59 protein-coding genes, 1 other RNA gene and 2 other annotated features (1 of these 62 cut by a window edge) are annotated in these 57671 nt (G+C 42.0%); of the genes, 11 read left to right on the forward strand and 49 right to left on the reverse strand.

Annotation, left to right across the window (positions count from 1 at the left end; genetic code table 11):
- Together mtnN and NST73_RS12480 are read right to left on the reverse strand one after the other, a co-directional pair.
- Positions 1 to 605 carry the 5' portion of a 5'-methylthioadenosine/S-adenosylhomocysteine nucleosidase gene (mtnN, locus tag NST73_RS12475; protein WP_144679901.1) on the reverse strand. 91 nt of this gene lie to the left of the window's left edge, so only the first 605 of its 696 coding nucleotides appear in the window; the start codon lies at positions 603 to 605; its stop codon lies beyond the left edge, outside the window.
- A gap of 15 nt (positions 606 to 620) precedes the next feature.
- Entirely contained in the window at positions 621 to 1262 is a 642-nt protein-coding gene (locus tag NST73_RS12480; RefSeq protein ID WP_017358093.1) for a class I SAM-dependent methyltransferase, read from the reverse strand.
- Between the two features lie 187 nt (positions 1263 to 1449).
- On the opposite strand from NST73_RS12480, the gene NST73_RS12485 reads away from it, so the two are divergent.
- Entirely contained in the window at positions 1450 to 1656 is a 207-nt protein-coding gene (locus NST73_RS12485; RefSeq protein ID WP_024718362.1) for a YrzA family protein, read from the forward strand.
- A gap of 136 nt (positions 1657 to 1792) precedes the next feature.
- Here NST73_RS12485 and NST73_RS12490 read toward each other — a convergent pair whose 3' ends face one another.
- The 16 genes from NST73_RS12490 to NST73_RS12565 all read right to left on the reverse strand — a co-directional run bounded on the left by NST73_RS12490 (position 1793) and on the right by NST73_RS12565 (position 18693).
- On the reverse strand, positions 1793 to 2458 hold the full coding sequence (locus NST73_RS12490) for a YrrS family protein (protein WP_017367687.1): 666 nt from the start codon (positions 2456 to 2458) through the stop codon (positions 1793 to 1795).
- Positions 2459 to 2525: 67 nt separating this feature from the next.
- On the reverse strand, positions 2526 to 4268 hold the full coding sequence (locus NST73_RS12495) for a penicillin-binding protein 2 (protein ID WP_041090892.1): 1743 nt from the start codon (positions 4266 to 4268) through the stop codon (positions 2526 to 2528).
- A gap of 50 nt (positions 4269 to 4318) precedes the next feature.
- A complete protein-coding gene (greA, locus tag NST73_RS12500; RefSeq protein WP_007501433.1) occupies positions 4319 to 4792 on the reverse strand; it encodes a transcription elongation factor GreA in 474 nt (157 codons plus the stop codon).
- A 648-nt stretch (positions 4793 to 5440) separates the two neighbouring features.
- Entirely contained in the window at positions 5441 to 6073 is a 633-nt protein-coding gene (gene udk / locus NST73_RS12505) for a uridine kinase (protein WP_277518813.1), read from the reverse strand.
- Positions 6074 to 6080: 7 nt separating this feature from the next.
- On the reverse strand, positions 6081 to 7349 hold the full coding sequence (locus tag NST73_RS12510) for a U32 family peptidase (protein ID WP_342473378.1): 1269 nt from the start codon (positions 7347 to 7349) through the stop codon (positions 6081 to 6083).
- Between the two features lie 20 nt (positions 7350 to 7369).
- Positions 7370 to 8299, reverse strand: coding sequence for a peptidase U32 family protein (locus NST73_RS12515; protein WP_008342670.1), 930 nt, complete (start codon positions 8297 to 8299; stop codon positions 7370 to 7372).
- Positions 8296 to 8961, reverse strand: a complete 666-nt coding sequence (locus NST73_RS12520; RefSeq protein WP_024718364.1) for an O-methyltransferase — start codon at positions 8959 to 8961, stop codon at positions 8296 to 8298. The genes NST73_RS12515 and NST73_RS12520 overlap by 4 nt, the downstream gene beginning before the upstream one ends.
- Before the next feature lie 212 nt (positions 8962 to 9173).
- Complete coding sequence (gene mltG / locus NST73_RS12525; protein WP_045034105.1) at positions 9174 to 10256, reverse strand: endolytic transglycosylase MltG; 1083 nt, start codon at positions 10254 to 10256, stop codon at positions 9174 to 9176.
- A gap of 73 nt (positions 10257 to 10329) precedes the next feature.
- Positions 10330 to 11418: an acetyl-CoA C-acyltransferase gene (locus NST73_RS12530; RefSeq protein WP_342499118.1), complete on the reverse strand. Its 1089-nt coding sequence runs from the start codon at positions 11416 to 11418 to the stop codon at positions 10330 to 10332.
- Positions 11406 to 12863: an acyl-CoA synthetase gene (locus NST73_RS12535; RefSeq protein ID WP_342499562.1), complete on the reverse strand. Its 1458-nt coding sequence runs from the start codon at positions 12861 to 12863 to the stop codon at positions 11406 to 11408. Before NST73_RS12535 ends, NST73_RS12530 begins: the two co-directional genes overlap by 13 nt.
- A complete protein-coding gene (locus tag NST73_RS12540) occupies positions 12863 to 13429 on the reverse strand; it encodes a biotin transporter BioY (protein ID WP_024718368.1) in 567 nt (188 codons plus the stop codon). The genes NST73_RS12535 and NST73_RS12540 overlap by 1 nt, the downstream gene beginning before the upstream one ends.
- Before the next feature lie 156 nt (positions 13430 to 13585).
- Positions 13586 to 13870 (reverse strand): DUF1292 domain-containing protein, encoded by a 285-nt coding sequence (locus NST73_RS12545; protein WP_017358102.1) that lies wholly within the window; start codon positions 13868 to 13870, stop codon positions 13586 to 13588.
- Between the two features lie 15 nt (positions 13871 to 13885).
- Entirely contained in the window at positions 13886 to 14302 is a 417-nt protein-coding gene (gene ruvX / locus NST73_RS12550) for a Holliday junction resolvase RuvX (RefSeq protein WP_003216519.1), read from the reverse strand.
- Positions 14303 to 14305: 3 nt separating this feature from the next.
- Positions 14306 to 14572: an IreB family regulatory phosphoprotein gene (locus NST73_RS12555; protein WP_024718370.1), complete on the reverse strand. Its 267-nt coding sequence runs from the start codon at positions 14570 to 14572 to the stop codon at positions 14306 to 14308.
- A gap of 89 nt (positions 14573 to 14661) precedes the next feature.
- Positions 14662 to 17298 (reverse strand): alanine--tRNA ligase, encoded by a 2637-nt coding sequence (alaS, locus tag NST73_RS12560; RefSeq protein WP_342473385.1) that lies wholly within the window; start codon positions 17296 to 17298, stop codon positions 14662 to 14664.
- Between the two features lie 79 nt (positions 17299 to 17377).
- Positions 17378 to 17585, reverse strand: a binding site (T-box leader).
- Positions 17586 to 17628: 43 nt separating this feature from the next.
- On the reverse strand, positions 17629 to 18693 hold the full coding sequence (locus NST73_RS12565) for an AI-2E family transporter (RefSeq protein WP_017358104.1): 1065 nt from the start codon (positions 18691 to 18693) through the stop codon (positions 17629 to 17631).
- Positions 18694 to 18917: 224 nt separating this feature from the next.
- On the opposite strand from NST73_RS12565, the gene NST73_RS12570 reads away from it, so the two are divergent.
- From NST73_RS12570 to NST73_RS12585, 4 genes are all read left to right on the forward strand, one after another.
- A complete protein-coding gene (locus NST73_RS12570; protein ID WP_007501456.1) occupies positions 18918 to 19646 on the forward strand; it encodes an amino acid ABC transporter ATP-binding protein in 729 nt (242 codons plus the stop codon).
- A gap of 14 nt (positions 19647 to 19660) precedes the next feature.
- Positions 19661 to 20470 carry a transporter substrate-binding domain-containing protein gene (locus tag NST73_RS12575; protein ID WP_342499119.1) on the forward strand — a complete coding sequence of 270 codons (810 nt, stop codon included), beginning with the start codon at positions 19661 to 19663 and terminating at the stop codon, positions 20468 to 20470.
- 80 nt (positions 20471 to 20550) lie between these two features.
- Positions 20551 to 21204 (forward strand): amino acid ABC transporter permease, encoded by a 654-nt coding sequence (locus NST73_RS12580; RefSeq protein ID WP_007501460.1) that lies wholly within the window; start codon positions 20551 to 20553, stop codon positions 21202 to 21204.
- A 15-nt stretch (positions 21205 to 21219) separates the two neighbouring features.
- A complete protein-coding gene (locus tag NST73_RS12585; RefSeq protein WP_008342693.1) occupies positions 21220 to 21870 on the forward strand; it encodes an amino acid ABC transporter permease in 651 nt (216 codons plus the stop codon).
- Between the two features lie 38 nt (positions 21871 to 21908).
- On the opposite strand, the gene NST73_RS12590 is transcribed toward NST73_RS12585, so the two are convergent.
- The 8 genes from NST73_RS12590 to NST73_RS12625 form a co-directional block, all read right to left on the reverse strand.
- Positions 21909 to 22040, reverse strand: coding sequence for a YrzQ family protein (locus tag NST73_RS12590; protein WP_008342695.1), 132 nt, complete (start codon positions 22038 to 22040; stop codon positions 21909 to 21911).
- A 20-nt stretch (positions 22041 to 22060) separates the two neighbouring features.
- Positions 22061 to 22252 carry a hypothetical protein gene (locus tag NST73_RS12595; RefSeq protein ID WP_003216308.1) on the reverse strand — a complete coding sequence of 64 codons (192 nt, stop codon included), beginning with the start codon at positions 22250 to 22252 and terminating at the stop codon, positions 22061 to 22063.
- Positions 22253 to 22265: 13 nt separating this feature from the next.
- Positions 22266 to 22724, reverse strand: a complete 459-nt coding sequence (locus NST73_RS12600; protein ID WP_342499120.1) for a PRC-barrel domain-containing protein — start codon at positions 22722 to 22724, stop codon at positions 22266 to 22268.
- 90 nt (positions 22725 to 22814) lie between these two features.
- Positions 22815 to 25199, reverse strand: a complete 2385-nt coding sequence (locus tag NST73_RS12605) for an ATP-dependent RecD-like DNA helicase (RefSeq protein WP_342467464.1) — start codon at positions 25197 to 25199, stop codon at positions 22815 to 22817.
- 19 nt (positions 25200 to 25218) lie between these two features.
- Positions 25219 to 25872, reverse strand: a complete 654-nt coding sequence (locus NST73_RS12610; RefSeq protein ID WP_008342707.1) for a tetratricopeptide repeat protein — start codon at positions 25870 to 25872, stop codon at positions 25219 to 25221.
- A 61-nt stretch (positions 25873 to 25933) separates the two neighbouring features.
- Positions 25934 to 27052 carry a tRNA 2-thiouridine(34) synthase MnmA gene (gene mnmA / locus NST73_RS12615; RefSeq protein ID WP_008342709.1) on the reverse strand — a complete coding sequence of 373 codons (1119 nt, stop codon included), beginning with the start codon at positions 27050 to 27052 and terminating at the stop codon, positions 25934 to 25936.
- Between the two features lie 96 nt (positions 27053 to 27148).
- Complete coding sequence (locus tag NST73_RS12620; protein ID WP_041506813.1) at positions 27149 to 28291, reverse strand: cysteine desulfurase family protein; 1143 nt, start codon at positions 28289 to 28291, stop codon at positions 27149 to 27151.
- 18 nt (positions 28292 to 28309) lie between these two features.
- A complete protein-coding gene (locus NST73_RS12625; RefSeq protein WP_008342713.1) occupies positions 28310 to 28729 on the reverse strand; it encodes an Rrf2 family transcriptional regulator in 420 nt (139 codons plus the stop codon).
- A gap of 207 nt (positions 28730 to 28936) precedes the next feature.
- Between NST73_RS12625 and NST73_RS12630 the strand changes: the two genes are divergently transcribed.
- Entirely contained in the window at positions 28937 to 30202 is a 1266-nt protein-coding gene (locus NST73_RS12630) for a replication-associated recombination protein A (protein WP_008342715.1), read from the forward strand.
- 32 nt (positions 30203 to 30234) lie between these two features.
- On the opposite strand, the gene NST73_RS12635 is transcribed toward NST73_RS12630, so the two are convergent.
- The 5 genes from NST73_RS12635 to NST73_RS12655 form a co-directional block, all read right to left on the reverse strand.
- Positions 30235 to 30999, reverse strand: coding sequence for a tRNA threonylcarbamoyladenosine dehydratase (locus NST73_RS12635; RefSeq protein ID WP_008342718.1), 765 nt, complete (start codon positions 30997 to 30999; stop codon positions 30235 to 30237).
- 92 nt (positions 31000 to 31091) lie between these two features.
- Positions 31092 to 31272, reverse strand: a non-coding RNA gene (gene ssrS / locus NST73_RS12640) — 6S RNA.
- A gap of 77 nt (positions 31273 to 31349) precedes the next feature.
- Positions 31350 to 33128 (reverse strand): aspartate--tRNA ligase, encoded by a 1779-nt coding sequence (aspS, locus tag NST73_RS12645; RefSeq protein ID WP_026050119.1) that lies wholly within the window; start codon positions 33126 to 33128, stop codon positions 31350 to 31352.
- 18 nt (positions 33129 to 33146) lie between these two features.
- A complete protein-coding gene (gene hisS / locus NST73_RS12650; protein ID WP_008342721.1) occupies positions 33147 to 34421 on the reverse strand; it encodes a histidine--tRNA ligase in 1275 nt (424 codons plus the stop codon).
- Positions 34422 to 34494: 73 nt separating this feature from the next.
- Positions 34495 to 34734: a binding site (T-box leader), on the reverse strand.
- 58 nt (positions 34735 to 34792) lie between these two features.
- Positions 34793 to 34963, reverse strand: a complete 171-nt coding sequence (locus tag NST73_RS12655; protein ID WP_003216250.1) for a YrzK family protein — start codon at positions 34961 to 34963, stop codon at positions 34793 to 34795.
- A 137-nt stretch (positions 34964 to 35100) separates the two neighbouring features.
- Here NST73_RS12655 and NST73_RS12660 point away from each other — a divergent pair, with 137 nt between their 5' ends.
- Complete coding sequence (locus NST73_RS12660) at positions 35101 to 36681, forward strand: SH3 domain-containing protein (protein ID WP_144679885.1); 1581 nt, start codon at positions 35101 to 35103, stop codon at positions 36679 to 36681.
- A gap of 97 nt (positions 36682 to 36778) precedes the next feature.
- Here the strand turns inward: NST73_RS12660 and dtd are convergent, their stop codons facing one another.
- From dtd to NST73_RS12700, 8 genes are all read right to left on the reverse strand, one after another.
- Entirely contained in the window at positions 36779 to 37222 is a 444-nt protein-coding gene (gene dtd, locus NST73_RS12665) for a D-aminoacyl-tRNA deacylase (RefSeq protein ID WP_008342725.1), read from the reverse strand.
- Positions 37223 to 37240: 18 nt separating this feature from the next.
- Positions 37241 to 39451 (reverse strand): bifunctional (p)ppGpp synthetase/guanosine-3',5'-bis(diphosphate) 3'-pyrophosphohydrolase, encoded by a 2211-nt coding sequence (locus NST73_RS12670; protein WP_008342726.1) that lies wholly within the window; start codon positions 39449 to 39451, stop codon positions 37241 to 37243.
- A 142-nt stretch (positions 39452 to 39593) separates the two neighbouring features.
- Positions 39594 to 40106, reverse strand: coding sequence for an adenine phosphoribosyltransferase (locus NST73_RS12675; RefSeq protein ID WP_008342729.1), 513 nt, complete (start codon positions 40104 to 40106; stop codon positions 39594 to 39596).
- A gap of 23 nt (positions 40107 to 40129) precedes the next feature.
- Positions 40130 to 42463 carry a single-stranded-DNA-specific exonuclease RecJ gene (recJ, locus tag NST73_RS12680; protein WP_342499121.1) on the reverse strand — a complete coding sequence of 778 codons (2334 nt, stop codon included), beginning with the start codon at positions 42461 to 42463 and terminating at the stop codon, positions 40130 to 40132.
- An 81-nt stretch (positions 42464 to 42544) separates the two neighbouring features.
- Positions 42545 to 42901: a lipopolysaccharide assembly protein LapA domain-containing protein gene (locus tag NST73_RS12685; RefSeq protein WP_025207709.1), complete on the reverse strand. Its 357-nt coding sequence runs from the start codon at positions 42899 to 42901 to the stop codon at positions 42545 to 42547.
- 99 nt (positions 42902 to 43000) lie between these two features.
- A complete protein-coding gene (locus tag NST73_RS12690) occupies positions 43001 to 43489 on the reverse strand; it encodes a cation:proton antiporter regulatory subunit (RefSeq protein ID WP_008342734.1) in 489 nt (162 codons plus the stop codon).
- A gap of 200 nt (positions 43490 to 43689) precedes the next feature.
- Entirely contained in the window at positions 43690 to 45918 is a 2229-nt protein-coding gene (gene secDF, locus NST73_RS12695; RefSeq protein WP_342499122.1) for a protein translocase subunit SecDF, read from the reverse strand.
- A 41-nt stretch (positions 45919 to 45959) separates the two neighbouring features.
- Entirely contained in the window at positions 45960 to 46256 is a 297-nt protein-coding gene (locus NST73_RS12700) for a post-transcriptional regulator (RefSeq protein WP_003216788.1), read from the reverse strand.
- A 116-nt stretch (positions 46257 to 46372) separates the two neighbouring features.
- Here NST73_RS12700 and spoVB point away from each other — a divergent pair, with 116 nt between their 5' ends.
- Complete coding sequence (gene spoVB, locus NST73_RS12705) at positions 46373 to 47923, forward strand: stage V sporulation protein B (protein ID WP_019743030.1); 1551 nt, start codon at positions 46373 to 46375, stop codon at positions 47921 to 47923.
- Between the two features lies 1 nt (position 47924).
- Here spoVB and NST73_RS12710 read toward each other — a convergent pair whose 3' ends face one another.
- Positions 47925 to 48587, reverse strand: coding sequence for a DUF421 domain-containing protein (locus tag NST73_RS12710; protein ID WP_024718383.1), 663 nt, complete (start codon positions 48585 to 48587; stop codon positions 47925 to 47927).
- A 165-nt stretch (positions 48588 to 48752) separates the two neighbouring features.
- Here NST73_RS12710 and NST73_RS12715 point away from each other — a divergent pair, with 165 nt between their 5' ends.
- Positions 48753 to 49130 carry a TIGR04086 family membrane protein gene (locus NST73_RS12715; RefSeq protein ID WP_007501492.1) on the forward strand — a complete coding sequence of 126 codons (378 nt, stop codon included), beginning with the start codon at positions 48753 to 48755 and terminating at the stop codon, positions 49128 to 49130.
- 49 nt (positions 49131 to 49179) lie between these two features.
- Here NST73_RS12715 and yajC read toward each other — a convergent pair whose 3' ends face one another.
- The 7 genes from yajC to NST73_RS12750 all read right to left on the reverse strand — a co-directional run bounded on the left by yajC (position 49180) and on the right by NST73_RS12750 (position 54208).
- Entirely contained in the window at positions 49180 to 49446 is a 267-nt protein-coding gene (gene yajC / locus NST73_RS12720) for a preprotein translocase subunit YajC (RefSeq protein WP_003216659.1), read from the reverse strand.
- A gap of 47 nt (positions 49447 to 49493) precedes the next feature.
- Positions 49494 to 50639: a tRNA guanosine(34) transglycosylase Tgt gene (gene tgt / locus NST73_RS12725; protein ID WP_008342748.1), complete on the reverse strand. Its 1146-nt coding sequence runs from the start codon at positions 50637 to 50639 to the stop codon at positions 49494 to 49496.
- 31 nt (positions 50640 to 50670) lie between these two features.
- The gene (queA, locus tag NST73_RS12730) at positions 50671 to 51699 is read right to left on the reverse strand and encodes a tRNA preQ1(34) S-adenosylmethionine ribosyltransferase-isomerase QueA (protein WP_039167059.1); all 1029 of its coding nucleotides are present in this window, start codon (positions 51697 to 51699) and stop codon (positions 50671 to 50673) included.
- A gap of 34 nt (positions 51700 to 51733) precedes the next feature.
- On the reverse strand, positions 51734 to 51934 hold the full coding sequence (locus NST73_RS12735; RefSeq protein WP_008342752.1) for a DUF2905 domain-containing protein: 201 nt from the start codon (positions 51932 to 51934) through the stop codon (positions 51734 to 51736).
- A complete protein-coding gene (gene ruvB, locus NST73_RS12740) occupies positions 51927 to 52931 on the reverse strand; it encodes a Holliday junction branch migration DNA helicase RuvB (RefSeq protein ID WP_007501501.1) in 1005 nt (334 codons plus the stop codon). Before ruvB ends, NST73_RS12735 begins: the two co-directional genes overlap by 8 nt.
- A gap of 11 nt (positions 52932 to 52942) precedes the next feature.
- Positions 52943 to 53548 (reverse strand): Holliday junction branch migration protein RuvA, encoded by a 606-nt coding sequence (gene ruvA / locus NST73_RS12745; protein ID WP_017358123.1) that lies wholly within the window; start codon positions 53546 to 53548, stop codon positions 52943 to 52945.
- Between the two features lie 147 nt (positions 53549 to 53695).
- Positions 53696 to 54208: an intercompartmental signaling factor BofC gene (locus NST73_RS12750; protein WP_008342756.1), complete on the reverse strand. Its 513-nt coding sequence runs from the start codon at positions 54206 to 54208 to the stop codon at positions 53696 to 53698.
- Positions 54209 to 54434: 226 nt separating this feature from the next.
- On the opposite strand from NST73_RS12750, the gene NST73_RS12755 reads away from it, so the two are divergent.
- Complete coding sequence (locus NST73_RS12755) at positions 54435 to 55079, forward strand: serine/threonine protein kinase (RefSeq protein ID WP_096881684.1); 645 nt, start codon at positions 54435 to 54437, stop codon at positions 55077 to 55079.
- Positions 55080 to 55311: 232 nt separating this feature from the next.
- On the opposite strand, the gene NST73_RS12760 is transcribed toward NST73_RS12755, so the two are convergent.
- Complete coding sequence (locus NST73_RS12760) at positions 55312 to 55494, reverse strand: hypothetical protein (protein WP_008342761.1); 183 nt, start codon at positions 55492 to 55494, stop codon at positions 55312 to 55314.
- A gap of 192 nt (positions 55495 to 55686) precedes the next feature.
- Here NST73_RS12760 and NST73_RS12765 point away from each other — a divergent pair, with 192 nt between their 5' ends.
- Positions 55687 to 55836 carry a hypothetical protein gene (locus NST73_RS12765; protein ID WP_017367715.1) on the forward strand — a complete coding sequence of 50 codons (150 nt, stop codon included), beginning with the start codon at positions 55687 to 55689 and terminating at the stop codon, positions 55834 to 55836.
- 31 nt (positions 55837 to 55867) lie between these two features.
- On the opposite strand, the gene thiC is transcribed toward NST73_RS12765, so the two are convergent.
- Positions 55868 to 57628: a phosphomethylpyrimidine synthase ThiC gene (gene thiC, locus NST73_RS12770; protein WP_342499123.1), complete on the reverse strand. Its 1761-nt coding sequence runs from the start codon at positions 57626 to 57628 to the stop codon at positions 55868 to 55870.
- Between the last annotated feature and the right edge of the window lie 43 nt (positions 57629 to 57671).

Here is a 57671-nt window from a genome sequence, read left to right on the forward strand (position 1 = left end):
TTCCCAGCAATATCTGACAACGCTCGAACGACCACAAATGGCGTTTCAAATAGATGACAAACTTGCGCAACTGCTGCTGCCTCCATTTCCACTGCATACAGCTCTGGAAATTTCTCTCTCACAAACGCGACACGACTAGGATCATCCATAAATGAATCTCCTGTTGCAATCGTTCCTTTTGCCACTTGAATATGATCGATTTCTGAAGCAGATTCCTCTGCCAGCTTCACAAGCTGATCATCTGCGATGAAAGCAGCTGGTAATCCTGGCACTTGTCCATATTCGTAATCAAAGATCGTCACGTCCACATCATGATGTCTAACATCAGTAGAGATGACAATATCACCTACATTTAATGAGTGATGGAAACCGCCAGCTGATCCTGTATTGATCACATAATCTGGCTGAAAGCGGTCAAGCAGAAGTGTTGTGCTGACCGCTGCATTTACTTTTCCAATCCCTGATTTTAATAAAATCACTTCTTTATCTTCATAAACACCTGTTGTAAATTCACACCCAGCGATGTTTTCTTGTGTGGCATTCTTTAGTTGGTCTCTTAAAATCGTCACTTCTTCTTCCATTGCACCTATCACTGCGATTTTCAAATCAAAAACATCCTTTCATTCCCTTTTCTTCGCTTCTACGATCCACACAAAATCATTCATTTGATGAAAAGATGTGCTAAAACCTTCTTCTTCAAAGATTTGCTTTAACACACCTATGGATGGATAATATTCCGTTTCTAAATCCTCTGCAAGCTGATCGAACCCAGCGGCTTTCGCTTTGTTCGTTGCAGCTTGATGTGCTGCTTGATTTTGAAACATTGTATCAGCAAAGACTATTTTACCACCTGAGGGAAGGATGTTGCCATAGGTGTGAATGGCTTGTTTTTTTTCTTCGTCCGTTAAATGATGGAAAGCATATGAACTGACGATCGTATCAGGCTCAAAAGGTGGGGATGGAAACGATAAAAAATCTCCGTCATGAAATACATTTGGTATTCCTTTTTGAAGAGCCGCTTTCTTCATGGCCTCTGAAGGTTCAACGCCAAACACTTTCTTATCTGCTTGAAGCAGTGCCGCCGTTAGGTTTCCTGTGCCGCTTCCAAACTCAATGACATGTTGACCTGCACGGCGAGTAATCTCTTTTAGAATGGCCGGATACCGGCGAAACACTTCTTTATACTGCTCGTCATGACCACTTACAGTGTCATCATAAGATTCAGCCCAATGATCAAATAAAGAAAGAAACTCACGTCCCATTTTTCTTTCCCTCCACTTTATCTATTTATTCCTATCCGTATAGTATGTTTTATTCCGTCGAACAGTTCCTATCCTACCACATCTTCTGATTCTTTCCTACTAAAAAATACTGAGTGGGGTGGAAAAATATTTGCCCTTTTGAATGGGAGAGATTATGATGAATCTAGAGCATGGAGGGATGAATGAAATGGATTTTCAACTGGATTTTTTAAAGGACAAAATTGAATTTTTTGAAGCAACGTCTTTAAAAGAGCTTGAACAAAAGATCCAAAAACAAATTGAACATAATCAGGCGATCTTGCTGACTGTTCATTCTGTGAGTCATCAAACGACTGTCATTGATGATAAGATTTTGTATACAGCAGTTGTTCATTTTAAAGCGAATGTCTCATAAAAAAAGATCAGCGTATAGGCAGTCAGGTCTGTGCGCCGGTGCTAGTCCTTCCTAGACTGCAAAGGTTTTCTATCACGCTGAAAAGAAGAAAAAGGCTAAAATGAAGTTCATTTTAGCCTTTTTGCATGCATCTTTTTTATTTTAATTTTTCAACCTTCACAGGTTTCCAGCCTTTTTCGTCCACCCACGTAATTTCTACACGGTAGCGTTCACCTGTTGATTTATCACGGATGGTTCCTTTTGCATCTTGAGGTCCTCCGTTATTTCCTAACCAAATAACAGTCATTTGATCTTCTGAGATTCCTGTCGCATAGGACATGGCTTTGATCATTTCTTTCCAGTCTTTTGAGTTAGCATCATAGGTTGCTGTATGTGATCCCGATTGCTCTGTTCCTACAGGCTCCCAGTTATCGTTTTCATATGTTTTGTCTACGTCACTTGTTTTACCGCCATCTGTTTCTGTGGCATCTTTTAACGCATCTTTGTTTGGCTCTTCTTCATCATCTGTTTTCTTTGTATCGTCTTTTTTGTCAGATGAATCGTCTTTTTTCGCATCCGCATCATCGGATGTATCTTTCTTTTGATCTTTCACATCTTCTTCTGAGTTTTGTTTATTTTCACTCGATGCAGGTGCTGTTTTGGATGGTTCGTCTGCTACATTTGTATCTTTCGGTTTATTAAAAATTAACAAACTCGATGCGACAACCAAAATAAGCACCACAACGATACCAATTAATATGTTAAGCACCATATTCGCCTTTCTGCGCTTATCACGATGTTCAAATCGAGAATTTCTACTCAAAATCTCTGCACTCCTTTGCCTCTGTTCCCTAAGTCGTTACTATTCTAACATGACATGAAGGGATGTTCTATGTCTGTTTCTTTTCAATTTCATTGACCTTTTTTACAATATCATAAAACGCTTCATTTGTCTTAGCCCGGCCACTTGCCTCATCAAGGTGAACAACGACGAGAGCGTATGTTGGTTTTTCTGCCGGAAAGTATCCGGCAAACCACTTGTGATAAAGTGGATTCCCCTGTTTATCTTTGCTGCCGGTTTGGGCAGTGCCTGATTTCCCTGCTATATGGAACGGCAGGTCTTGAAATCTTCTTCCTGTTCCTTTGTCAGACGTCACCACCTGCCTTAAGTACTTTTGCAAGGTTTGAGCTGTATAGCGGTCAATACTGTCACCATCAGGTCGTTTGTTTTGAAAGGATAGCATCGTTGTTCCGTTTTGATACATCACTTTATCTGCAATCCTCACTTCTTTTCGTTCTCCGCCCCTTGCAATCGTTGCCATCATATTGGCAATTTGTAAGGGGGTTGTTTTGACATTTTTTTGACCAATCGCCGTTTGCGCAATGGCTTTTTTGACATGCTTGTCTCTTTTATCTCCCCACACACTGCCTGTTTCTTCACGATCAAACTGTTTGAATTGTTGCTTATGGTATACATCCCCTTCCCAGCCGGCTCGATCCACAAGCCCAAGCTTTGAAGCTGTCTTTTCAAGGATTTGATCATCTGTTTGGATGAGCTGCTCAGCGAGTGTCGCAAATGTATAATTACAGCTTTGCGCAAAGCTTTCAGACAGATTCAGTACTTCCTGCTTTCCTTCTGGCTCTCCATATAAATTCTTTCGACAATCATACATCGTTTGTGGCTGGTTCAAGTTTTTTTCAATCGCTGCGGCAAGTACGACCGTTTTAAATACAGAACCGGGAGCCATTGCGGTCAGCATGTAATTTCTTGCCTCATGCCGGTTTTTGCTGGTCACATTTGGAACACTCGCCATCGCCAGCACACTGCTATTTTGAATGTCGAGCAGAACCGCTCCGCCTTTTTCAACACCTTGTGCTTTGAGAACATTCTCCATTTCCCTTTGCATGTCTTCGTCCATGGTTGTCTGCACTTGCAGCGGATAAAACGAATGAGCTTCTGCTGTATATTTGACGTCCATCCCAAACAAAGGGTTTCCCCTTCCGTCCACATGATATAACAATTTTGTGTCTTGCTCTGGTAATAGAAATTCGTCAAATGTACTTTCCAAACCGAATGTACCGATCTCAGTGCGGATTGAAAGCTCTTTTTTGTCCGGATAACGTTTTCTCAAGAGTTCTGGATTCTCGCTTGTGAAACCTAATGTGTGGAGGGCAAGTCTTTTTTTGTCCTTCTCTTTCATATATACGCCGTAAACACCTGAATATTTCATATCATTGATGTCTTTTAGCTTTTTTTTCGTGATATCATCTTTTAAAATGAGTGGTTTCTTCGTTTCTGTCAGCTGGCTCTTCAATTCATCTTCTTCCATCTCAAGTATAGAAGCGGTTTGTTTTAAGTGAGGGAGGTCATATTGTAGGAAAGGAAATATGATGACCGCAGGCTCTTCTTTTGTGAGAAGTGCCTCGCCGTTTCGATCTAAAAATTCGCCGCGTCCGTCTGAAATGACTACTTCTTCTGTCCGCTGCCTGACACTTTCTTGGATCAAATTAATATCAAGCTTTGAAAAAGATTCTGTGAAAAACAACTGAATTTCTGCTAGTCTAAATAGGAGACCGAGCAATAAGATAAAAATAATGACACCTGTCCATTGGATTCTTCTTGTTTTCAGCATAAAAACACCTCGTCCCTATTGTGGACGAGGTGTTGATCGTATAAACGTAATTATGAAATTTTTACAATTTGGACGAACATTTCTCCGCCAGGTGTTTGAACCGTGACTTTGTCGTCTACTTGTTTGCCTAAAAGGCTTTTTGCAATTGGAGAATCGTTTGAAATTTTGCCTTCAAACGGATCAGCTTCTGCACTTCCTACAATCGTATAAGACTCTTCTTCACCGTCCGGTAATTCAACGAATGTCACCGTTTTACCGAGTGAAACAATATTTGAGTTACCTTCATCTTCAATAATTTTGGCATTACGAATCATATTATCAAGCGTTGTAATACGACCTTCTACAAACGCTTGCTCTTCTTTAGCAGAATCATATTCCGAGTTTTCAGAGAGGTCTCCAAAACTTCTAGCGATTTTAATACGCTCTACAACCTCTTTACGTTTAACCGTTTTCAAATATTCAAGCTCTTCTTCTAATTTGCGCTTTCCTTCTTCTGTCATTGGAAATACTTTCTCTTGTGCCATGAATCATTCACTCCTTCTATTAATCCTCATCATACAAGCTTTCTGCATGTGAGTGACGACTGAAATATACAAGAATGAGGACATATTCCGGCCCTCATTCCTTCTGTCCCATATTCGTAAAAGTCCATCTTACATGGCGTCCCTTTTAGATGCAACTATTATGCCTTTTTATTAGGCAGGAACAGCAGCGGTCTCATGATGATATATTATCTTCATCGCACAAACTGTGGAAAGGCACAGGAAGCTCCTGTACCTCGTTCGGCCATTTCGATCATATGTAGAAGAATAGCTTATCCATTCTCCATCTTCCAATACATAATATGGTCAGTGTACGATATGTCTATGCTATATTATTACAAAATTGCATTTTGATCAAGAATTGTTTGAAAATTTGTGATGATTTGTTTGTCGTTTTTTTAATATACTTTTACAAAGCAGGAATAACTGAAACTTTCAGCATCCCATCGTGATTTTCCTGTCTCCATTTCGCAGCATTGTTTTCCTATCATATCAAATCTTTTATTCAGAGGACTGCTTCTTACAATGCTCACCGATGATTTCGGACTAGCCATTACTAAAGTATTGACTACAAGAGCATGATGTTGAAAAGACCTTTACGTCGTAAAGGTCTTTGTTCTTCTCCACCATTTACTCTCCGCGGTTTTGAAGAATCGTTTGAATTTTTGTCACCATGAGGTCAATGGCCACATGATTTTGACCGCCTTCTGGGATGATGATATCCGCGTATCGTTTTGACGGTTCAATGAATTGATTGTGCATCGGTCTGACGACAGATACATATTGTTCAATCACGGAATCAATCGATCTACCTCTTTCTTTCGTATCACGTAAAATACGGCGAATGATCCGAAGATCTGCATCTGTATCCACATACAGTTTAATATCCATTAAGTTTCTTAGACGTTCATTTTCAAGGACAAAGATTCCTTCAACGATGATGACATCTTTGGGTTCAACATGTACCGTCTCTTCTGAACGTGTGTTTAGTTTAAAATCATAAATTGGTTTTTCAATGGACTCGTACTTTAGCAGCGCTTCTACATGCTCAATCATCAGGTCATTGTCAAATGCAAGCGGATGATCATAATTGGTCAGCAGGCGCTCTTCAAATGGCATATGACTTTGATTTTTATAATATAAATCTTGCTGAAGCATGAGGATTGAATGTCCTTTAAATTTTTCGTAAATGGAATTGGTGACGCTCGTTTTACCTGAACCCGAGCCGCCAGCGATTCCAATCACCACTGGTTTTTTCCCCATGTGCCGGTTATTTCCCCTTTCTCATCATGTTGCTAGGGTATACTTTTTGATCAAGCTTAAATTTCACAATTTGCAGTGGATGACGAGCGGCATCGAGTTCGTTCCCTTTTTCGTCCCAAATCGTCTCAATCTTGCATGTGAAATTTTCAATTTCTGGACCGAAAAATTCAACTTCGTCGCCAGCTTTAAAGAAATTACGCTGCTGTAATGTGACAATTTGTTCTTGTTCATCATAATGAAGTACAAGACCGACGAAATCAAAGGTCGTTTTCTTTCCGTGAATGCCAAACATTTGTTCATCCGTTCCTGGTACACCTTCAAAAAAGGCAGGAGCCGTGTCACGGTTGGCACATTTGTCTAATTCATCGAGCCATTCTTGTTGAATGACGAAATTGTCTGGATCCGCACAGTAAGCATCAATGACTTTACGATAGACACTGACAACTGTTGCTACATAATGAATGGACTTCATTCGTCCTTCGATCTTTAAGCTATCAATTCCCATTTCAATCATTTGCGGTATGGATTCGATGAGTTTTAAATCTTTTGGACTCATCGCAAATGGTGCGTCTTCTTCACTGAATAAAGGCGCTTCCTTAGAGCCTTCTAGTTTATAAAGATCATAATCCCAGCGGCAAGATTGGCAGCAGCCCCCGCGGTTTGAATCTCTCGCTGTCATATGGTTACTGAGCACGCAGCGGCCAGAATAAGCAATACACATGGCCCCGTGAATGAACGTTTCGATTTCAATATCCACTTTTTCTTTCATTTCTTTAATCTCTAGGGCGCTTGTTTCACGTGCAAGGACCACACGCTCAAGCCCCTCTTCCTTCCAAAACTGCACCGCTTTCCAATTTGAAAGTGACTGCTGTGTGCTCAAGTGAACTTCAAGCTTTGGAGCTACTCGTTTGCATGTTTCAATGATGAGTGGATCAGCGACAATAATTCCCGCTACACCCGCTCCTTCAATCCCTTGAAGATATTCTTCCAACCCGTCCATGTTTTCGTTGTGGGCGAAAATATTCGTTGTCACATAAATACGAGCACCGTATTTGTTCGCAAATGCGACACCTTCTGCCATTTCTTCGATTGAAAAGTTATCTGCATTTGAACGAAGTCCAAATTCTTTCCCGCCAATAAAAACAGCGTCTGCTCCATAATGCACAGCAATTTTTAGTTTTTCTAAGTTTCCTGCTGGCGCTAGCAGTTCTGGTTTTTTTGTAATGACACGTTTTCCATCGATCACTTCAGAAATTCCATCTTTTAAAAGTGCCATTTCCTCTGCCTCCTTTTATCTTAATAAACCGTTTCTTTAAAGAAGAACCCTGTATCGATTGAACGGTTGACAGGCTGGATCTCTTCAATACGCTCCACCCATTCATCTTTCTGATCTTCATAGGCTTCCTTATCAGTCACTAGTAAATCAATGGCTTTTCGATAGAGGGATGTCACCTCTGTCATATAAGAAAGTGACTTTAAAATTCCGTCAATTTTAAATGAGTCAATGCCTGCGTCGACAAATTCTTCTAATTCATCAATCATACATACATCATTTGGACTCATAATGTGTGTGCCATTTTCATCCTCAAAAATAGGATATTTGTTTTGACGCTCCTGGTCGTGAAGGAATAGACCTTCTTCCATATTTCTGCCTTCCACGTCCATTTGTTTGCCTTGATATTCAAAATAGTTGCCAACAAGTGTCCGTTTGGATTGGAACATACAGGTCATGCCGTGGACTTGAATTTCAATCTCCACTTCAGCGTTTTCTTTGATATCAATCACGCTATCCATATTGAGTTCTTTGGCAAGAACAGCACGTGTTGCGCCTTTTCTGCCCCAGTAGTTACAAGTGTAATAGTTTGTCCCAGTTGTTTCTGTACTCCAGTGCAGATTCAAGTTGACACCTGTTTCTTTTGCGGCCATGATCACTGCCGGATCTCCAAAAACGACACCATCCACGTTTAACCCATCGAGAAAGGTTAAATAATCTCCAAGCAGTGCCACACGGTCATTATGAAAAATCGCATTCATGGCGACATATACTTTTTTGTGATGTGCATGTGCAAGTTGAACCGTTTGTTTCACATCTTCTCTTGAAAACTCACCTGCAAGACGGATTCCATATGTTTGTTCACCTATTAAAAATGCGTCAGCACCTGCTTCAATGAGCGGCAGTACATCCGACACCTTGCTTGGCGTCACAAGCAATTCTGGTTTTTTCATGATTGGTCACCTCTTTTTGTACTAATAGCGATCCCATCTCCAACCGGAATGATACACGTTTGGTAGTCAGGATTTGACATCAGCCATTGATTGTATCGATCAATTTTGCCTATTAATTGTTTTTTTCGTTTATCTTCAATTTCTTCTTCATAATTTGTCGCAACTAAGCCTTTAAATAATACGTTGTCTGTAATAATCATTCCGTCATCGGACAGCATCGGTTCAAACAGCTCAAAAAAGCGTTGATACTGGCCTTTTGCCGCATCAATGAAGATCACATCATAGGGCGCCATCGTCTGAACCGTTTTAGCTGATTCGATCGCATCGCCAAAAAACACGTGAATTCTATCTTTGAAATGTAATTCTTCAATATTTCGTGTCGCTTCCTCATAACGTTTCGCATTTCGCTCAATCGTATAGATTTCAGCATCTGGTAGAGCTTCTGCCATTCGAATCGCTGAATAGCCAATCGCTGTCCCAACCTCAAGAATCTTCTTCGGTTTTTTCAAAGAAAGCAGCTGCAATAACAGTTCAATGCTCACCTTTTCCATGATTGGCACATGATGCTCTTTCGCATACTCCTCTAATTGAGCGATGGCATTAGGACTCGGCTCAATTAAATCTTCAATATAATCATTTATTTGATCATCTTCGATTGTCATTATATGTCTAGCTCCTTCATGACCTGAAAAAGAAGAGTCCTGCCTGCTGCAGCTCTCTTTCTCGTCAATCTTTCGTTCATCTAAGTAAAAACAACCCGATATATTTTACCACAAAGATGTGGTAATTGCGAACCTATAAAATGGATATAACAACGAAAAAAACTGCAGGCAATTTCACCATTGTCTACAGTCTTTTTCCTTTCACATGAGCGCTAGTTGCTGCCTGTGATGTATTTCGCTTTCGCTTTGTTGTGCTCATTTAACGTTTTCGTAAAGACGACTTCCCCATTTTTCTTTGCTAGGAAGTAAACAAAATCTGTTTTCTCTGGATGGAGTGCTGCTTTCCAAGAAGATTCTCCAGCATTGGCAATAGGTCCAGGCGGCAGCCCTTTGTTTGTATACGTATTATAAGGTGATTTCACTTTTAAATCTTTGTAATAAACACGGGACTTATGCTCGCCAAGCGCATAAAGAACGGTTGGATCTGTTTGAAGCGGCATGTCCTTTTTCAACCGGTTATAAAACACACTTGAGATTTTTGACCGGTCTGTTTTTTCGGTTGCTTCCATTTCTATCAGGGATGCCATCGTTAGGACATCATGGATGGACATCTTTCTCTTTTTCATGTCCTTTTCATACGTTTTCACATATTGATCTGTTTGTTTAATCATCGTGTCAATGATGGTTTCAAGTGATTCATCCTCACGATAAAACGGATACGTCGCCGGGAATAAATATCCCTCTAACGGATGCTTGACCTGTTTCCCGTTCACTTGTGATGTCACCGTTTTCGGGTATTTTTTCATTAATTTTTTAATAAAGGCTGGATCATCCAGCTTCGCTTCAACTTCCTTCGCTGAAAAATTCGTCTGGTTTGCAATAATAGATGCAATATCAGACAACTGTTTCCCTTCAGGTATCACAAGCTGAAATGCGTAGTCTGTCCCGCCAGATGTCAGCTTTTGAATTAGCTGATCCGCATCCATTGTTTGTTTGAGATGAAAATAGCCCGCTTTAAAGCCTGACGCTTTTTTGTACTTTGCATAGTAAGTGAAAATCGTGTCATTTGAAATCAGCTCTTTTTCTTTTAAAATGCTCGCGATTCCGCTGACAGATGTCCCATTTGGAATATGAATATTAATGGTTTGTTTGCTTTTTTGATCGACCGGCCCGAGTGCTGATTTTACATATAAAAAACCTGATAATGCTGCAATGATGATCACAGCAAGTACAGATAACAGGACGATCCCCATTTTTCGTTTAAAAAATGGTCGTTTCTTTTGTTCTGAAAACATGCATGGCCCTCCTCACATCTAGCTTTTATAGTACATGATTCGACGGAGTTCGGCAATTACTTGCTCATGCATGTCATGACAGAACTTGCCATAGTGTGGCTAAACCGACACCGCCTCCACTGCCAATTGCAGCCATGACATAGCTTCCATTCGGTAAGGCGCGGGCTTCGTAAAACAGTCTCACCATCATAGCAGCTCCCGAGGCGCTATATGGATGCCCAAGACAAAGCGCACCGCCTCTTTTATTGATACGGTCATAAGGAATACCTAGTGTCCGGGCAATGAGCACTACTTTGAGCGCAAACGCTTCATTGATTTCAAAAAGTGCAACATCTTCTATCTTCACTTGTTCTTTATGTAAAAGTTTCTTGATTGCATCAATTGGTGAAGCAGCAGGATAATGCGGGTCCATAGCGATCACGGCACTCCCGATATACCGCAGCATAGGGCTGAAGCCTTTTGCCTCCGCTTCTGCTCTTTCCATCACAACGACGGCAGCTGCACCATCTGCTTCTTTACAGCTATTGGTCACAGTCACAGTACCTTTGCCTGGTAAAAAGACAGGTTTTGCTCGCTTTATCAAGCTTGCAATCGGTCTTATTTTAGCTGCCGCTTCATCTGTACTCATCCCGCTAATCGGAACAATTTCTTCTGAATACGTTCCTTGCTTGAATGCGGTTATACTTCGTTCCCAGCTTAAAAGTGCATAGTCATCTTGCTCTTGTCTCGCAACTGAAAATCTCGACGCCGTCAGCTCTGCCGCTTCCCCCATATGAGGGTCCCCTATCCACTCTGGAGAAAAGCGGGCCCTTTCTTTCATTGGTGACCGAGAAATGCTTTCCGTTCCACCAGCGATATACATTGATCCCTCCCCCGACTGAATCATGATGCACGCCGTTCTAATGGCTTCAAGACCGGAAGCACACTGCCTATCAATGGTCATACCCGGAATATGTAATGAAAGCCCTGCTTCTAACGAGGACAGACGGGCAATGTTGCCACCACCCCCGACGACATTGCCTAAAATGATGTCATCTGGCTTGGTCACGTTTGAAAAATGCTGGATCAAGGGCGCAGCTAGATGCTCTGGCCGGTAATCCTTCAACATTCCATTTTTCTCACCGAAGGGCGTCCGCTTCGCTTGTACGATCACGGCTTGCATGATAATTGTTCCTCCGCCCACTTTTTCATACTGGCACGAGCGATTTTCCCTCCTGATGTTTCGATCATTTTGTCCGTGACGAGCCATTTTTTTGGTACTTTGTATGCCGCTAATGTTTCTTTTACAGCTTGCCGAATGGTTTTTGTTTGCTGTACATTCTCAATAATGGCAACAGGGATTTCGCCCCAATATGGATCAGGAAGTCCCATCACGATTGACCGATTCACCTCTGGCTGTTCATTCAGCACACGCTCAATTTCCTCTGGAAAAATATTCAGCCCCCCATAGACAATCATGCCATTCTCGCGGCCGCTCATATACAAGTAACCATCTTCGTCGAGCCACCCCATGTCATATACGGTCAGCCACTCTTCGGGCGGCTTTTCATCTTGTAAATAGCCTGAAAAAGACATTGGGCTTTTCACATAAATTCTCCCTATTTCATTTGGCTTGCAAACGGTTTGATCTGCCCTCCTGACTTCAACCTGAATAGAAGGAAAAGGCTTTCCGACAGAAGTAGGCTTTTGCAAAAAGTCATCTGAAGATAAATAGGAGACAAAACTCAATTCTGATGTTCCATAAAAATCAAAAAATGTGATGTGAGGATAGCGGTTGACGAGCTGTTTTTTTGAAGAGTTTCCCCAATCTGCACCAGAAGACAGGACAAGAAGCGGATTCTTTCCGAAAGCATCCATTTGCAGTAACGCTTCTGTCATGGTCGGAACCGTATAAATAACCGTGATGTCTCCTCTTTCTAAGATGTTCTTTGCTTTCTCTGGCACAAATTTTTCTAACAATGTCACGGTGCCCCCGAAATAAAGTGTGCTGATCGCACCGTATAAAAAATGAGAGGATAAAAGTGTGCCCAGAATCAGTACATGATCTTTATGTGTGATCCCAAAGACGGATGTTGTCATTTGAAAGCTCTGGATCCATGACTGCTGGCGTCTTATAAAGGCTTTGGGCGATCCCGTTGATCCTGAAGTAAATCCCATATAAAAAGCAGGATCTTCCTCCGGTTCACCTTTGTTCGATTGAACGTTTATGCTGAGGCTGATTCTTTCTTTCCATTCAGATAAAGAGAGCACTGGCATGTCCAGCTTGTACCTTTCAATTCTTTTGATATATCGATCTTCCACAATGACAAGGTCTGCCTCGCTTAATAAGAGCTTTTCCGCGCATTCCTTGTCACTCCACCGCGGATCAAGAGGCACCGCTGTCCATCCTGCAGAAGCTGCACCAGCAAATAGTTGGAGAAACGGAACACCATTTGATACTAAAAAAGCGACTCTTTTTTGCTGATGAGGCGTTTCTTTTAACCATTGTGCAGATGACTGCACACGCTCATGCCATTCTTCATAAGTGATCTTCTCTTTTTCATCTCTGATCGCCGTCTGATCTGGCTTCACTTTTGCATGAGCTGCATAGTTTTCCGTTATTCTCATCAAACTGCTCGCCTCCCTCTATGTAAGTCCCTTTTTCGATATGACATCGCTTGAATGATTTTCACCGTGAAGACGGCACATATCCCTGCTTTGATCAGATCACCCGGTAAATAAATGACGCTGAACAGAGCTGCTTGCGTGATCTTTATATGCATCATCATGGCTTGAAAGGGAATTCCGCCTATATATAATATCCCGATACTGCATACCGCATAGATTAAAAATAGTCGTAAGGCCGTCACTTTCTTCAGCCGGTTCAGCCACAGACTGATCATAAAGGCAGCCACTGGATAAGCAAGTAAAAAACCACCGCTTGGCCCAAAAAAGACCCCTATTCCGCCTCTCCCTCCAGATAAAAGAGGTGCGCCTGCTGCCACTATTAGAAGAAACAGAAGTAAACTAATCAGGGCTTGCTTTGGTTTTAACAGCCCTCCAGCAAGCAAAAGACCTGCGGTTTGTAAGGTGATTGGTACAGGTGTAAACGCAAGAAAAATAGGCGGAATCAATCCTAACATCCCAATAACTGCTGTCATGAATGCCATTTGCATCATATCGTGAATTTTCAATTTTCATACCCCTCACTCGATGTTTTTGATAAAAATAGCGTAAAAGGTCGAGTGATATATGTCAACTAAATTTCAATAATAGTTTACATATAGAATGTAAAAAAAGACCTGTGAAGAAAGATCACAGAGATCATGTTCACAGGCCTTTTATTCGTTCTATTCTTCTTCGTCTTCTTGATCTAAGAACGTATTTAACGTTTCTTCAATCATGTCCCACTCTTCATCCGTTTCAATTGGCTCTAATTCGCCATCTTCACCGTCTTCGTTTGGTGTGAAGCTTGATGCATGAATTTCAATTTCTTCGTTATCTTGTTCAGAAATTGGGTAGTAAAGAACATATGATTTGTTAAAATGGTCGCTTTCAAAAGTAAATAGTACTTCGCAAAGCTGCTCATTTCCATTATCATCAACGATTGTAATTTGCTTTTCTCCGTGTTCCATTTGATTCACCTCATTTTAATTTAAGCTGTCTAAGTATCCTTGAAGGATCATAACAGCCGCCATTTTATCAATGACTTTTTTACGCTTTTGTCTGCTCACATCTGCAGAGATGAGCATTTTTTCTGCTGCCATCGTTGACAGACGCTCGTCCCAAAGCACAACAGGAACATTGTACGTGTTTTCTAACACTTTCGCAAATGATTGGCTGGCCTCGCCTCTTGGACCGACCGTACCGTTCATATTTTTTGGAAAACCAAGTACAATTTTATCCGTTCCATATTGCGAGACGATCTCAGACAGGCGGCTGAGACCAAAGTCTCCGCCTGCTTCATCAATTTTAATGGTTTCAATCCCTTGAGCTGTCCATCCCATTTCATCACTGATTGCCACACCAAGGGTTTTCGTGCCTAAATCTAAGCCTAAAATTCTCATGTTTTACGCCTCTTTATGTGTCTCTAAGTACGATTTAACCAATTCCTCAATTAATTCGTCTCGTTCTAGTTTACGAATTAGGTTGCGTGCATCCTGATGTCTTGGAATATAAGCAGGGTCGCCTGACAGCAAGTATCCGACAATTTGATTAATCGGGTTGTATCCTTTTTCTTGGAGTGCGTCATAAACTGTTATGAGCACTTCATTCACATTGGTTTCAGCTGAATCATCAGAGAAGTTAAACTTCATTGTCTTATCAAATGAACTCACTGCTTCTTGCACCTCTCTTCCAACATTCTACTAGCAAGCTTTTTTCTAACCGCTCATCTAATACCATTATTCTACACTACATTGACTGATTATAAAACGGATTTGACAGATTCTTCGACAGTTGCCAGTGCTTCTTCAAGCTTTTCTGGCTGTTTACCGCCTGCTTGTGCCATATCTGGGCGTCCGCCTCCGCCTCCGCCGCAAATTTCAGCTGCCTGCTTCACAAGTTTTCCTGCATGAAGACCTTTTTCAATGACGTCTTTCGTCACACCGGCTGAAATGTTGACTTTTCCATTTTGAACGGCACCAAGTACGATGACAGCTGAACCTAATTTCGCTTTTAAGTCATCAACCATCGTTCTTAAATGGTTCATGTCTTTGGCGTTTACTTTTTCAGTTAACACGTTCACTCCGCCAACTTCGATGACTTTTTCTAAAATAGAGCCAGCTTCTGCTTGACTTAATTTCGCAAGAAGTGATTCGTTTTCTCTTTGAACTTCTTTTAAATCAGCCTGCAAGGAAGCGATGCGTTTTGGTACATCTTTTGTATTTGATTTCAGTTCATTAGCTGCCTTTTCTAAAATCGCAAGCTGATCATTTAATTCTTCATAAGCACCTTTACCTGTTACAGCCTCAATACGGCGTGTTCCAGCACCAATACCCGATTCAGATGCAATTTTAAACAATCCGATCTCCGCAGTGTTTTGAACGTGACAGCCTCCGCATAACTCGATGCTGTAATCACCCACTTGCACCACACGGACAATATCGCCATACTTCTCGCCAAACAGCGCCATTGCGCCCATTTCTTTTGCTTCAGCAATTGGTTTCAGGTCAATGGCAACCGAAATGCCTTCCCAAATCTTTTCGTTGACGATTTTTTCAATTTGTGACAATTCTTCTTTTGTTACTTGTCCAAAGTGAGAAAAGTCAAAGCGAAGTCTGTTTTCATTCACAAGTGAACCCGCTTGGTTAACGTGGCTGCCCAATACATCTTTTAGCGCTTGGTGCAAAAGATGTGTCGCTGTGTGATTTTTCACAATGCCTTTTCGAAGTGCTGATTCGACTTCTGCAGTGACTTCAATGCCTTTTTGAACCGTACCACTTACGACGACTCCTTCGTGGACATGCTGGCCGTTTGGTGCCTTTTTCACATCTTTGATATCAATGATCGCTTCGGCACTTTTTAACGTTCCTTTATCCGCCACTTGTCCGCCGCTTTCCGCATAGAAAGGTGTTTCATCTAATAAAATTTGCACCGTTTCCCCTTCGTGAGCTTCTGTGACAATTTCACCGTTTTGAAGCAATTCGATAATACGAGCATCTGCAGTTAAATTTTCATAGCCCACAAACGTACTTTCTGCTTTAATATCGCCTAAAGCCCCGCCTTGAACCTGCATACTACCTACATCTTGTCTGGCATTTCTTGCACGTTCACGCTGCTTCTCCATTTCTAGCTGGAAGCCTTCACGATCGACTGTCATGTTCTCATCTTCTGCATATTCTTCTGTAAGTTCGACCGGGAATCCATATGTGTCATAAAGCTTAAACACATCTTTACCGGAAATTTGTGAGTTGCCATTGTCACGTTCTTTTTTGATCACTTCTGATAAAATGGCTAACCCTTCATTCAGTGTCTCATGGAAACGCTCTTCTTCATTTTTGATCACTTTTGCAATAAATTCTTCTTTTGCTTGAACATCTGGATAGAAATCCTTCATGATCTCCGCAACAACTGGAACTAGATCATACATAAATGGACGGTGGATATGGATCGTTTTTGCATAACGCACAGCACGGCGCAGCAAACGTCTTAACACATAACCTCGGCCTTCATTAGAAGGAAGTGCTCCGTCACTGACGGCAAAGGCAACAGTACGAATATGGTCAGCAATGACTTTAAATGCTGTGTCTTTTTCTTTTGACTCCCCATAGCTTTCTCCAGAAATCGTTTCTACTGCACGAATAATCGGCATGAACAGGTCTGTATCAAAGTTCGTCGGTACGTTTTGAATCACAGAGACCATACGCTCAAGACCCATTCCTGTATCAATGTTTTTCTTCGGAAGCGGTGTGTATGTACCATCTGGATTATGGTTAAATTCAGAAAAAACAAGATTCCATACTTCTAGATAACGTTCATTTTCTCCGCCTGGATATAATTCAGGGTCGTTCATGTCGTTGCCATATGCTTCTCCGCGATCATAGAAAATTTCTGTATTCGGACCACTTGGCCCCTCGCCAATATCCCAGAAGTTGCCCTCTAGACGAATAATTCGTTCCTCAGGGACACCAATTTTATCTCTCCAAAGAACATACGCTTCTTCATCCTCTGGATGTACCGTTACAGATAACAGATTCGGATCAAAGCCAATCCACTCGTCACTTGTGAGGAATTCCCAAGCCCATTCGATTGCCTCTTCTTTGAAATAGTCTCCAATAGAGAAGTTGCCCAGCATTTCAAAAAACGTATGATGGCGTGCTGTTTTCCCTACATTTTCAATGTCATTTGTACGAATTGATTTTTGTGCGTTGCAAATACGCGGATTCTCAGGCACGACGCGGCCATCGAAGTATTTCTTTAATGTTGCCACCCCACTGTTAATCCATAAAAGTGTTGGATCGTCATGCGGTACGAGGGACGCACTCGGTTCGACAGCATGTCCTTTTTCTTTAAAAAAATCTAAAAACATTTGACGTACTTGAGCTGAAGTTAAAGTTTTCATCATAAATCCTCCCTTTTTTATTCTCAATCTTCACACAAACGAAAAAACATCCCGCCCTATGCAAGCAAAAAACTACTTACACAGGGACGAGATGCTCTCGCGGTACCACCCTGATTATAGACATATGCGTCTATCACCTTCACATCCGATAACGCCGGAAGAGAGCGGCAGTGTTTATCTGCACTCGGGACTAGCTTCCGTTAAAGGTCTGATAAGGCTTTTCTCAGCAAACAAAGCCTCTCTCTGCAACAGCTTTTTAACGTACTCGGGTCCGTCATTGAATTCAATATGTATGAATCGAAATTATTATAGACAACTCGGCTCGTCTTGTCAATGAACGCTTCGTCTCATGTGAATATATTGCACAATGATGACCCTCATAATAGCTGCGGACGGCACGGCTAAAATCATTCCAATCAAGCCAAACAGCTCACCTCCAGCGAGTAACACCAGCATGATTACGACAGGATGCATATGCAGGCTTCTCCCGACAATGATCGGACTCAGTACATTGCTTTCTAAAAATTGAAGCACGGCTACTGTAATTAGCACAATGATCACTGACTTCACTGAGATGGTAAAAGCGATAAAGACAGCTGGAATCGCTCCAATAATCGGGCCAAAATACGGAATGACATTCGTTGCACCGATTAACATACCTAGTACAAGCGGATATGGAATATGAAAAAGCCAAAGAACAATGGCAGCAGCTCCCCCAATTAAAGAACAGACAAGCAATTGTCCTCTAATATAATCCCCAAGTGAGTCATCCACTGCTTTCACAAAGGCATGTCCCCTTTTTCGAAAGCTTGGCGGGGTTAAATACCATGCTGCCCGCTTCATCGTGTTCATATCTTTCACCATATAAAAGACAAGAAAAGGGATGAGTGCAGCAACTAAGGCGTAATCAAGCAGTACTTTACAGCTAAGAATCATCCGCTCTGCCCCATTTGCGGCATACGTCTCAGATTGGACAATAAAACGATCCAGCCGTTCATGTAGTCCATCAGGCCAGTGGCTTGTATGACGATGAACATGTGATAAAGCACCATTATACGTTTCGGCAAGCATGGGAATTTGCTCCGACAATTCATTTAACTGAGCGATTAAAACCGGTGCCCCTTTATACACAGCCAAACCAATGCCGCCAAAAAACAGCACATATATCAATAAGAGACTGACCGTCCTTGGCAAACCTCGCTTATGTAGTCTTTCAACAATTGGATAAAGAAGATAAGAAATAAAAATAGCGATAAGAAGCGGGATCAAAACCGCTTTGAGCAATAAAAAAATAGGCATCCATAACTCGTCGAGCTGAACCAAAATGAGTAAAGACGCAAGGACAAGCAGTACACCTGCAGCATATATTAGAAACTCGATCGGACGTTTCTTCACCTTTTTCACCTCTCTTCTTATTGTTTAACCAACTTCTGCAATTATCCATGTAAATAAAATTTGTCCTAACTTTGTTAAAAATGAATACACATGAAACATACGGCTCCATCCAAAGTCACTGTTTGCTGTAAAATCTCGTTAGAAAATATTCCATTATTTTCTTATTTCCGCCTCATTTATGCTAGAATCCACTTTAGCTCAATCATTAGAAGAGGAGGTTCTTCATGATCACATTCGAAGAAGTCAACAAGCATTACGGCCAGTTCCATGTACTTAAGGACATTAACCTACATATTCAAAAAGGTGAGGTTGTTGTGATCATCGGTCCTTCAGGGTCTGGAAAAAGCACGATGCTCAGATGTATCAATCGTCTTGAAAGCATTGATGAAGGAAAAGTCCTTGTCAATCAAGTGTCTGTTCAGCATCCGAAAACCAACATCAATCTCATCAGGCAAAATATCGGGATGGTGTTTCAGCACTTCCATCTTTATCCGCATAAGACGGTGCTTGAAAACATTATGCTTGCGCCGATGAAGGTTAAAAAAGTGAGCAAAGAAGAAGCAAAGGAAACAGCTGAATTTTATTTAAATAAAGTTGGCATTCCTGAAAAAGCAGACACCTACCCTTCTAGACTCTCAGGAGGACAGCAGCAGCGTGTGGCAATCGCGAGAGGACTTGCAATGAAACCTGAGGTCATGCTTTTCGATGAACCAACATCAGCTCTTGATCCAGAGATGATCGGTGAGGTGCTAGATGTGATGAAACAGCTGGCAAGGGAAGGGATGACAATGGTCGTTGTCACGCACGAGATGGGGTTTGCCCGTGAAGTCGCGGACCGTATTGTGTTTATTGATGAAGGAAGAATTCTTGAAGAATCTACACCAGCTGCCTTTTATGAAAAACCGCGCGAGAAACGCGCTCAGCTCTTTTTAAGCCGTATTTTAAATCACTAGGGGGAATGAATTTGATGAAAAAAATGAAACGCTTTGGCCTATTACTGTTGATGACTTGCTGTATGATCGCTCTCGCTGCTTGCGGATCTACCGAGAAAGGCTCAACCGATGCAAAACAAGGTAGCTCATTAGAAGCCATTAAGAAAGACAAAAAAATCGTTTTCGGTGTGAAAAACGATACTCGTTTATTCGGTCTAAAAAATCCTAGTAGCGGGGATATTGAAGGGTTTGATATTGATATCGCAAAAGCGATCACTAAAGAAATGCTCGGTGATGAAGGAAAAGCAGAATTCAAAGAAGTGACATCTAAAACAAGGATTCCTTTACTGCAAAAAGGAGATATTCATGCCATTGTTGCCACAATGACGATCACAGAAGAGCGTAAAAAAGAGGTCAATTTCTCAGATGTTTACTTTGAAGCAGGACAATCACTGCTTGTGAAAAAAGGCAGCGACATTCAATCGATTGATGATCTTAAAAAAGGTACGAAGGTGCTTGCAGTGAAAGGGTCCACTTCTTCTCAAAACATTCGCGAAAAAGCACCAGAAGCATCCGTTTTAGAATTTGAAAATTACCAAGAAGCCTTTACAGCCTTAAAATCAAATCAAGGGCAAGTTCTGACAACTGATAATGCAATTTTATTTGGCATGGCAGACGAAGATTCAAATTATGAAGTCGTTGGCGGAACATTTACCGATGAGCCTTATGGCATCGCTGTGAAAAAAGGCGATGAAGAATTGACAGAAGCTATTAATAAAGCGTTAAAGGCATTAAAAGATAATGGAGAGTATGACAAGATTCATAAAAAATGGATCAAAGAATAATCAATTGACTCGATCAATCTCAACACCCTCAGGAGAGCCGCTTGCCGGCTCCTCTGTTGATTAGGAAGGAAGTGAACTGATTGCTGCGATTTTCCATTTTAACTGAGAACTTCCATCTTTATTTAGAAGGGTTTAAATATACGATTGGTGCAAGTGTCATTGCGTTGATTGGAAGCTTTTTCATCGGTACACTCATTGCCATTATGAGAATTGCGCCACTAAGACCGCTCAACTGGTTAGGGACGGCTTACGTGGAATTTATTCGGAATATTCCGTTATTATTGATCACCTTTGTGTTCTTTTTTGGTTTACCGGTACTTGGCATTGTGGCAGATGGCTTTACAGCAGGAACCATTGCCCTCTCCATTTATACGTCTGCTTTTATCGCTGAAGCCATTCGTGCAGGTATACAAGCTGTACCGCTTGGACAAATGGAAGCAGCTAGAGCTTCTGGTCTGTCATATGGCGGAACGATGCGATATATTATTCTGCCGCAGGCAATCAAAATTGTCATTCCACCACTTGGGAATCAATTTATCAATCTTGTGAAAAACTCGTCTATTTTAGGTGTCATTGCAGGGTTTGATCTGATGTACCAAGGAGACCTTATCGCTTCGAGAACGTTTGTGACATTTGATGTATACATCTTTGTTGCCATGTTCTATCTTCTATTGACCATTCCGCTTAGTCTAGGCGTTGGTTATTTAGAAAAAAGATTAGCCCGAAGCCACTAGAAAGGAGGAAACACAATGGATTTTATAGGTGCCTACCAGCCCGATCATCTCGCCTTTTTACTTGAAGGATTTGCTGTCACCTTAAAAGTGGCTTTTATCTCCATCATTTTAAGCTTTATCATCGGATTAGTCGTTGGCACATTGAGGTTCGCACAAATCCCTATTTTATCAAAGGTGCTTGCGGTCATTGTGGAAACCGTTCGGAACCTGCCGCTTTTGCTGATCATCTTTTTTACGTATTTCGCCCTGCCTGAAATCGGCATTAAGCTGAGCATTACAGCCTCTGCCATTGCGGCTTTAACCGTGTTTGAATCCGCCATGCTGTCAGAAATCATTCGCAGTGGATTAAAATCAATTGATAAAGGACAAATCGAAGCGGCCAGATCCTCTGGTTTAACCTATATTCAAACATTAAAAATGATTATCATGCCACAGGCGTTACGCCGAATGGTCCCCCCGATTGTCAGTCAATTTATTTCTCTTTTAAAAGATACATCGCTTGCCGTTGTGATTGCCCTTCCAGAGTTATTGCATCACGCGCAGATTTTAAATGGTCAAAGCCAATCTTATTTACTTCCTATTTTCCTCTTGGCCGCCATGATGTATTTTGTTGTGAACTTCAGCTTGTCTATACTTGCACGGAGATTAGAGTACAGGCAGGCATAAAAAAAGGACATCCGCTCATGGTGGATGTCCCTTTTTGTTTAAAGCATTCGCATAACTCGTTTTCTCATCTTTTTCATATCCCGCTTAGATGGCATATCATATCGACTTGCAAAGTGATATGCGAGTGCACCTGCACCAAGCGTTAATAGTGAAGAAGTCATTTTGCCCATTCGAAATTCCCCCTTAACACTTATAGTTGAATTGAACGTTCATCGTCACTAAACAGGTCATCTAAACTGCTTAGTGTACCGTCTTCCTCCACTTGGTGAGTAGATATTTTGCCTTTTGACAGTGTCAATTCAATAAAACAGCCCCAGCAATAATATTGATTGACCCCAATTTTTCCGATGTCTTTACATTTGCAATTTGGGCAAATGAGCATACTCAGCACCTCTTTACGTTCGGTTTAGAACAAGTGCTTCCTTTTGAACATCCATCAAGGTTCCGGCAGCATGCAGCTGCTTTCGAATCCCTGATAGCTCTGTAAAGAAGCCGTCCGAGAGTTCATATGCTACGATTGTGCCCGAATTTGTACAAAAGTATACATCTTCCAAAACACCTAATGTTTCACCATCTGGCGTACGGATCATTTTCTTTTTTAATTTCGAAAAGAAGAAGGATGGGGCGGAGTTATCTATCTCGATGCCCTTCTGGCAGCTCACATATAGACCTTTGTCTGTCAGTTTGTCGCCAGCTGAGAATGGAATGAAAGCACAGTCTTTCTTTTTCCCATCTAAAACATATCCCCCGCAGCTGCCGCCGGCTAAAAAGCAAATATCTTTGATCGCCCCAAGTGAATGAGACAGCTCGTCTGTATAGATCGTCAGTCCTTCAAGCTCTCGACATGTTCTCAAAATGTGATCAACCACCTTTTCGGAACAGTCTTATCGTGTGCGTTTCCTCTATGACTCATACGAAGAAATGGCTTCCATGAAGGAAGCCATTTACTCTTGCATAAAATCAAACGGAGTGATTCCCTCCATGCCAATATTGGCATCGTGTACACTGAAAGGAAGTTCTTTTTGGAGGGCTGCTAGCTCAGCGTCCATGATTTTTTCCGTTTCAGTAAGACGCATGGTTAAAGACGTTTGTCTGAGGGAGTCTTCATTATTTTTCACGCCCCACTCTAATGCTGATTCCTCGCCGCACAAAATTAAAAACTTTTTACTTCGTGTAATGGCCGTGTAAAGCAAATTTCTTCGAAGCATTCGATAATAACTTCTCACGACTGGCAGCACCACGATTGGGAATTCACTGCCCTGAGATTTATGAATCGAGCAACAATAAGCGTGTGTAAATTGATGAAAATCTTTTTTCGTAAACGTGATTTCGTTTCCATCAAAGGAGATGACCGCCATATCTTCTTTTTCCGTGTTTTCTTTCGCATAAAAGATCGAGACAATTTCGCCAATATCTCCATTAAAAATGTTATTCTCGGGCTGATTGACAAGCTGAAGTACCTTATCGCCTGTCCGGTAGACGACATCACCAAATGGAATCTCTCTTCCTTTTGGCTTTTTAGGATTCAAAATTTGCTGGAGCATTTTATTCAGTTCATTAATGCCTGCTTTTCCTTTATACATCGGGGCAAGCACTTGAATGTCCTTTGCTGAATAACCCTTTTGAGCAGCATTGCTGACCACTTTCTCGATGACTTCTTTCATTTGGTCACTAGAGCATTGAATAAAGGATCGATCCTTCGAGCGCGCAGTAATATCCTTTGGCAATACACCATTTTTCATATCATGCGCAAGCTCAACAATTGTTGAACCGTCTGCCTGCCGGTAAATATCAGTTAGTGTAACTGCCGGTATAGCTTGTGACGCAAGCAGGTCTCTTAACACTTGACCAGGTCCGACAGATGGAAGTTGATGTTCGTCTCCAACCATAATGACTTGAATATGATCTGGGATCGCCTTAAACAAATGGTTCGCCAGCCAAATATCCAGCATACTCGATTCATCAATGATGACAAGCTTCCCTTCAATCGGCTGGTCTTCATCATGTGAGAAGCCTTCTGATCCATTCCAGCCTAGCAACCGGTGAATGGTCACAGCAGGAAGTCCAGTGGATTCTGTCATTCGTTTCGCAGCACGTCCAGTTGGTGCGGCAAGCACGAACGGAAATGCTTCATCTTTTTTATAATCACCCGGGTCAAGAGATACGCCGTGAAGATCGCTGTAAAGCTCGACAATCCCTTTAATGACCGTCGTTTTCCCTGTACCCGGTCCGCCTGTTAAAAGCAGCATTGGAGACATGAGTGCCTTTTGAATGGCTTCTTTTTGGGTTGGTGCATACTGGACACCAAGCCGTTCCTCCAGTTCACCGAGTGCAAGCAGAAATTCTGATTCAGGAAATTGATCTGCATATTCCGTTTGAGCGACAATTTTTTGAATGCGTTTTGCCACACTTTGCTCCGCATAAAAGAGCGACGGATGATAACAGCGCTCATCTTCAATAATCATTTCTTTCCCTTCACCAAGTGCAATGATCTGATTGGCAACGTCCATTTCAGTCACTTTGTAGTCATTGCCGGTTTGATTCAGCAGTTTACGGGTTTCGACGATCAGATCTTTCGTTTGTATGTACGTATGACCGTCCTGCAGGCTTGCTGTCTCAACGGTATACAAAAGGGCTGCACGAATGCGGTCTGGATCATTTCCAGATATCCCTGTTCTAGCGCCGAGTTCATCTGCTTTAATAAAGCCAATCCCCTCGACGTCTTTGACGAGCTGATAAGGGTTTTCTTCAATTTTCTGCAACGTTTCACTCTCGTAAACTTGGTAAATCTTCATGCTAAGCTGAGGACCAAAACCATATTGATTCAGGCTGATCATGATTTGCTCAAGCCCTTGATGCTCTTGAAGTGCGGCAGCCAGCTTATCGGCCTTCTTTTTTGACAGGCGAGGGACATCATACAACACAGACGGATCACGCATAATTTGATGAAGCGTCTGATTGCCAAGCTTGCCGACGATTTCTTCCGCCGTCTTTTTCCCAATCCCTTCAAACAAGTCACTAGAGAGATAATGAATGATGCCTTGCTTTGTTGTAGGGACTTCCTTTTGAAAATGAGTGGCTTGAAACTGCTCGCCAAACTTCGGATGACTTGTGACCTTGCCATAGAAGGTGTAGGTTTCCTCCTCATGAAGCGCTGGGAAGTACCCTGTGACAGATGCTGTCTTTTCCTCTAAATTCTCTGATGTTTCAATGACTTTTACTTTTAACACCGAGTATAAATTACCTTCGTTATGGAAAATAACGGCTTGAACCGTCCCTTTTAAAAACGGTTCATCTTCAAGCTTCATTTGATCTGGATGTTCCTGCACAGGTCTTCCCTCCTTCCGGTTATTCTGCCTCTTGAATCAGCTTTTGCGCATGCAATGCAAGCATATGATCAGGCTGCACGTCAATGGCTTTTCCTAGCATTTCAAGCGCTTCGTCCTTTTTCTCTAAATACGCATACGCAACGCCCGCATTATAAAAAGCGTCTGCATGCTGCGGATCTCGCGTAATCACTTCAGTAAAGACTGCGACCGCTTCCTCCAGCAGATGTTCATTCGCTAAGCACATGCCAAATTGAAATCTTGCTTCGTTATCTTCTTCGTTTAGCTCAACTGCACGCTGAAGATAAGGCATCGCAAGCTTTGGCTGCTCTAATTTCATCAGTGTCTGCCCTAACATATAAAACAAATCACTGTTTTCCATTCCAGCTTGTAGCGCTTGCTCAAAATAGTCTTTCGCTTTCATAAAGTCTTCTTTCATCGTGTAAACATTTCCTGCTCCGTAATAGGCTGCAGCTGCTGTATGATCAAGTTCAATGGCTTTTTGAAAGAAGTTCAAAGCACGTTCAAATTCATGAACACTTGAAAGTAAATTCGCAAAGTTAATATATGGAACCGGGTCCTTTGGGCTTTCTTCAATGGCTTTCGTAAAAGCTTCAGCTGCCTGTTCGATGTTCCCTTGATTTAAAGCTTCAATACCGATTTCGTTATGATTCATTCGCTCTCTTCATCCTTTCATTAAAAAACCTCAACAGCGACGTTGAGGTTTTTAACACATGTTACACATACGACAGCTTTTGGCCATCTTTAAAGACATCGTCAATGGTCCCGCCGCCAAGACATTCTTCGCCATCATAAAAAACAACAGCTTGTCCTGGAGTGACAGCACGAACGGGTTCATCAAAGATCACCATTGCTTCCTGCTCACCTGTCATTTTGACTTTTACATGATGGTCTTCTTGACGGTATCGGAATTTCGCTGTGCATGTGAGTTCACCGTTTTCGCCGACAATATGAGGACGCGTCCAGCTGATGTTAACAGCTGAAATACTTTCAGAGTATAAAAGCGGATTGTGGAAGCCTTGTTCAACAAATAAGATATTTTTCTCTAAGTCCTTCCCAACAACGAACCACGGATCACCGCTTCCGCCAATGCCAAGTCCTTGGCGTTGACCGATCGTGTAATACATGAGTCCATCATGTTCACCTTTTACTTCTCCGTCCATTGTCTGCATCACACCGGGCTGTGCAGGCAAATATTGGCTAAGGAACGTTTTAAAGTTTCTTTCCCCAATAAAGCAGATGCCCGTAGAATCTTTTTTCGTTGCTGTTGCGAGCTCTGCTTCTTTCGCTAATTCACGCACTCTTTTTTTCTCTAAATCGCCGATTGGGAACAATACTTTATCAAGTTGTTCTTGAGTCAGCTGATTCAAGAAATAAGTTTGGTCTTTGTTTGTATCAAGACCTCTTAGCATTTTCACTTCATCGCCGGTTCTGTCGACACGGGCATAGTGCCCTGTTGCCAAATAATCCGCTCCAAGCGACAATGCATGCTCAAGAAATGCTTTGAACTTAATTTCTTTATTACACATGACATCTGGATTCGGCGTTCTGCCTGCTTTATATTCATCAAGAAAATATTGAAACACTTTGTCCCAATACTGTTTCTCGAAATTCACTGCATAATATGGGATTCCAATCTGGTTACAAACACGAATGACATCCTCATAGTCCTCCGTTGCTGTACATACACCATTTTCATCTGTGTCATCCCAGTTTTTCATAAATATGCCGATCACATCATAGCCTTGCTCCTTTAGCATGAGCGCAGCAACTGATGAATCGACGCCTCCAGACATACCGACCACAACTCTTGTGTCTTCAGGTCTTTTTGTCATCTTCATCAACTCCAATTTCAATGAAACAACGTGCGCGTTTCGTTCTTCAGGTGCCTAGCTGTTTCATTTTTCACACACGAACAAAAGGGGAGCCATTTATTTGGCTAGGCGTTTCACGACAGCCGCTATCTTATGCGCCGCCTGCTTCACATGTTCCTCTTCATTTCCAAGACCGAAGCTTATTCTGACTGAGGATGTCAGCTCTTTTGCTTCTTCACCATACATGGCGCTTAATACGTGCGAAGGAAGGACAGATCCAGCCGTACATGCTGACCCGCTCGAAACAGCAATCCCTTCCATATCTAAGTTCACAAGTAACGATTCAATAGAAACGCCCGGGAAGTGGACATTTAAAATATGCGGCAATGTCTCTTTCGGATGTCCATTGATAGAGAAATTGAGTGATTCCTCTTCGAATACTTGCAGCATCGCTTCTTTGAGCTTACCATAATGCACTGCTTTTTCTCTTCTATTTTGCTTTGTTAATTGAACTGCTTCTGCAAGTCCAATGATTCCCGCCACATTTTCAGTACCAGCACGGCGTTTTCTCTCTTGTTCTCCTCCGAATAGCTGCGGTGAAAGTTTTACACGCTCATTCACGTATAAAAAGCCTGTTCCCATCGGGCCATTTAGTTTATGACCGGACGCAGATAAGAGGTCGATATGAAGTTCTGTGACATCAATTGATATTGTCCCAAATGCCTGTACTGCGTCTGTATGAAAATAAGCAGTGTGTTCGTGTAAAAGTTGACCAATTTCTTTAATTGGCTGAATCACACCCGTTTCATTATTGCCGTACATGATAGTCACAAGAATTGTATCGTCTCTTAGTGCTTGTTTTAATTGATCAAGATGAATCAATCCAGTGTGATCCACATCTAAATACGTCACATCAAAACCAAGATTCTCTAAGCGTTCGCATGTATGCAGCACTGCATGATGCTCAGTTTTTGTTGTGATGATATGTTTTCCTTCATGCTGCCTTGCCATTGCCACACCTGTAATGGCCAAGTTGTCTGCCTCTGTTCCTCCGCTTGTGAGGATGATCTCCTGCTGCTTACAGTGTAATTCTCCTGCAATGACTTCCCTTGCTTCATCGAGCCACTTTCTTGCCTCGCGCCCATATGAATGAATACTAGAGGGATTGCCAAATATCTCTGTAAAGTAAGGCATCATCTTGTCCACAATCCGTTGATCCATAGGCGTTGTGGCTGCATGATCTAAATAGATACGTTCCATTTACGGTACACCTCTGATCTAAATATAGAACATATACGCCTCTTGATCCTCGTCATCTTTATAGCTTGCCAAGTCTTCAAGAGTTGTATTGTCCAGTACGTCTTTTACTGCATCACGAATACGAATCCAAAGTGCACGCTTTGCTGGTTCTTCGTTTTCAATCACTTCAACAGGACTAATAGGTCCTTCTAATACACGAATAATATCACCGGCTGTAATCTCGTTTGGCTCATGGGCAAGCACATAGCCGCCATACGCTCCGCGGATACTTTTCACAAGACGTGCATTGCGAAGTGGTGATACAAGCTGCTCTAAATAATGCTCAGACAAATCATTGTTTTGAGCGATTGATTTTAATGATGTAGGGCCTTCGCCATGTTTTTTGGCTAATTCGATCATGATCGTCAGACCATATCTGCCTTTAGTAGAAATTTTCAAGTTAAACACCTCTGCGTTTTCTATTTCTATGTCATCAATTATTTTTCTGATTTCATATACGCTTATATAGACCAAAAGCAATTATATCATACTTTTAGCCAACTTTCATTTGCGGGTTCTGAGCTCAAAACGAGGACGCATCCCTTTTCTATTTGAAGAAATTTCGGTACTCTATACAAACAAGACATTGCTTTAGGAGAGATAATCATGAAACCTTTAGCGTATCGGATGCGCCCAAGTCATATTGGAGACATTATTGGGCAGGAGCATCTCGTTGGGGAAGGTCAAATTATTAGACGAATGGTCGAGGCAAAACATTTGTCCTCGATGATTTTATACGGACCGCCGGGAATCGGCAAAACATCCATTGCAACTGCAATTGCTGGCAGTACAAGCATTGCCTTCCGTACATTGAATGCGGTGATTCATAACAAAAAAGATATGGAAGCTGTCGCCGCTGAAGCGAAAATGAGTGGTCAGGTCATCCTGATTTTAGACGAAGTCCACAGACTCGATAAAGGGAAGCAGGATTTCCTTCTTCCGTATTTAGAAAATGGCATGATCATTTTAATTGGCGCGACAACAGCTAATCCGTATCATGCGATTAACCCAGCCATCCGCAGCCGGACACAAATATTTGAGCTGAAGCCGCTGGAAACAGAGCAAATTAAAGCTGCATTATCTCGAGCTTTACAGGATGAACATCGCGGGCTTGGCGGTTATTCGGTCAAAGTTGATGAGGAGGCAATGAATCATTTTGCAAATGGATGCGGAGGAGATGTGCGTTCCGCTTTAAATGCGCTTGAACTAGCCGTCTTATCGACAAAAGCGGATGAATCTGGACAGATCACGATCACTCTAGCTGCAGCAGAAGAATGTTTACAAAAAAAGAGCTTCTCGCATGATAAAAACGGTGATGCCCATTATGATGTCCTCTCGGCTTTTCAAAAATCCATTAGAGGATCTGATGCAGATGCTGCGCTGCATTACCTTGCAAGACTCATTGAAGCGGGAGACCTTGAAAGCATTTCGAGACGATTACTTGTGATGGCTTATGAAGATATTGGCCTAGCCAGTCCGCAGGCAGGGCCACGTGTGTTAAGCGCTGTTCAAACAGCTGAGAGAGTTGGTTTTCCAGAAGCACGAATTCCACTCGCTAATGCCGTGATTGAACTGTGTCTTTCTCCAAAGTCAAACTCCGCTTACCAAGCGATTGATGCGGCACTGCATGATATTCGCACGGGGAAAATTGGTGAAGTTCCCGTTCATTTAAAAGATGCCCACTATAAAGGAGCAGCAGCACTTGGAAGGGGCGCCGATTACTTATATCCGCACGATTATGAAAATGGCTGGGTGAAGCAGCAATATTTACCTGACCCGCTGAAAAACAAACAATATTATGAACCAAAGCAAACTGGAAAATTTGAAGGTGCACTAAAGCAAGTGTATGAAAATTTAAGACGGCAAAAATAAAAACAGCCCCCTGCTCTAAGCAGGCGGGCTGTTTATTTATCTTTCACACGTGTAATCGGAATGTCTTTTAACAGTTTCATAATGACATGACCACCCATAATCAGTCCAGCCACAGATGGAACAAATGCATTGGATGATGGCGGCATTTGTGCCTTACGAATTTTCGCTTCATCATTTCCAACTTCTTTTCTCACATCTTCACGAATGACAATCGGACTTTCATCAGAGAAAATAACTTCAATTCCCTTACGAATGCCTTCCTTCCGCAGGCGTGTTCTGACGACTTTCGCAATTGGGTCTGTATGTGTTTTCGAGATGTCATCAATTTTAAAGCGTGTCGGATCTGTTTTATTTGCAGCACCCATACTCGAAATAATGTTCACATCGCGTTTCAGGCACTCTTTCATTAAATGAATTTTATAATGAATTGTATCTGATGCATCAATGACATAATCAAGTGGATACTCAAAGAATTGTTCATATGTTTCTTCTGTATAGAACATTTTGAGCGCAACAACTTCACATTCTGGGTTGATGTCAGCAATTCTTGCCTGCATTAAGTCAACTTTAGGCTGACCAACCGTTGATAGCAAAGCTGGCAGCTGCCTATTTACATTTGTAATATCAATATCATCTTTATCAACAAGAACAATACGGCCAACACCTGAACGAGCAAGAGCTTCTACTGCAAAAGAACCTACGCCGCCTACTCCAAGCACTGCAACTGTACTGTTTTTTAATATATTTAAGCCTTCCTTGCCAATGGCAAGCTCGTTTCTTGAAAACTGATGTAACAAGTGCCTCACTCCACCTTTATTTAAAATGAATCGAAAGAATCATATCATATTCAGCGTTCTCCGTCATCCTTCTCAAATAGAAAAAAACACAAAAAAGTCCCGATCACGCCGCCAGCTTTTCCTTCGTTTTGAACCCCGCACCATGCAGGTGGGTGCTTTCTTCCTCACTTTATAAGTCCTCAGAAGAGGCATTTATGCAGAAAGGAAAGGCAAGCTCCCGTAGAAAAAAATGTTCGGTCAAAACTAGGTAACCACCGTACGTATCAGGACTTTATTTATTGGTTGATGAAAGCATATCATAGGCATGTCCCTTTTTCAAGCGTTTACATGCCTATAAACATGCGCCTATTTTACTGTTTTACTTTTGTTTTAATAGCCAAACTCAGTTCATCTAGCTGCGCTGCGCTTACAGTGCCAGGAGCATCTGTGAGAACACAGCTTGCACTTGCCGTTTTCGGGAACGCAATGGTATCTCTTAGGTTAGATCGGCCGGCAAGCAGCATCACTAGGCGGTCAAGTCCAAGCGCAATTCCGCCGTGCGGAGGCACACCATGCTCAAATGCATCAAGAAGGAAGCCGAACTGATCGTACGCTTCTTCTTTAGAAAAGCCAAGTAAACCAAACATTTTCTCTTGAATGTCCTTTTCAAAAATACGAATAGAACCTCCGCCAAGCTCATAGCCGTTCAGCACAAGATCATACGCTTGAGCTTTCATATCTTCTGGACTTGTTTCAATTAATTCAAGATCATCACGAACTGGCATTGTGAAAGGATGATGAGCAGCATAGAAGCGGCCTTCTTCTTCATCTTTTTCAAGCAGCGGCCAGTCGACTACCCATAAGAAATTGAAGACAGACTCATCGATGAGTTTAAGCTCTTTGCCAAGTTTCAAACGAAGTGCGCCAAGCGCATCATGGACAACAGACGTTTTGTCAGCGACAAAAAGTAAAAGGTCTCCCTCTTCAACTTGAAGCTGTTCTTTTAATTCTGCTTGTTTTGACTCATCAAAGAATTTAGCGATTGGTCCTTTTAACTCTGTCCCTTCAGCTTTTAGCCAAGCAAGACCTTTTGCACCATAGTTCGCTGCAAATGCACCAAGTGCATCGATGTCTTTTCTTGAGTAGTTTGCTGCAGCCCCTTTGACATTAATGGCTTTGACAGCTCCGCCATTGTTTACAGCACCGCTGAAGACTTTGAAATCTGAGTCTTTTACCGTGTCTGAAATGTTGACAAGCTTCATGTCAAATCGGGTATCTGGCTTGTCAGAACCATAGGAATTCATCGCTTCATCGTACGTCATACGAGGTAATGGCAATGTCAGGTCAACGCCTTTGACATCTTTCATCACCTTTGCCATCATCTCTTCAGCAAGCGTCATGATGTCTTCTTGGCTCATAAAGGACATTTCAATATCGACTTGTGTAAATTCCGGCTGACGGTCAGCACGCAAGTCTTCATCTCTAAAGCAACGAGCGATTTGATAGTAGCGGTCCATCCCAGACACCATGAGCAATTGCTTAAATAATTGCGGAGACTGCGGCAGCGCATAGAATTCTCCTTCGTGTACACGGCTTGGCACAAGATAGTCACGCGCACCTTCTGGCGTACTTTTTGTTAAAATTGGTGTTTCAATGTCTAGAAAGCCGTGATCATCTAAGAAATGGCGGAATGCTTTTGTGACTTCATGTCGCATTTTCATCGTTTCAAACATCGCAGGACGGCGAAGATCTAGGTAGCGGTATTTTAAGCGCACATCTTCTGATACCTCATCTGCTTGATCAGAAATCACAAATGGAGGCGTCTTGGCTTCATTTAAAACAGTGACTGTGTCGACTTGAATTTCAATTTTGCCTGTTTTTAAATTTGGGTTGATCGTAGCTTCTTCTCTTGCGACCACTGTCCCTTTAATATCAAGGACATATTCATTCCGAATCGATTCTGCTGTCTCAAGAGCCTCTTTTGATTGGTCTGGATGAAAGACAACTTGCACAATGCCTGTACGATCACGCAGGTCAATAAAGATTAATCCGCCAAGGTCACGACGTTTTTGTACCCATCCTTTTAATACAACGGTTTGACCGATTTGGTCTTCTGTTACTTCTCCACAATAAAAAGTTCTACCAAACACAAACATTCCACTCCTTCTTTACGCTTTCTGGTGGGCTTTCATCATTTGAATCAGCTCATCAAGCTTCACTTCAATTTGTTCACCCGTTGTCGTATCTTTTACGTTTACAATTTGCTGCGCTAGCTCATCTTCACCAAGAACTGCAATAAACTTGGCTTTCAAGCGGTCTGCCGCTTTAAATTGTGCTTTTAGCTTTTTCCCTGTATAGTCCATTTCACTTGAAATGCCTTCTTTTCTTAGGCGATTCAATAAGCCAACAGCATAATCTTTTGCTTGATCTCCTAATGCCGCAATATATAAATCAATGCCGTCTTGAACAGGAAGCTCGATCTTCTCTGCATCAATCGCTGATAGGAAACGTTCAATACTCATCGCAAAGCCGATACCTGGTGATTCAGGACCGCCAATTCCTTCAACAAGTCCATCATAACGGCCGCCGCCGGCTAATGTTGTGATCGCGCCAAAGCCTTCTGCATTACTCATGATCTCAAAGGCAGTGTGATTGTAATAATCAAGACCGCGCACTAAGTTCGGATCGACGACATATTCAATGCCTAGATCGGTTAAGTATTGTTTTACTTTTTCAAAATAAGTCCGTGATTCTTCATTTAAGTAATCTTGAATGGATGGTGCCGTTGCCATCAGTTCGTGATCGCGGTCCTTTTTACAATCAAGAATACGCAATGGATTTTGATGTAAACGAATTTGGCAGTCGTGACAGAATTCATCAATTCTTGGTTCAAAATGCTCGACAAGTGCTTGACGGTAATCTGCACGGCTTTCTTTGTCACCAAGGCTGTTAATAACGAGTTTTAAGTTGGAAAGACCTGCTTTCTCATACACACTCATCGCTAATGAAATGACCTCTGCATCAATGGCAGGATCTTTTGAACCGATCGCTTCAATTCCGAATTGATAAAATTGACGATATCTTCCCGTTTGTGGACGCTCATAGCGGAACATTGGTCCAATGTAGTACAGCTTTGTAGGCTGTGCAGGCTGTGCAAACAGTTTATTTTCAACATAAGAACGGACAGTCGAAGCTGTTCCTTCTGGGCGAAGTGTGATGCTACGTCCTTTTTTATCTTCAAATGTGTACATCTCTTTTTGAACGATATCTGTTGACTCGCCTACTCCTCGTGCAAACAGTTCTGTATGCTCAAAAATCGGTGTGCGGATTTCTTTGTATTGAAAGGCTGCACATGTATCTCTCGCAATTTGTTCAACATACTGCCAGCGTTCTGATTCTCCCGGTAAAATATCCTGTGTGCCTCTTGGAATATTAAAACTCATTTTTCGTCCTCCTACGACCATCATTCATTTTTTATGTGGACATATAAAAAACCCCCGCCTCTACTATGTGTATAGTAGGGACGAGAGTTATACCCGTGGTGCCACCCTAGTTGGAACATGATCTAGCCATGTTCCCGCTCAAATCCTTAACGCAGATTCACGTTCTCCGCCTATTGACTCATTTTTTGAGTGTTCAGCAGGAAACCTACAGAGTGTTCTTTCGTGATAAATGCCATGCGGATTCGCTTTCAGCCTAAGGCGATTCCTCTCTGCTCACGCAATTTACCCTACTATTCTCTATCATCAGTTCCACATTTTAAATTTTCAAGTGTGTTGATTTATATTATAATAAGGTCGGTGCTGCCACTCTGTCAACCCTTGCCGTGTCTCTTTTTCTTTTCCAGCTCTTCTTTTGACGTGCATCCGTATTCAGATGCCGTTTCTTCAAGGAAGCCTGGTTGATCCATTTCGTCGTGCTGCCAGCGGTCGATATCACGATGTCCATTATATTGCACTCGTCCTAATTTTCTGCTTAATCTCATGTTTGTACATCCTTTTATCACATTTTTATTTAGTATAAACAGATTGATTCAATTTTATTAGGGAAACTGCAAGGAATTCATCCATTACATAACGAATTAACATTCATCGGTTTTACAAGGGAGGGGAAAACACCGTTTTGAATCTGAAAACACACCATCACATGATGTTGCTGCTCACCTGTTTTGTCCTCATTGCCAGCACTTGGCCAATGACACATGCGACGGCTCAAACAGATCAAGCTGTCGTTGCAACAGATGAAATCAATGTGCGAACCGGACCTGGTTTAAGCTACGGGATCGCAGCAGTTGTGAAACGAGGAGAAAGCTACCCGATTCTCACTGAACAAGGAGAATGGGTACAGATCGGGCTATCGAACGGACAAAAAGGCTGGGTCGTCTCATGGCTGATTACCAAGTCATCTGATGCACAAAAGCCTGCTAAGCAAAAGACACAAGGTCAAAGTACGCAAGGAAGCAGTTCGATTACGTCAACAGCCTCTGACCTTCGCATTCGGACAGGCCCAGGGACTTCCTATCAAGTCATTGGCACTTTCCCGCAGGGCGCTTCCGCTAAAAAGCTGGACACAAGCGGTGAATGGACAAAAATATCGTACAAACAAGCAGAAGGCTGGGTCCACTCTGATTATATTTCTGGCGGACAAAACGCTTCTTCATCCAGTTCAGCTGAGCCCGCTCGTTCTAAACAGTCCGGCACAGTTGGCGTATCAAGCTTGAATGTTCGAAAATCGGCGGCACCGAACGCACAAGTGGCCGCTTCACTTTCCCGCAACACTCAAGTCACCATTTTACGGGAGCAAAATGGCTGGTATGAAATCGAAGCAAAAGGCGTTAAAGGCTGGGTTGCAAGTTATTATATTGTCTCAAACCAAGGAGCAAGTGCAGCACCTGAAAAGAATTCATCCTCTTCGTCATCTCATCAGAAAGCGTACATCGTTTATGATGGAACGAATATTAGAAAAAGCGCTTCTACCTCCGCTGGAATTGCAGAAAGAGCAACAAAAGGAGCTGCTTATCAAATTGTTCGTACGCAAGGTGACTGGTACGAGGTGACATTATCAAACGGCGGAACAGGCTACGTGGCGAGCTGGGTCGTTCAAACAAAGAAAAATAGCAGCGAAGCACCAAGACCTCAGCAGGATTCATCGTCTGGCACTGGATCTTTAAAAGGCAAAACAATTGTTCTTGATCCTGGGCATGGCGGAAAAGACAGCGGCACGATCGGCGCAGACGGTGCATTTGAAAAGAATATCACGATCAAAACCGCTCATTTGCTGGCGGGTAAGTTAAGAGCTTCTGGAGCAAATGTCTATTTAACAAGAAGTGATGATACATTCATCAGCCTTCAATCGAGGGTTGCCACTTCACATTACCGAAATGCAGATGCATTTATTAGTCTTCATTATGATAGTTTTATGGACCAAAGTATCAGAGGGAGCACCGCATATTATTATCAAGCATCCAAAGATCAACGTTTGGCGACAAGCGTTCATACGGAAGTCGCAAAACGATCACAGATCCCTGATAAAGGAGTCAAATTTGGAGATTATTTTGTTTTAAGAGAAAACAAGCGCCCTTCCCTTTTATATGAACTCGGCTATTTAAGCAATCCTCAAGAAGAAGCGATCATTTATAGCGCCTCTTACCAAGAACGAGTGACAGAAGGAATGACAGAAGGATTAAAACAATATTTCCGATAGAAAAAAGAGGCCGCTGCGCCTCTTTTTTGTTTGATCGCAAAAGAAAAAGACTCTAAACAAACTCTCAGCAAGAGTTTATCTACAGTCTAATGTCTTTCTATTCTTTGCTGTCCATCAACATGGTGACAGGCCCCGAATTGGTCAATGAGACGTCCATCATCGCCCCAAAACGTCCAGTTTCAACATGGATGCCTTTTTCTCTAAGCGTTTCATTGAAGCATTCGTAAAGTGAATTCGCCACATCCGGTTTGGCAGCTTTCATAAAGTTCGGCCGTCTGCCTTTTCTCGTATCACCATAAAGAGTAAATTGAGATACAGACAGTACACTTCCTTTTACATCTAACAAAGAATGATTCATTTTCCCGTTTTCATCTTCAAAAATACGCAAGTGTGCGAGCTTTTCAGCTAAGTAATGCACATCTTCTTCTGTGTCTTCATGTGTAACCCCAACGAGCACCATATAGCCTTCATTGATGGCACCTGTGATCTCTTCTTCTACTTTCACAGATGCACTCGTCACACGCTGAACAACAAGCCTCATAGACGATATACTTCCTTTCTAATTCATGAATCGGCGAACAGAGTAAATGTCTTTGATTTGTTTAATGCGTTCTACCACTTTGTGCAAATGGTTAATATTTTGGATAAAGATCGCCATATGGATCGTCGCCACTTTGTTACGATCAGACTTACCAGAAACCGATGAGATGTTCGTTTTGGTTTCGTTGACTGCTTGAAGCACCTCATTAAGTAAGCCGCGTCTGTCATATCCTAATATTTCGATTTCCACATTGTATTCTTTACGGTTTCGAGCAGGCTGTTCATGCTCCCACTCAACCGGGATTAACCGTTCCTGCGCTTCTCCTGTCTTTACGTTCGGACAGTCATCACGGTGAACAGATACGCCACGGCCTTTTGTAATAAAGCCAACAATGCTATCACCAGGAACAGGATTACAACACTTAGATAAACGGACAAGCAAGTTATCAATGCCTTTCACTCGCACGCCAGCTTCTCGTTTTTTCCCGTGATATGGTTTTGACTCTACAGACACTTCTTGAACGGTTTTCTCTTGTTCTTCCTGATCTCTTTGTTTTCTTTCTTTTTCCGTTAAACGATTCGCCACTTGGAGTGCCGTAATTCCGTTATAACCGACAGCTGCATACATGTCCTCTTCATTTGAGAAATTAAATTTATCGGCCACTTTTTGCAGATTTTCAGCGGTCAAAATGTCTTTGACATCGAACTCAAGGTTTTTGATTTCTTTCTCCACAAGTTCTCGGCCTTTTTCGACATTTTCTTCACGGCGCTGTTTCTTGAAAAACTGTCTGATCTTGTGCTTCGCTTGAGAGGTTTGGGCAAGTTTGACCCAATCCTGGCTTGGTCCATAGCTATGCTTAGAAGTCAGAATTTCAATAATATCACCTGTTTTTAGCTTATGATCAAGTGTGACCATTTTACCGTTGACTTTGGCTCCGATTGTTTTATTCCCAATTTCCGAATGAATCCGGTATGAGAAATCAATTGGTACGGAACCAGACGGTAGCTCGATGACGTCTCCTTTTGGTGTAAATACAAACACCATATCAGAGAAAAGATCAATTTTTAACGATTCCATAAATTCTTCCGCATCTGTGGATTCATTTTGGAATTCAAGGATTTCTCTAAACCAAGACAGCTTCTTCTGGAAAACGGCTTCTTCCGTCGATTCTGCTGACTCTTTGCCTTCTTTATACGCCCAGTGTGCCGCAATTCCGTATTCCGCAATTTCGTGCATTTCCACTGTACGAATCTGAACTTCAAGCGGGTCCCCTTTTGGACCAATCACCGTTGTATGAAGAGACTGATACATGTTCGGCTTTGGCATCGCAATATAATCCTTAAATCTGCCTGGCATCGGCTTCCAGCATGTATGGATAATACCAAGTACCGCATAGCAGTCTTTAATGCTGTCAACCAAAATACGTACAGCCAGCAAATCATATATTTCATTAAATTGCTTATTTTGCATGACCATTTTTCGATAAATACTATAAATATGTTTCGGTCTGCCGGAGAATTCAGCCTTAATGTTCACCTCAGACACGCGGTCTTTTACTTCATTGACAACCTCGTCCAAGTATTCCTCACGTTCCGCTCGTTTACGCTTCATGAGATTCACAATTCGGTAGTATTGCTGCGGATTTAAATAGCGGAGGGCTGTATCTTCAAGCTCCCACTTAATCTTTGAAATCCCTAATCTGTGCGCAAGCGGTGCAAAGATCTCAAGGGTTTCATTTGAAATTCTTCGCTGCTTTTCCTGCGGAAGGTGTTTGAGTGTTCTCATATTGTGAAGACGGTCTGCCAGCTTAATTAAGATGACGCGAATATCCTGCGCCATTGCAACAAACATTTTACGATGGTTTTCAGCCTGTTGTTCTTCTTGTGATTTATATTTAATCTTTCCGAGCTTTGTCACACCATCAACAAGCATGGCTACTTCTTCGTTAAAATGCTCTTTTAAATCTTCTAATGTCACATCCGTGTCTTCGACAACATCATGCAAGAAGCCGCCAGCAATGGTCGAAGGGTCCATTTCAAGATCAACAAGAATTCCCGCCACTTGAATAGGATGGATAATATAGGGCTCACCGGATTTCCGGTATTGCTCCTTGTGAGCATTTTCAGCATATTCGTATGCACGCTCTATAAATTGAATATGTTCAGCGGACAGGTATTCTCTTGCCTTATCAATGACCTGCTGCGCCGTTAAAACTTGTTCGTTCGCCATGGAATCACCTTTTTAAATGAAAACTGTATTGTAGTTTATTATCAAGAAAAATTCGATAGATGTAAAGAGAAGAAGTCCGCTAAAAGATTTTTGATAGGAAAAAAGCACCCTTCTTACTGAGTGCTTTTTGCGTAAAACTCCATTAGTATTGCATTAACGTCAAGATGTCGTAACCGTCAAGCTTCTTTCTGCCATCAAGATACGTCAGCTCAATTAAAAATGCAATCCCTGCCACAACGCCGCCTAATTCCTCAACCAGCTTGATGGATGCTTCAATCGTTCCACCTGTCGCAAGCAAATCATCTGTGATCAGTACACGCTGACCAGGACGAATTGCATCTTTATGAATCGTTAATACATCTTTACCGTATTCCAAACCGTAATCGACTTTGATGACTTCACGAGGAAGCTTTCCTTCTTTACGAACTGGGGCAAAACCTACACCAAGTGCGTATGCTACAGGGCAGCCAATAATGAATCCACGCGCTTCAGGTCCAACAATAAGATCAATGTCTCTTTCCTTCGCGTATTCAACGATTTGATCCGTTGCATAACGGTACACTTCGCCTTTATCCATTAACGTTGTAATATCTTTAAATTGTACACCTTCCTTTGGGTAGTCAGGTACAACTGTCACATATTGTTTTAAATCCATCTTTTCCTTTTCCTCCTCGTACGTCAAAGCACAGGTGAGACTTCGCTCATCATGCTATTCAGCCATTCCTTCAGCTCTTTGGCTGAGGAATATGTTAGTGTTTGATCGAGTTCCATCAATCGTTGTTTTGCTGTATAAGACGATGATGCGGTTAAATCTTTTTTAGGGGCATCACGCACTATTGACAGCACACCATTCTCTATTTTAACAAAACCGAGTTCAAAAAACACCTTTGTCATAAAAATGATTGTATCTTTTGTCCAACCTCTATGTTTGGCAAGCTCCATGCCTTGTTCTTTAATAGGAAAACTTCCCCGTTTGAACAAGAACCCATAAAACCATTTGAATTGATCACGGCTCGGGAATGAGGACATAAAGTGATCTTCTTTCCGCTGAAACACCGTATAAATTCTTGCTGGTTGTTGATTTTCTAAAAGCAGCTTGAGCAAGTGTTCATCGGCAGGAACATCGGCAAAGATCACATACTTTTCCTGCACATCAAACGTGGATACATTTTCTGCATCAATAAGGTGAATCGGAATATCGACCAGCTCCGATTGCCTTTTTGTTTCTTCGTCAAAACAGAAGACCATCGTTTTTGCGGGATCAAGTGTTGATACTTTCTTTTCCCAATCTTTTTTCCCGCGTAAATCAAACAGCTGCCATTCATCGACTCTAGCGTCTTTTAGCATGAGCTGAGGTTTCTTTCGGTTATTCCATTCATTAATCGAGACCTCGCCAACGACAGAGATTTGACTCCCTGGGACAAGTTCTTCTTTTAGCTTGCCTTGGTGAAAACCGACACAGTCGAGCAGCTTGTCTTCGTCTTTTAGTGACATTTTAATGTGATTTTGATTGGCCCCGATCGTTCGGATGTCTTCAAGCTGGGCGTCTTCAATCATAATGAACGGCTTAGGATTCTGCATGCCAAACGGGGACAGCAGTCCCACTTCTTCAATGGCTTGCACCGTCATTTCGTCCACTTTACATACTGCATCGACCCGTTGAATTGGAATGAAATCTTCTTCAGTCAACGTTTCGTTTGCATATTGATTCAATCTTTCCCTAAGTAAAGGAACATCATCCGCTCGAAGTGTCATTCCTGCTGCCATCGGGTGTCCACCGAAATGCGGCAGGATGTCACGGCACTTGCTCAAATGGAAAAATAAATCAAAGCCAGGAATACTTCGGGCTGACCCTTTCGCCATCTGCGTTTCTTCATCTATTCCAAGCACAATCGCCGGACGAGAAAATGTATCCGTCAATTTTGAAGCAACAATGCCGACAACGCCTGGATTCCAGCCAGCTTTTGCTACGACGATAGCAGACTGGTCAGCGCCTGTCTCTTCGACCATTTGAATGGCTTCTTCCGTGATCGTACTCACAATTTTCTGCCGTTCTTTGTTCAATTCTTGTACAAAACGAGCGAGTTCTTCTGCTTCATCCATATCCTCAGTCATGAGAAGATGAACAGCCGGATCTGCCTGCTCAATTCGTCCAACAGCATTCAGCCTTGGCGCAATTTGAAAGCCGACCGTCTCCTCATTTGCTTCTTCAAGAGTGGCGCCTGCTTCTTTTAATAACGCTTTTAACCCAGGCCGTCTAGATTGACGAAGCTGCATCAGGCCTTTTTTGGCAAGCCATCTATTTTCATCATGCAGCGGGACAAGATCTGCAATTGTACCGATTGCAGCAAGATCTAATAATTCTACTGGGAGTTTACCGAGGAGTGCATGTGCCACTTTAAACGCCACACCGACACCCGCCAGCTCTTTAAACGGATACTCACACCCTGGCTGCTTAGGATGTACAATCGCAAGTGCCTCAGGCAGTTCCTCGCTTGGTTCATGGTGATCTGTGATGATCAGGTCTAATCCTATTTCTTTTGCAATACGTGCTTCATTTACAGCAGCGATCCCTGTATCCACAGTGATGACAAGCGATGCTCCTTGCTCTTTGATATATCGGAAAGCCTGTTCGTTTGGCCCATATCCTTCTTTAAATCGATCTGGAATATAAAAGTCTACCTTCGCAGATCGTTCTTTAAGTGTATGTAAAAGTACAGAAGTACTTGTCACACCATCTGCATCATAATCTCCGAAGATCACAATCGATTCCTGCTCTTCGATCGCTTTGTTGATGCGCTCTACTGCTTCTTTCATTCCTTTTAATAAGAATGGATCATGAAATTCGGCTTTTTGATCAAATAAAAAAGACCTCGCTTCTTCTACTTCTTCGAGCCCTCTTTGTACAAGAAGTGATGCAGTCAGCGCTGAAATATTCAGATTTTCAGAGAGTGATTTCACTTTTTCTTCGCTAGGATGTTCATATTCCCAACGCATTTTGGATAATAACATAAATTCACCCCTCAACCACACTATTATACTAGAGTGGACTGAGGGGTTTCAATTTTTATTTTATGAAATTGTACTGGAAGATTATTTTTCCTTCCGGTCAAAAGACGCTGGCTGTTCTTTTAAAGGTGTGACATTCGTTTTCTTTTGAACGTCTTTGTCTACCTTTTTTGGAGAAGCAGTAGGGGCAGTCACAGTGGCTGCACGTTCAGCTTTTAATGCTTTTAATTCACGTTTTAGTTTCACAATTTGGAAAATCCCCGCAAAAGCCACAATGAGTCCGCCCATCAGAACAGAACCGATAATGACAAGGATCAGCGGCCATTCAGCCGTTCCAAATAAGTAGTCTACCTGTACAGGCCGCACGTTAATAACAGCAAATACTGAGACAATTAATACGAAAATAAATGCGAGTATGATGGTCCATTGTTGTTTATTCATCTACAAATCCCCCAAGCTTTTTCTTTTATTCTTCCCTCTTTCTTGTCCTTTTTAAACACAGAAAGAACATGGTGGAAGGTTTTCTATCAGCATGGGCGCTTAGCTGCTGAGTTTTTCTTTAATAAGGCTCTTTAATTCTTTTCTTTCTCCAGAGATGACAAGGGTGTCTCCTTCTTCAATCACCGTATCTGGTCCTGGGTTTAAAATTTTCTCATGTGATTTTCTCACAATGGCGATGACTGTTACTTGATAATTTTGGCGAACACTCAGGTCTCCGATCGTCTGGTTAACAGCCGGTGCGTTCTTTTCAATCTTAAACCATTCAATGATGAGTTCATCAATGGCCACCTCCACTGTCTCAAGCGCTTTTGGTTTATAGACCATGCCGCCTAAAATAGCCGAGATTTGTCTTGCTTCTTCATCGCTAAGCAAGATACCAGAAATACATTCTTCGTGATCATCTTCTTGAAAATGATACATCTCTCTTCTGCCGTCATCATGTGTGATAATGGCAAGCTTCTCATTATTTCTTGTGATCATTTCGGCTTTGTGACCGATACCTGGCAGTTCAGTTTCCCGAACCTTCATAACAGCCCCTCCAATGAATAAAAGCCAAATGCCCCAAACGGACACTTGCTTTCTATACTGATCTAAACGTATGTCATTATAGCAAAAGACCATTTCAAGATCAATGAAACCCGAAATGTTTTTACATATCATCTTATTGTTGTGACGATGACAAATATGATGCATGAAAAAAAGACTGCCAAGCTGGCAGTCTTTCTTGTTTAAATATCTTGTTCTGTGTCGATTTTAGTCGGCTTTTTCAGCTCACGACCTTTCCATATCAGCCAAATTTGCGCCGCAATGTATAGGGATGAATACACCCCTGTTAATAGACCGACAAGTAAGGCAATGGAGAAGTTTGTAATAGATGCTGAACCGAAAATGAGAAGTGCAATCACCACTACAAGTACAGTGAGTACAGTGTTCACAGAACGCGTAAAGGTTTGCTGTAAACTTAAATTCACAATGTACGATAAATCTTCGATCGTTTTCGGTTTGCGTTTCTTCATTTGCTCACGCACCCTGTCGAAGGTGACAATCGTGTCATTGATCGAGTACCCAATGACCGTGAGTATCGCTGCAATGAAGGTGACATCCACCTCTAAGCGCGTAATACTAAAGAAGGCAACGATAAAGAATGCATCGTAAAGCAGAGAGACAATCGCTGCAATCGCCATTTTATACTCAAATCGGACGGATACATATAAGATAATCCCGATCGAAGCAATGATGACAGCGTATAATGCGTTACGCGCAAGCTCTTTTCCGACTGTCGGAGACACTGTACTTACGTTAGGCTCCGTTCCGTATTTATCTTTGAAGTAATCTTTCACTTCAGCAATTTTTTCTTTATTCGGAACACCGACAAATCGAGCTGCTGCTTGATTTTCTTTTTGCCCCGATAACACAACACTGTCTGTCTCAAGGTCTAGCTTTTTAAAATCTTGCTCCACCTGTTCTGTTGACAGTTTATGGTCACTTTGAATATCAACTCTAGTACCACTTGCAAAGTCAATACCTGCATTGAGCTTGAAGATCGACAGCACAATGATTCCAGCAATGGTAATGGCTGCTGAGAAAATCATAAAGCCTTTACGTTTGCTGACGAAATCCCATTTATCAAATGGTGTTTTCGGTTCAGTATTTTCAGTTGTTTCATGAATATCAATGATGTCTTTCTGACGAACACCAAACCAGCCTTTTCTGCGATCGAGATAGCGGCTTTCTACAAGTAAGCCAAGAAGGAATCTTGATAGGAAGACAGCCGTGATAAAGCTTGTCAAAATTGATAGGATAAGCATGGTTGCAAACCCTTTGACAGAGCTTGTTCCAAAGAAGAATAGAACCCCGCCGGCAATAATACTTGTTAAGTTTGCATCAAAGATCGTGGCAAACGATCTGCGGTTACCCGATCTGAAAGCAGAACGGACAGATTTACCGAGCTTGAGCTCTTCTTTAATCCGCTCATACGTAATAATGTTGGCATCGACAGCCATCCCTACCCCAAGAATCAATGCAGCGATTCCAGGCAGTGTCATGACTGCACCCATCCAGTCAAAGACTTGCAATGTGATATAGATATAAGCTGACAGTGTAATGACAGCAACAAGACCTGGTAATCGGTAATAAAACAGCATGAATAAGAAGATAAATGCTATTCCTACAATTCCTGCGAAGACTGTTTCGTTTAGTGCTTGCTCACCAAACTGTGCACTCACAGATGTTGAATATTTTTCGGTTAATTTTACTGGCAATGCGCCGGCATTTAAAATGCTCGCAAGGTCTTTTGCCTCTTGAACCGTAAAGTTTCCTTCGATTTGTACGTCACTGCTGTTAATTTCTTGGTTTACATTCGGCGCAGATACATACTTATGATTTGATTTAGAGACTTCTTTTTTGAAGGAATCTCCCTTATGATAATCAAGCCAAATGACAAGCTGATTGTTTGGTGCCATCGCTGCTACTTTTTTTGTCACGTCACCAAACTTTTTCGCATCCTTTAGTTTGACCGTCACGATCGGCTCATTCGTTTGATTGAATGTTTGTTTTGCACCATTTTCAACAAGATCAGATCCGTTTAGAAGCTCTTTGTCATTCGTATCTCTGAAGGAAAGCTGTGCTTCAGTCGATAGAATTTCCCGTGCTCTGTTTTGATCTTTTACACCCGCAAGCTGTACGCGGATACGGTTGTTTCCTTCAATCGAAATGTTCGGCTCACTGACCCCAAGCACGTTGGCTCTTCGGTTTAAAGCCTCTACTGTACTGACGAGAACACCATTTGTGATCTTGTCTTCTTTTTTCACTGGGTGTACATCATACAGAACCTCAAATCCACCCTGTAAGTCCAGCCCTAGCGTCATATCTTTCGCAACGGGCTTCGTTAATAAGCCCACACCAGTTCCGATTAACAGAACCACTAAGAAAAACGCAAGTATGCGCCCTTTTTTCATTATGTATTTCCTCCTTAAACACCTGAATCCATTTAGATGGCTTATTTCAACAGTTCGTCCAGCATATTCTTGCCATCTTCACTGTCCAAAAAAGCAGACGTTTTAAACGACTGAACGGTTGCATAGTTCATAAATTCGCCAATTTTCACAGATAAAATATCTGCAACCATTTCATGAATCGGATACTCTTGTTTTTTCTTCCACTTCTTATTCTCTAAGTATGACCATAATTCCTCTAAATCTACATCTTTATAGCCCAAAACGATGAATTCTTCAAGCTTACTGAACAGAAAAGGCTTTAGATGGTCTTTGTATATAGCAGCCGGATGTTGTGTCATTGTGAGGCTCCCCCTTTTCAGTTTTTTATCGAGAGACTTGTCATGCTTGGACGATATACACGCATATCTTATTGTATATGATTCTATGTCGTTTGAGAAGGCAGGTGATCTGTGATTTGACGAAGCAAACGTTTTTAAAAGGGACGATTATTTTAATTTTAGCAGGTTTTATTACAAGAATATTGGGTTTTGTCAATCGAATTGTGATTGCAAGGTTCATTGGTGAAGAAGGCGTAGGGCTTTATATGATGGCAGCGCCTACCTTTTTTCTCGCCGTGACGCTGACACAATTCGGACTTCCTGTTGCTATTAGTAAGCTAGTCGCAGAAGCAGAAGCCCGTGGTGACAAACAGAAAACAAAACGCATTCTAGTGATGTCCCTTGCAATAACAGGAACACTCAGCCTGATTTTCACGCCGCTCTTTTTATGGTTTGCCCCTATTATGGCGGAAAATATGCTGACAGATCCTAGAACGGTCTATCCTCTGCTTGCCATTACACCCGTCGTACCCGTTATTGCGATCTCTAGTGTGTTAAGGGGCTATTTCCAAGGAAGACAACAAATGAGCCCGCTTGCGATGTCGCAAGTACTAGAACAGGTCGCAAGAATTTCACTCGTGGCAGTATGTACAACAGCGTTCCTGCCTTATGGAATTGAATACGCAGCAGCAGGCGCTATGATTTCATCTGTCATCGGGGAAATGATTTCACTTGCTTACTTACTGATTGCCTTTCGTTATAAAAAGACCATCCGTATCCGAAAACGTTTTTTCAAGGCAATTCATGATGGGAAGGATACGTTTAAGCAGCTCATGAGTATTGCCCTGCCAACGACAGGCAGCCGTTTCATCGGCAATATCTCTTGGTTTTTAGAACCGATTGTAGTCGCGCAAAGCCTTGCGATTGCCGGTTATGCAGCTGTGGAAGCAACAAGGCAGTATGGAGAATTGACGGGACTTGCGCTCACCCTTTTGACACTTCCTAGTTTTATCACGTATTCTCTCTCCACCGCACTAGTTCCAGCGATTAGTGAAGGGATGGAACAGAACAAACGCAAAACGGTCGAATACCGGCTCAAGCAGGCGATGCGCCTTTGTTTATTAAGCGGGGGCATTTCATGTATTATCCTTTTCGTGTATGCAGAAAATTTAACCCTCTTCATGTATGGTTCATCTCATGCCGCTGTCTATGTAAAATTCATGGCGCCCTTCTTTTTGCTCTATTACTTTCAAGGGCCGCTGCAGGCTGTCCTGCAAGCATTAAATTTAGCGGGGGCAGCGATGACCAACAGTTTGATAGGAGCTGTTGTGAAAACAGGCATGATCTTTGTTCTTGCTTCACAGCCAAGCTTTGGCATTATGGGCGCAGCGCTTGCGATCCTCATTGGCATCGTTCTTGTCACGTTGCTCCATGCGGCAACTGTCGGTAAAGTGCTGCCTATTCATTTACCATTAAAAGAATATGGACTTTGCGTCCTTGTGATCATCGGCACTGGGGCAGTCAGCTTATGGATGAAACATCAAGCGAGCGGACTCTTTTCCGCACCTTTAGAGCTTGTCATGATGATCTTTTTGACGTGCGTGCTGTATGTCATTCTATTAATCTGTCTTGGGCTAGTGAAACGAGAAGAGCTGCGCCGCATCCCGTTTATTGGGAAGCTGCTGTAGCTCATCTTTTCTTTATAATTTCATCTTTCAAATCAATATAAAAATTCTTCTGATTAAAGCTACAGTAAGAGATTTGCTCGATATCATGATAGCCTCTTTTGGCAAGCTCCTTTATCAGCCACTGTTCATCATGGTTGATCTGCTTGAGATGATCATGCTGAACCACACCGTCTGCAATAAGCGGGAGCTCAAGCGCTGCATGTTTGCGCTTGTTTTCTTTTTCAACAACGGCGAGCTTTCCTGAAGGCTCTAAGATGGCATATGAGACATCCTGGATACTATCGATGTTATTTTCTCTTAATTGAATCAGCAAATCATCAAAATTGTATCGCTGTTTTCTCATCGCACCCTCGTCTATTTTTCCGTTGATGATGAGCAGGGCCGGCTTACCGTCGAGAAAACGCCGGACACCTTGAAATTTTAATGACAAATAGGCAAGGGTGATTTGAATGAAGGTTAACAGCAGGATCGGCCATACTGTATGTAACATGTGATCCTCTACTTCTTCTATGGCGAGCACCGCAATTTCAGCGATCATCATAAAGATAACAAGATCTAAAATACTCAGTTCCCCAATCTCCCTTTTGCCCATTAAACGAAAGATAAACCAAATGAGAAAATATAAAATGATCGTTCTCATGGAGATAATTAAGATGTCCTGCATATGATGTAAACCCTCCTTCTCCACCATAGCTTGTGTCAAAACACTTTATTTATGTAGAAAAGAAAGCCTCGGTTTTTATCACGAGAAACATGTCTATTTTTTCTTCTCCGTGAATACATTTTAGTAAAAGACAAGCTTCGGTCAATTGGAGAGGAGACGAATCACATGCAGGAAACGAAACAAATAGGAAAAGGCATTTTATCTGGCTTAATTGCTATTTTTGTCGTGATGATTGTCACAAGCTTACTTGTATCACTGATGCTTACCTTCACAAGTATGCAGGAATCATCGTTTAAATGGATGATCATGATCTTGTCCTTTGCGGCACTTTTTCTAGGAGGAATGATTTCTGGAGGGAAAGCAAAGGAACGGGGCTGGCTCATTGGCGCCATGACCTCTTTTATCTTTTCACTCACTGTTTTTTTATTTCAATATTTAGGGTTTGGAGAAACCTTTTCACCAGAACAATTCATCTATCATGCAGCCTTTTTGGGAATTTGTATGCTAGGGGGAATGATTGGCGTTAATCTTCGGGGCAAATAAAAAAAGAGCGAATGATATCGCTCTTTTTTTATCGCTATGTATTGGAGGATTAACCTTTGTCAGCTAATTCTCTAATAGCACGTCGGTCGAAAGTTAAACGGTTGTTTTCGCTTGTTTTGATGACCACTTTTGATTCATCAATGTAGTCGATTTCACCGTGTAAACCACCGATTGTGACGATTTTATCGCCTTTTGATAAAGATTGCTGCATCTGACGCACAGCTTTTTGTTGCTTTTGCTGTGGACGGATTAACAAGAAGTAAAGCACAGCAAACATGACAACAATCATAATGATTGAACCCATACCACCATCCATTCTATCTCACCCCTTTCTAAAGCATTGTAAAGCTTTTCGTTTATGCGTTAAAAGTTTTTCGCATTCGGCTTGTTAAAGCCATAACGCTCAAAAAACTCTTCTCTAAAATCACCTAAACGATCCTCACGGATAGCTTCTCTCACTTGCTCCATTAATTTTAACAGAAAATGAAGATTATGATAAGTTGTTAATCGAATTCCGAACGTCTCATTTGTACGGATCAAATGTCTAATATAAGCGCGTGTGTAATTTTTACATGTGTAGCAGTCACAGTTTTCATCGATTGGTCTGAAATCACGCTCATATTTAGCATTTTTCACAACAAGGCGTCCTTCACTTGTCATGAGCGTACCGTTTCTGGCAATTCGCGTTGGCAGTACACAGTCAAACATATCGACACCGCGAATCGCGCCGTCAATTAATGAATCTGGTGAGCCGACACCCATTAAGTACCTTGGCTTGTCATCCGGTAAAAATGGCGTTGTGAACTCCAGCACTCGGTTCATCACGTCTTTTGGTTCACCAACAGATAAACCTCCAATGGCATAGCCTGGGAAATCAAGTGAAACAAGATCTTTTGCACTTTGTTTACGAAGCTCTTCGTATTCTCCGCCCTGTACAATGCCAAACAGTCCTTGATCCTCTGGACGCTGGTGCGCTGTTAAGCAGCGCTCTGCCCATCTGCTTGTCCGCTCTACAGAACGTTTCATATAATCGTACTCTGCTGGGTACGGAGGACATTCGTCAAATGCCATCATAATATCTGAGCCGAGCGCATTTTGAATCTCCATCGCTTTTTCAGGAGAAAGGAACAACTTATCTCCATTTAAGTGATTACGGAAGTGAACGCCTTCCTCTTCAATTTTTCTAAATTCACTTAAAGAAAACACTTGGAAACCGCCTGAATCAGTGAGAATCGCTCGATCCCAGTTCATAAATTTGTGCAGGCCGCCTGCTTCTTTGACAATGTCATGCCCCGGGCGCAGCCATAGATGATACGTATTGCTTAAAATAATGCCTGCTTCCATTGCTTTTAACTCTTCAGGCGCCATTGTTTTCACTGTAGCCAGTGTACCAACTGGCATAAATACAGGTGTTTCAAAGGAGCCGTGCGGTGTATGAACGCGCCCAAGACGTGCACCTGTTTGTTTGCATGATTTAATGAACTCATAACGTATCGGTAATTGCGACAAAAATGAGCCCTCCTGTCTTTGTTGTATGATGTTATTGAATCAGCATGGCATCGCCAAAACTGAAGAATCGATATTCCTCTTTTACAGCCTCATTGTACGCTTTTAGGACGTGTTCTCGTCCAGCTAATGCACTGACAAGCATAATTAAAGACGATTTTGGCAAGTGGAAATTCGTGATCATGCCATCAATTGCCTTAAATGTATAGCCTGGATAAATAAAAATCGACGTCCAGCCGCTTGACGCTTTGAATTCACCATCATAAGCACTTGCAATGGTTTCAAGCGTTCTTGTCGAAGTTGTTCCGACTGAAATAATCCGCCCGCCTTCTTTGCGCACGCGATTAAGTTCTTCTGCCGTTTCTTCATTCATTTCGTAAAACTCTGCGTGCATTTCATGTTCTTCAATGCGTTCAGCACTGACCGGCCGAAATGTGCCAAGCCCTACATGGAGCGTAATAAACGCAATATGCACTCCTTTTGCTTTCAGTGCATCCAGCAGTTCATTTGTAAAGTGAAGACCGGCAGTAGGCGCAGCAGCCGAACCAACCTCTTTGGAATAAACGGTTTGATAACGCTCACGATCGTCAAGTTGCTCTTTAATGTACGGAGGCAGCGGCATTTCACCTAAAGATTCAAGTACTTCATAAAAAATGCCTGTATACTGAAACTCAACTTTTCTTCCGCCATGTTCCAGTTCTTCTGTACATACTGCTTTTAATCGTCCATCACCAAATGTAATGACTGTTCCGTTTTTCACACGTTTTGCTGGTTTTACGAGCGTTTCCCATTTGTCTCCTTCTTCTTGTTTCAAAAGAAGCAGCTCCACTTTAGCACCCGTATCCTCTTTCGTTCCAAACAGACGTGCAGGCAATACACGAGTATTGTTTAAAACGAGACAATCACCCTTTTGAAAGTAATCTGTGATTTGCGAGAATGTATCATGTGTGATGTCACCTGTTTGTTTATGTAACACCATCAGTCTTGATGCATCTCGTTTTTCAAGCGGCACTTGTGCAATCAATCTTTCTGGTAAATCAAAATCAAATAGTTCTAACTTCATTTCCTTCACCTATTCTGTAGTTAACTAGTTAACGTTATTTCATCCGTCCGAAGACATTGAGTAAAATGGTTAGGACGATGCTAATGACAATGCATGTAATCACAGGAAAAAAGAACGTTACGTTCCCTTTTTTCACGAAAATATCGCCTGGAAGTTTCCCAACCAATTGAAACACTAAACCTGCGGCAAAAAGGACACCACCTAAAATCATCAACATTTTAGGGAATTCAGTCACGAATCGGAACCTCCATATGAAAATGTTCATACGCTTCTCTTGTGACGACCCGCCCTCTTGGTGTTCTTTGCAGAAAACCAATTTGCAGTAAATACGGTTCGTACACATCTTCAATCGTATGTGATTCTTCTCCAATTGTCGCTGAGATCGTATCAAGTCCTACAGGACCGCCTCTAAATTTTTCAATCATACTTAAAAGCAGCTTATGATCGATATGATCAAGTCCGAGTCTGTCAACTTGCAGACGCTCAAGAGCATCTTCTGCAATGTCTTGTGTGATCGCATGATTTCCGAGCACCTGCGCAAAATCTCTTACTCTTCTGAGCAAACGATTGGCGACCCTCGGTGTGCCTCTAGATCTTCTTGCAATCTCTTCAGCTGAACGAATGTCGATCCCAATCTCAAACAGCTCGGCTGTTCTTGCTACAATGTGAGCCAAATCTCTTTGCTCATAGTATTCCAATCTTGCATGAACTCCAAACCTATCACGAAGCGGCGCTGTTAAAAGCCCAACACGGGTTGTAGCACCTACAAGCGTAAATGGCGGTAAATCAAGCCGCACAGAGCGTGCTGTATCTCCTTTTCCAATCACGATATCTAGACAAAAGTCTTCCATCGCTGGATATAGCACTTCCTCTATTGAACGCTGCAAGCGATGAATTTCATCAATAAACAGAACATCGCCAGGTTCAAGAGATGTTAAGATTGCCGCCAAATCGCCAGGGCGTTCAATCGCTGGTCCAGATGTTGTACGCAGCTGAACATTCATTTCATTGGCAATGATCGACGCAAGCGTTGTTTTCCCAAGTCCCGGCGGTCCATATAAAAGGACGTGATCCAGTGTTTCCTGCCTCATCCGGGCAGCTTCAATAAATACGCTGAGATTATCCTTTACTTTCTGCTGGCCAATATATTGACTAAGCGTCTGTGGACGCAGACTTTGCTCAATGGCTGATTCATGGTTGTCTGCTTCAGTTGAGACGAGCCGTTCATCCATGAGACATCACCCTATTTCAACATTTTTTGTAAAGCTTTTTTCACATATTGATCGGTTGTAAGATTCTTCTCTTCTTTTAATAAAGGAAGAACCTTTTTGATTTCACGATCACCATACCCAAGGACACTTAGAGCTTCAACCGCTTCATCTAAAGCGCTTTGCTGCGTTTCAATTTGAATATGATCCTCGTGGTTAAATAAGTTTCCTATCATTTCAGGCACCACATCTGCGAGCTTCCCTTTCAGATCTAGAATGATCTGACGTGCTGTTTTTTTGCCAACACCCGGGAATTTAATGAGGAAAGCTTCATCCTCTCGTTCGATCGCTGAAATGACAGCGCCAGGGTCACCGGAAGCAAGAATCGCAAGCGCACCCTTCGGTCCAATCCCTGTGACATTTAACAGTTTTGTGAACAACGCTTTTTCTTCTCGTGTTTGGAATCCATATAACGAAAAAGCGTCTTCCTTTATGTAATGATACGTATAAATCGTTTCTTGTTTTGTTACTCGATAGATAAACGGATTTGGGGTATAGACTTGATATCCCACTCCGCCGTTTTCAATGACAACATATTGCGGGCACACATAATCAATGGTCCCTTTTACAAACTCTATCACCGTTTTCACCTCTTTGACTGTTCTCCATTGTAACATAAATCGAAGAGAAAACCGTAATAAAAGTTAACATACGTTCGCTCAGCCTTTTTTCATAGTTAACCCATGAAAAAGAGCTTGCGGTCTTCACACCAGCAAGCTGTCATACGATTAAAACGATTGTTCATTTCGGTAAGGTTTCATGACTTCAAGCACATGCTCAAATTCATCTTTTGTTCGAAATGGAATGCCTTGTGCAAGCTGCTGCTCTACATGACTTTCCAAGCGGGACGTATCAATTTGAAAAAAGAGATGAATAGGCTCCGCCCACCCGTCAGGCCTTCCATGAAACGTAGAAATCACGCCGTCTTCTGATAATCCGATATATCCATTTGCTTTACTCAAAGGTGATATATCGTCAATTTGTTTTCTAAAAAGGGCAAAATCCTCTCGCTGTTCTACCAATGTCCAGCCCTTATACTGGGCCCAAAATGTGTCTTTGTCTTCTAATGATGCCCGCTGTCTTTCAATACTTACATCGCCGTCTAGATAGACCTTTTCAAGCTGAACGTTGATGGTTTTTGACTCTTTTTGCAAGTGTTCTGCTGCTTCCATATCAACAGCGAAAAAGAGTACACTTGTCATGATAAGTCCTGTAACGAAATACTTTATTTTCACTTTCACTATTTACACCTCTTTAGAACATAAGATCGATGCATGACATATGTAGTTTGACCCATTTTGCTACACATTAACCAAATCGATGTCTTGACACATATTGAGAGTCTTTCGTTGTATCCTTCGTGCGTAAATGTTATGTTTTATACAATCCATTGCTCTACCGAATTACATGGTTTTTTCATCATTCGTTTTTCAGCCGCATAAACTGAAACCAAAGAAGGTGAAGTCAATGTCAGATGTCAAAAGATTAGCCGAATCGATTCAGTATCAAGAAGAAAAGCGTTTTAATAAGCTCGTCTTTAAACCGGCTGAGCTTGAGCTGTGCGGCAAAGGAAGAAGTGCCTATGTATTTTCATACAAAAAAGACGGCAAGAAAATGGCGTTAAAAGTCTTTTTTCCTTCTTATCGAAACATCGCCCGCAAAGAGGCTGCAATTTATGAAAAACTTTCCGGCTCCTCCTATTATCCTGAGATTTATGAGTCTGGGGATCAGTATATTTTAATGGAATATATTAAAGGTTATACTTTCTATGAATGCCTGACAAAAGGAATTCCGATCAAAAAACAAATGATTGAACAAGTAGATGATGCATTGGAAGAAGCACGCGCGAAAGGTTTAAATCCTTCTGATATTCATCTGCGAAATTTAATTTTAACAAAGGATAGCCGCGTCAGGGTCATTGACGTCGCCCGCTTCACGCAAACGAAAACATGTCATCAATGGGATGATTTAAAAGCTGCATACGCCTATTATCAAAAACCTTTTTTCCCTAAAAAAGCGCCGCGTCTGTGGCTTGAAGTGATTGCCTATTTGTATAAGAAAAACTGGCTGTCTCGAGGTCAGCTGAACAACCGAAATGATTTTACTGCATAATGAAAGCCGCTCGAAAAGAGCGGCTTTCAGATTGTTGACAAAGGGCTAAAATGAACTTTATTTTAGCCCTTTGTCTTCTTTTCAGCGTGATAGAAAACCTTTGAATTCTAGGAAGGACGAGTACCGGCGCGGAGCGAATTTGACATTCGTGAGCACCGGCACGCAGGACTGACACCGAATGCGAGGGTTTGTCTACACGCTGAAAGCCGCTCTCTTTGAGCGGCTTTCTGTTTTATTCTGTTTCTACATGGATACTATTCACATTTAATAGGTTAATGATTTCATTATTCAGCTTAAACCAATGATTGGCTTCCTCAATTTTTTTATACACATCATAGGTAGCTGGACGTTTCAGCTCGAAATCGAGCACTTCCCCATTGTTCATATGAAATGTTACCTTAAATACTTTCATCATAAGATCACCTTCCACTCTGTCTTGTTCACTAACCGAATCGGTCAGCTCTTTTCATTCATTCTCTATTCAATCCGTTTCCCCTGCTTCTTTCCTTCTAAACACAAGAAGTTTAAATTTTGTTTAAATTCGCACAACATATCTATCTATGTACTCTTCAAAAGAAGTATATTGAATGAAAAGGAGGCTACCTTTATGAAACAAAAGAAAAAACGAACATCTCCAGAGAGACAAACAGTCCTGTTTCATTTAACAGATGCCCTCATCCCAAGTGTTGAAACGATGGCGATTGCAGTAAGAGCATTTTTGCACCTCGTAAGAAAAGCCATTTCAGCCGTTTTATAAAACCCCGCACTAGAGGAGTGCGAGGTTTTTTTTAGGATTGATAGATTTGGCTGCCTTGATTGATAAACTCCTTTGCCTTCTTCTCCATCTCTCTTTTCACTTCTTCTGATTGGTTGCGGATGTCATGGGAAATTTTCATACTGCAAAACTTTGGTCCACACATGGAACAGAAATGAGCGGTTTTAGCACCTTCAGCAGGCAATGTTTCATCATGGAATGCCAGCGCACGTTCTGGGTCAAGAGACAGATGAAATTGATCCCGCCATCTGAATTCAAATCTCGCTTTCGATAAGGCATCATCACGCTTTTGAGCAGCAGGATGTCCTTTTGCTACATCAGCTGCATGTGCGGCAATTTTATAGGCGATGACGCCTTCTCTTACATCTTCTTTGTTCGGCAGACCTAAATGCTCTTTTGGTGTCACATAGCACAGCATGGCGGTTCCGTACCAGCCAATCATCGCCGCACCGATCGCGGATGTAATATGATCATATCCCGGTGCAATATCTGTTGTTAGAGGACCTAGCGTATAAAAAGGTGCCTCTTTGCATATCTCCATCTGCTTATCGACATTCTCTTTGATTTTATCCATTGGAACATGACCAGGTCCTTCAATCATGACCTGTACATCATGTTTCCAAGCGATCTCTGTCAATTCCCCTAACGTTTCCAGCTCTGCAAACTGCGCTTCGTCATTTGCGTCCGCAATGGATCCCGGTCTGAGCCCGTCCCCAAGCGAAAAGGCAATGTCATACGTTTTCATGATTTCACAAATTTCTTCAAAATGGGTATACAGAAAGTTCTCTTGATGATGAGCGAGACACCATCTTGCCATAATGGCTCCGCCTCTTGAAACAATTCCTGTGACCCGGTCGACTGTGAGCGGAATATACCTTAACAGGACGCCCGCATGAATGGTGAAGTAGTCAACCCCTTGCTCTGCCTGTTCAATTAATGTGTCTCGGTATACTTCCCACGTCAAATTTTCTGCGATTCCATTCACTTTTTCAAGTGCCTGATAAATCGGGACAGTTCCTACTGGGACTGGGCAATTGCGGATAATCCATTCTCTCGTTGTATGAATATCCTTTCCTGTAGACAGGTCCATCATCGTATCTGCCCCCCATCTAATTGCCCATGTCATCTTCTCCACCTCTTCTTCAATGGACGACGTCACAGCTGAATTGCCAATATTCGCATTAATTTTCACGTGAAAATTCTTCCCGATGATCATCGGCTCACTTTCAGGATGGTTGATATTCGCTGGAATGACCGCTCTTCCACTAGCCACTTCCTCTCTAACAAACTCAGGACTTAGCTGTTCTCTCAAAGCGATAAACTCCATTTCAGGCGTAATGATCCCCTTTTTTGCATAATGCATTTGCGTCACACAAGCACCTTGTTTCCCGCGGAGCGGCACATGATGAAAATCTGTATGGGCAGCTTGAAAGGATTCTTTCCCATTCAAGCGATATCCATTATCTTCTGGCTTTACTTGACGCCCTTCATAGCTTTCAGTATCTTCTCTTTCTTTAATCCATTTTGATCTCAGACGCTTTAATCCCTTTGTGACATCAATATGAGCCTCCTCATCTGTATACGGTCCACTTGTATCGTACACACGAATCGGTTCATTTTGGATATCACCTGCTTGTGTCACTGTATTTGTGAGCACGATTTCTCTTTTTGGCACCAAAATGTCAGATCTTGAGCCTTGTTCATATACCTTTCGACTGCCTTCAAAATTTGATAATAAAGATTGCGTTGATGGAACATTTGTCTTTTCATTCATTTGCTGTTCTCTCCTTCTTTTCGTGTGACCGGTCAGGATGGAA

The sequence above is a fragment of the Bacillus sp. FSL W7-1034 genome (assembly GCF_038593365.1).
GTDB lineage: Bacteria > Bacillota > Bacilli > Bacillales > Bacillaceae > Bacillus > Bacillus altitudinis.

What these genes read in the sequence shown, in the direction of transcription:
- NST73_RS12480 (WP_017358093.1), bottom strand. Translation starts at nt 1,262, where the DNA reads ATGGGACGTGAGTTTCTTTCTTTATTTGATCATTGGGCTGAATCTTAT.
- NST73_RS12485 (WP_024718362.1), top strand. Translation starts at nt 1,450, where the DNA reads ATGGATTTTCAACTGGATTTTTTAAAGGACAAAATTGAATTTTTTGAA.
- NST73_RS12495 (WP_041090892.1), bottom strand. Translation starts at nt 4,268, where the DNA reads ATGCTGAAAACAAGAAGAATCCAATGGACAGGTGTCATTATTTTTATC.
- greA (WP_007501433.1), bottom strand. Translation starts at nt 4,792, where the DNA reads ATGGCACAAGAGAAAGTATTTCCAATGACAGAAGAAGGAAAGCGCAAA.
- udk (WP_277518813.1), bottom strand. Translation starts at nt 6,073, where the DNA reads ATGGGGAAAAAACCAGTGGTGATTGGAATCGCTGGCGGCTCGGGTTCA.
- NST73_RS12510 (WP_342473378.1), bottom strand. Translation starts at nt 7,349, where the DNA reads ATGGCACTTTTAAAAGATGGAATTTCTGAAGTGATCGATGGAAAACGT.
- NST73_RS12515 (WP_008342670.1), bottom strand. Translation starts at nt 8,299, where the DNA reads ATGAAAAAACCAGAATTGCTTGTGACGCCAAGCAAGGTGTCGGATGTA.
- NST73_RS12520 (WP_024718364.1), bottom strand. Translation starts at nt 8,961, where the DNA reads ATGACAATCGAAGATGATCAAATAAATGATTATATTGAAGATTTAATT.
- mltG (WP_045034105.1), bottom strand. Translation starts at nt 10,256, where the DNA reads ATGTTTTCAGAACAAAAGAAACGACCATTTTTTAAACGAAAAATGGGG.
- NST73_RS12530 (WP_342499118.1), bottom strand. Translation starts at nt 11,418, where the DNA reads ATGCAAGCCGTGATCGTACAAGCGAAGCGGACGCCCTTCGGTGAGAAA.
- NST73_RS12535 (WP_342499562.1), bottom strand. Translation starts at nt 12,863, where the DNA reads ATGAGAATAACGGAAAACTATGCAGCTCATGCAAAAGTGAAGCCAGAT.
- NST73_RS12545 (WP_017358102.1), bottom strand. Translation starts at nt 13,870, where the DNA reads ATGGAACACGGAGAAAAGCAAATTACAATCGTTGATGATAATGGAAAT.
- ruvX (WP_003216519.1), bottom strand. Translation starts at nt 14,302, where the DNA reads ATGAGAATTTTAGGCTTAGATTTAGGCACGAAAACCCTTGGTGTGGCA.
- alaS (WP_342473385.1), bottom strand. Translation starts at nt 17,298, where the DNA reads ATGAAAACTTTAACTTCAGCTCAAGTACGTCAAATGTTTTTAGATTTT.
- NST73_RS12570 (WP_007501456.1), top strand. Translation starts at nt 18,918, where the DNA reads ATGATCACATTCGAAGAAGTCAACAAGCATTACGGCCAGTTCCATGTA.
- NST73_RS12575 (WP_342499119.1), top strand. Translation starts at nt 19,661, where the DNA reads ATGAAAAAAATGAAACGCTTTGGCCTATTACTGTTGATGACTTGCTGT.
- NST73_RS12585 (WP_008342693.1), top strand. Translation starts at nt 21,220, where the DNA reads ATGGATTTTATAGGTGCCTACCAGCCCGATCATCTCGCCTTTTTACTT.
- NST73_RS12590 (WP_008342695.1), bottom strand. Translation starts at nt 22,040, where the DNA reads ATGGGCAAAATGACTTCTTCACTATTAACGCTTGGTGCAGGTGCACTC.
- NST73_RS12595 (WP_003216308.1), bottom strand. Translation starts at nt 22,252, where the DNA reads ATGCTCATTTGCCCAAATTGCAAATGTAAAGACATCGGAAAAATTGGG.
- NST73_RS12610 (WP_008342707.1), bottom strand. Translation starts at nt 25,872, where the DNA reads ATGAATCATAACGAAATCGGTATTGAAGCTTTAAATCAAGGGAACATC.
- mnmA (WP_008342709.1), bottom strand. Translation starts at nt 27,052, where the DNA reads ATGACAAAAAGACCTGAAGACACAAGAGTTGTGGTCGGTATGTCTGGA.
- NST73_RS12620 (WP_041506813.1), bottom strand. Translation starts at nt 28,291, where the DNA reads ATGGAACGTATCTATTTAGATCATGCAGCCACAACGCCTATGGATCAA.
- NST73_RS12630 (WP_008342715.1), top strand. Translation starts at nt 28,937, where the DNA reads ATGAAACCTTTAGCGTATCGGATGCGCCCAAGTCATATTGGAGACATT.
- hisS (WP_008342721.1), bottom strand. Translation starts at nt 34,421, where the DNA reads ATGAGTTTTAATATTCCAAGAGGCACACAGGATATTTTACCGGGAGAA.
- NST73_RS12655 (WP_003216250.1), bottom strand. Translation starts at nt 34,963, where the DNA reads ATGAGATTAAGCAGAAAATTAGGACGAGTGCAATATAATGGACATCGT.
- dtd (WP_008342725.1), bottom strand. Translation starts at nt 37,222, where the DNA reads ATGAGGCTTGTTGTTCAGCGTGTGACGAGTGCATCTGTGAAAGTAGAA.
- NST73_RS12670 (WP_008342726.1), bottom strand. Translation starts at nt 39,451, where the DNA reads ATGGCGAACGAACAAGTTTTAACGGCGCAGCAGGTCATTGATAAGGCA.
- NST73_RS12675 (WP_008342729.1), bottom strand. Translation starts at nt 40,106, where the DNA reads ATGGATTTAAAACAATATGTGACAGTTGTACCTGACTACCCAAAGGAA.
- recJ (WP_342499121.1), bottom strand. Translation starts at nt 42,463, where the DNA reads ATGTTATTATCCAAAATGCGTTGGGAATATGAACATCCTAGCGAAGAA.
- NST73_RS12685 (WP_025207709.1), bottom strand. Translation starts at nt 42,901, where the DNA reads ATGAATAAACAACAATGGACCATCATACTCGCATTTATTTTCGTATTA.
- NST73_RS12690 (WP_008342734.1), bottom strand. Translation starts at nt 43,489, where the DNA reads ATGAAGGTTCGGGAAACTGAACTGCCAGGTATCGGTCACAAAGCCGAA.
- secDF (WP_342499122.1), bottom strand. Translation starts at nt 45,918, where the DNA reads ATGAAAAAAGGGCGCATACTTGCGTTTTTCTTAGTGGTTCTGTTAATC.
- NST73_RS12700 (WP_003216788.1), bottom strand. Translation starts at nt 46,256, where the DNA reads ATGACACAACATCCGGCTGCTATATACAAAGACCATCTAAAGCCTTTT.
- NST73_RS12710 (WP_024718383.1), bottom strand. Translation starts at nt 48,587, where the DNA reads ATGCAGGACATCTTAATTATCTCCATGAGAACGATCATTTTATATTTT.
- NST73_RS12715 (WP_007501492.1), top strand. Translation starts at nt 48,753, where the DNA reads ATGCAGGAAACGAAACAAATAGGAAAAGGCATTTTATCTGGCTTAATT.
- yajC (WP_003216659.1), bottom strand. Translation starts at nt 49,446, where the DNA reads ATGGATGGTGGTATGGGTTCAATCATTATGATTGTTGTCATGTTTGCT.
- queA (WP_039167059.1), bottom strand. Translation starts at nt 51,699, where the DNA reads ATGAAGTTAGAACTATTTGATTTTGATTTACCAGAAAGATTGATTGCA.
- ruvB (WP_007501501.1), bottom strand. Translation starts at nt 52,931, where the DNA reads ATGGATGAACGGCTCGTCTCAACTGAAGCAGACAACCATGAATCAGCC.
- NST73_RS12755 (WP_096881684.1), top strand. Translation starts at nt 54,435, where the DNA reads ATGTCAGATGTCAAAAGATTAGCCGAATCGATTCAGTATCAAGAAGAA.
- NST73_RS12760 (WP_008342761.1), bottom strand. Translation starts at nt 55,494, where the DNA reads ATGATGAAAGTATTTAAGGTAACATTTCATATGAACAATGGGGAAGTG.
- NST73_RS12765 (WP_017367715.1), top strand. Translation starts at nt 55,687, where the DNA reads ATGAAACAAAAGAAAAAACGAACATCTCCAGAGAGACAAACAGTCCTG.
- thiC (WP_342499123.1), bottom strand. Translation starts at nt 57,628, where the DNA reads ATGAATGAAAAGACAAATGTTCCATCAACGCAATCTTTATTATCAAAT.